Origin of the sequence: Sulfuricurvum sp. MLSB (assembly GCF_000747095.1) — a bacterium.
In the GTDB taxonomy this organism is placed as follows: Bacteria; Campylobacterota; Campylobacteria; order Campylobacterales; family Sulfurimonadaceae; genus Sulfuricurvum.
Window position 1 is genome coordinate 1 of sequence record NZ_JQGL01000142.1, and the last position, 57,671, is coordinate 57,671.

General features: G+C 50.6%; 57 protein-coding genes and 1 tRNA gene (1 of these 58 running past the window's edge). 47 read left to right on the plus strand and 11 right to left on the minus strand.

Annotation, left to right across the window (positions count from 1 at the left end):
• The coding region (locus JU82_RS10350; RefSeq protein ID WP_037950308.1) for a peroxiredoxin at positions 1 to 281 on the plus strand (281 nt) is incomplete at its 5' end.
• 101 nt (positions 282 to 382) lie between these two features.
• On the opposite strand, the gene JU82_RS10355 is transcribed toward JU82_RS10350, so the two are convergent.
• On the minus strand, positions 383 to 1,897 hold the full coding sequence (locus JU82_RS10355) for a DUF3373 family protein (protein WP_037950310.1): 1,515 nt from the start codon (positions 1,895 to 1,897) through the stop codon (positions 383 to 385).
• Between the two features lie 312 nt (positions 1,898 to 2,209).
• Between JU82_RS10355 and rpsB the strand changes: the two genes are divergently transcribed.
• The 4 genes from rpsB to fliR all read left to right on the plus strand — a co-directional run bounded on the left by rpsB (position 2,210) and on the right by fliR (position 5,616).
• Positions 2,210 to 2,977: a 30S ribosomal protein S2 gene (rpsB, locus tag JU82_RS10360; protein WP_037950312.1), complete on the plus strand. Its 768-nt coding sequence runs from the start codon at positions 2,210 to 2,212 to the stop codon at positions 2,975 to 2,977.
• A 2-nt stretch (positions 2,978 to 2,979) separates the two neighbouring features.
• Positions 2,980 to 4,047, plus strand: a complete 1,068-nt coding sequence (gene tsf / locus JU82_RS10365; protein WP_037950314.1) for a translation elongation factor Ts — start codon at positions 2,980 to 2,982, stop codon at positions 4,045 to 4,047.
• A gap of 160 nt (positions 4,048 to 4,207) precedes the next feature.
• On the plus strand, positions 4,208 to 4,849 hold the full coding sequence (locus JU82_RS10370; protein ID WP_037950316.1) for an ABC transporter ATP-binding protein: 642 nt from the start codon (positions 4,208 to 4,210) through the stop codon (positions 4,847 to 4,849).
• 2 nt (positions 4,850 to 4,851) lie between these two features.
• The gene (fliR, locus tag JU82_RS10375) at positions 4,852 to 5,616 is read left to right on the plus strand and encodes a flagellar biosynthetic protein FliR (protein WP_037950318.1); all 765 of its coding nucleotides are present in this window, start codon (positions 4,852 to 4,854) and stop codon (positions 5,614 to 5,616) included.
• On the opposite strand, the gene JU82_RS10380 is transcribed toward fliR, so the two are convergent.
• Positions 5,608 to 6,090 (minus strand): hypothetical protein, encoded by a 483-nt coding sequence (locus tag JU82_RS10380; RefSeq protein ID WP_037950320.1) that lies wholly within the window; start codon positions 6,088 to 6,090, stop codon positions 5,608 to 5,610. The genes fliR and JU82_RS10380 overlap by 9 nt on opposite strands.
• A 77-nt stretch (positions 6,091 to 6,167) precedes the next feature.
• On the opposite strand from JU82_RS10380, the gene JU82_RS10385 reads away from it, so the two are divergent.
• From JU82_RS10385 to JU82_RS10410, 6 genes are all read left to right on the plus strand, one after another.
• Positions 6,168 to 7,670, plus strand: a complete 1,503-nt coding sequence (locus JU82_RS10385; RefSeq protein WP_037950323.1) for a hypothetical protein — start codon at positions 6,168 to 6,170, stop codon at positions 7,668 to 7,670.
• Positions 7,667 to 8,290 carry a guanylate kinase gene (gene gmk / locus JU82_RS10390; RefSeq protein ID WP_037950326.1) on the plus strand — a complete coding sequence of 208 codons (624 nt, stop codon included), beginning with the start codon at positions 7,667 to 7,669 and terminating at the stop codon, positions 8,288 to 8,290. Before JU82_RS10385 ends, gmk begins: the two co-directional genes overlap by 4 nt.
• Before the next feature lie 92 nt (positions 8,291 to 8,382).
• Positions 8,383 to 8,625: a twin-arginine translocase TatA/TatE family subunit gene (locus tag JU82_RS10395; RefSeq protein ID WP_037950329.1), complete on the plus strand. Its 243-nt coding sequence runs from the start codon at positions 8,383 to 8,385 to the stop codon at positions 8,623 to 8,625.
• Positions 8,626 to 8,628: 3 nt separating this feature from the next.
• On the plus strand, positions 8,629 to 10,209 hold the full coding sequence (gene argS, locus JU82_RS10400; protein ID WP_037950331.1) for an arginine--tRNA ligase: 1,581 nt from the start codon (positions 8,629 to 8,631) through the stop codon (positions 10,207 to 10,209).
• 88 nt (positions 10,210 to 10,297) lie between these two features.
• Positions 10,298 to 11,146 carry an N-carbamoylputrescine amidase gene (gene aguB / locus JU82_RS10405; protein ID WP_037950333.1) on the plus strand — a complete coding sequence of 283 codons (849 nt, stop codon included), beginning with the start codon at positions 10,298 to 10,300 and terminating at the stop codon, positions 11,144 to 11,146.
• A gap of 54 nt (positions 11,147 to 11,200) precedes the next feature.
• A complete protein-coding gene (locus tag JU82_RS10410; RefSeq protein ID WP_037950336.1) occupies positions 11,201 to 11,989 on the plus strand; it encodes a J domain-containing protein in 789 nt (262 codons plus the stop codon).
• Here JU82_RS10410 and JU82_RS10415 read toward each other — a convergent pair.
• The 3 genes from JU82_RS10415 to JU82_RS10425 form a co-directional block, all read right to left on the minus strand.
• Entirely contained in the window at positions 11,972 to 12,877 is a 906-nt protein-coding gene (locus tag JU82_RS10415) for a DUF234 domain-containing protein (RefSeq protein WP_037950339.1), read from the minus strand. The two genes, JU82_RS10410 and JU82_RS10415, sit on opposite strands and share 18 nt — an antisense overlap.
• Before the next feature lie 9 nt (positions 12,878 to 12,886).
• Complete coding sequence (locus JU82_RS10420) at positions 12,887 to 14,173, minus strand: DNA polymerase IV (RefSeq protein ID WP_037950341.1); 1,287 nt, start codon at positions 14,171 to 14,173, stop codon at positions 12,887 to 12,889.
• Between the two features lie 69 nt (positions 14,174 to 14,242).
• Positions 14,243 to 14,575 carry a hypothetical protein gene (locus JU82_RS10425; protein WP_037950344.1) on the minus strand — a complete coding sequence of 111 codons (333 nt, stop codon included), beginning with the start codon at positions 14,573 to 14,575 and terminating at the stop codon, positions 14,243 to 14,245.
• Positions 14,576 to 14,712: 137 nt separating this feature from the next.
• Between JU82_RS10425 and JU82_RS10430 the strand changes: the two genes are divergently transcribed.
• The 26 genes from JU82_RS10430 to JU82_RS10560 all read left to right on the plus strand — a co-directional run bounded on the left by JU82_RS10430 (position 14,713) and on the right by JU82_RS10560 (position 45,047).
• On the plus strand, positions 14,713 to 15,729 hold the full coding sequence (locus JU82_RS10430; protein WP_037950346.1) for an aldo/keto reductase: 1,017 nt from the start codon (positions 14,713 to 14,715) through the stop codon (positions 15,727 to 15,729).
• Positions 15,701 to 16,198 (plus strand): hypothetical protein, encoded by a 498-nt coding sequence (locus JU82_RS10435; RefSeq protein WP_294892844.1) that lies wholly within the window; start codon positions 15,701 to 15,703, stop codon positions 16,196 to 16,198. The genes JU82_RS10430 and JU82_RS10435 overlap by 29 nt, the downstream gene beginning before the upstream one ends.
• Before the next feature lie 41 nt (positions 16,199 to 16,239).
• Positions 16,240 to 17,472, plus strand: coding sequence for a hypothetical protein (locus tag JU82_RS12125; RefSeq protein WP_294892846.1), 1,233 nt, complete (start codon positions 16,240 to 16,242; stop codon positions 17,470 to 17,472).
• Positions 17,473 to 17,503: 31 nt separating this feature from the next.
• Positions 17,504 to 18,649, plus strand: a complete 1,146-nt coding sequence (locus tag JU82_RS10450; RefSeq protein WP_037950356.1) for a pyridoxal phosphate-dependent aminotransferase — start codon at positions 17,504 to 17,506, stop codon at positions 18,647 to 18,649.
• A 40-nt stretch (positions 18,650 to 18,689) separates the two neighbouring features.
• The gene (locus JU82_RS10455) at positions 18,690 to 18,965 is read left to right on the plus strand and encodes a DUF4258 domain-containing protein (RefSeq protein WP_037950358.1); all 276 of its coding nucleotides are present in this window, start codon (positions 18,690 to 18,692) and stop codon (positions 18,963 to 18,965) included.
• Positions 18,962 to 19,192, plus strand: coding sequence for a type II toxin-antitoxin system MqsA family antitoxin (locus JU82_RS10460; protein ID WP_037950361.1), 231 nt, complete (start codon positions 18,962 to 18,964; stop codon positions 19,190 to 19,192). Before JU82_RS10455 ends, JU82_RS10460 begins: the two co-directional genes overlap by 4 nt.
• A gap of 60 nt (positions 19,193 to 19,252) precedes the next feature.
• Positions 19,253 to 21,079 carry a P-loop NTPase fold protein gene (locus tag JU82_RS10465; RefSeq protein ID WP_037950364.1) on the plus strand — a complete coding sequence of 609 codons (1,827 nt, stop codon included), beginning with the start codon at positions 19,253 to 19,255 and terminating at the stop codon, positions 21,077 to 21,079.
• The gene (gene nfo, locus JU82_RS10470) at positions 21,079 to 21,927 is read left to right on the plus strand and encodes a deoxyribonuclease IV (protein ID WP_037950367.1); all 849 of its coding nucleotides are present in this window, start codon (positions 21,079 to 21,081) and stop codon (positions 21,925 to 21,927) included. Before JU82_RS10465 ends, nfo begins: the two co-directional genes overlap by 1 nt.
• A gap of 54 nt (positions 21,928 to 21,981) precedes the next feature.
• A complete protein-coding gene (locus JU82_RS10475; protein ID WP_037950370.1) occupies positions 21,982 to 23,718 on the plus strand; it encodes an ATP-binding protein in 1,737 nt (578 codons plus the stop codon).
• A gap of 102 nt (positions 23,719 to 23,820) precedes the next feature.
• Complete coding sequence (locus tag JU82_RS10480) at positions 23,821 to 24,912, plus strand: methyl-accepting chemotaxis protein (RefSeq protein WP_037950373.1); 1,092 nt, start codon at positions 23,821 to 23,823, stop codon at positions 24,910 to 24,912.
• A gap of 320 nt (positions 24,913 to 25,232) precedes the next feature.
• A complete protein-coding gene (locus JU82_RS10485) occupies positions 25,233 to 25,622 on the plus strand; it encodes an NAD(P)H-quinone oxidoreductase subunit 3 (protein WP_037950377.1) in 390 nt (129 codons plus the stop codon).
• On the plus strand, positions 25,604 to 26,113 hold the full coding sequence (locus JU82_RS10490; protein ID WP_037950381.1) for an NADH-quinone oxidoreductase subunit B family protein: 510 nt from the start codon (positions 25,604 to 25,606) through the stop codon (positions 26,111 to 26,113). Before JU82_RS10485 ends, JU82_RS10490 begins: the two co-directional genes overlap by 19 nt.
• Positions 26,113 to 26,919 (plus strand): NADH-quinone oxidoreductase subunit C, encoded by an 807-nt coding sequence (locus JU82_RS10495; RefSeq protein ID WP_037950384.1) that lies wholly within the window; start codon positions 26,113 to 26,115, stop codon positions 26,917 to 26,919. Before JU82_RS10490 ends, JU82_RS10495 begins: the two co-directional genes overlap by 1 nt.
• Before the next feature lie 9 nt (positions 26,920 to 26,928).
• On the plus strand, positions 26,929 to 28,155 hold the full coding sequence (gene nuoD, locus JU82_RS10500; protein ID WP_037950387.1) for an NADH dehydrogenase (quinone) subunit D: 1,227 nt from the start codon (positions 26,929 to 26,931) through the stop codon (positions 28,153 to 28,155).
• Positions 28,156 to 28,169: 14 nt separating this feature from the next.
• Positions 28,170 to 28,394, plus strand: coding sequence for an NADH-ubiquinone oxidoreductase subunit E family protein (locus JU82_RS10505; protein WP_037950391.1), 225 nt, complete (start codon positions 28,170 to 28,172; stop codon positions 28,392 to 28,394).
• Positions 28,395 to 28,403: 9 nt separating this feature from the next.
• Positions 28,404 to 30,440 carry an FAD-dependent oxidoreductase gene (locus JU82_RS10510; protein WP_037950394.1) on the plus strand — a complete coding sequence of 679 codons (2,037 nt, stop codon included), beginning with the start codon at positions 28,404 to 28,406 and terminating at the stop codon, positions 30,438 to 30,440.
• Positions 30,441 to 30,450: 10 nt separating this feature from the next.
• A complete protein-coding gene (locus tag JU82_RS10515; RefSeq protein ID WP_037950397.1) occupies positions 30,451 to 32,706 on the plus strand; it encodes a 2Fe-2S iron-sulfur cluster-binding protein in 2,256 nt (751 codons plus the stop codon).
• Positions 32,703 to 35,189: an NADH-quinone oxidoreductase subunit G gene (locus tag JU82_RS10520; protein WP_037950400.1), complete on the plus strand. Its 2,487-nt coding sequence runs from the start codon at positions 32,703 to 32,705 to the stop codon at positions 35,187 to 35,189. Before JU82_RS10515 ends, JU82_RS10520 begins: the two co-directional genes overlap by 4 nt.
• Before the next feature lie 3 nt (positions 35,190 to 35,192).
• Entirely contained in the window at positions 35,193 to 36,182 is a 990-nt protein-coding gene (gene nuoH, locus JU82_RS10525; protein WP_037950403.1) for an NADH-quinone oxidoreductase subunit NuoH, read from the plus strand.
• Between the two features lie 13 nt (positions 36,183 to 36,195).
• Positions 36,196 to 36,819: an NADH-quinone oxidoreductase subunit NuoI gene (gene nuoI, locus JU82_RS10530; protein WP_037950406.1), complete on the plus strand. Its 624-nt coding sequence runs from the start codon at positions 36,196 to 36,198 to the stop codon at positions 36,817 to 36,819.
• 11 nt (positions 36,820 to 36,830) lie between these two features.
• Positions 36,831 to 37,415 (plus strand): NADH-quinone oxidoreductase subunit J, encoded by a 585-nt coding sequence (locus JU82_RS10535; RefSeq protein ID WP_037950408.1) that lies wholly within the window; start codon positions 36,831 to 36,833, stop codon positions 37,413 to 37,415.
• Positions 37,415 to 37,720 (plus strand): NADH-quinone oxidoreductase subunit NuoK, encoded by a 306-nt coding sequence (gene nuoK, locus JU82_RS10540; RefSeq protein ID WP_294892854.1) that lies wholly within the window; start codon positions 37,415 to 37,417, stop codon positions 37,718 to 37,720. The genes JU82_RS10535 and nuoK overlap by 1 nt, the downstream gene beginning before the upstream one ends.
• Positions 37,721 to 37,723: 3 nt before the next feature.
• Positions 37,724 to 39,610 carry an NADH-quinone oxidoreductase subunit L gene (nuoL, locus tag JU82_RS10545; RefSeq protein WP_037950414.1) on the plus strand — a complete coding sequence of 629 codons (1,887 nt, stop codon included), beginning with the start codon at positions 37,724 to 37,726 and terminating at the stop codon, positions 39,608 to 39,610.
• Positions 39,611 to 39,619: 9 nt separating this feature from the next.
• Positions 39,620 to 41,167 carry an NADH-quinone oxidoreductase subunit M gene (locus JU82_RS10550; protein ID WP_037950417.1) on the plus strand — a complete coding sequence of 516 codons (1,548 nt, stop codon included), beginning with the start codon at positions 39,620 to 39,622 and terminating at the stop codon, positions 41,165 to 41,167.
• Positions 41,167 to 42,672, plus strand: coding sequence for an NADH-quinone oxidoreductase subunit NuoN (nuoN, locus tag JU82_RS10555; RefSeq protein ID WP_037950419.1), 1,506 nt, complete (start codon positions 41,167 to 41,169; stop codon positions 42,670 to 42,672). Before JU82_RS10550 ends, nuoN begins: the two co-directional genes overlap by 1 nt.
• A gap of 17 nt (positions 42,673 to 42,689) precedes the next feature.
• Complete coding sequence (locus tag JU82_RS10560; RefSeq protein WP_037950422.1) at positions 42,690 to 45,047, plus strand: tetratricopeptide repeat protein; 2,358 nt, start codon at positions 42,690 to 42,692, stop codon at positions 45,045 to 45,047.
• On the opposite strand, the gene miaA is transcribed toward JU82_RS10560, so the two are convergent.
• Entirely contained in the window at positions 45,033 to 45,932 is a 900-nt protein-coding gene (gene miaA, locus JU82_RS10565) for a tRNA (adenosine(37)-N6)-dimethylallyltransferase MiaA (protein WP_037950469.1), read from the minus strand. The genes JU82_RS10560 and miaA overlap by 15 nt on opposite strands.
• Before the next feature lie 96 nt (positions 45,933 to 46,028).
• On the opposite strand from miaA, the gene mqnP reads away from it, so the two are divergent.
• The 4 genes from mqnP to JU82_RS10585 all read left to right on the plus strand — a co-directional run bounded on the left by mqnP (position 46,029) and on the right by JU82_RS10585 (position 48,036).
• Positions 46,029 to 46,889, plus strand: coding sequence for a menaquinone biosynthesis prenyltransferase MqnP (mqnP, locus tag JU82_RS10570; protein ID WP_037950425.1), 861 nt, complete (start codon positions 46,029 to 46,031; stop codon positions 46,887 to 46,889).
• Positions 46,886 to 47,407 (plus strand): hypothetical protein, encoded by a 522-nt coding sequence (locus JU82_RS10575; RefSeq protein WP_037950428.1) that lies wholly within the window; start codon positions 46,886 to 46,888, stop codon positions 47,405 to 47,407. Before mqnP ends, JU82_RS10575 begins: the two co-directional genes overlap by 4 nt.
• Positions 47,404 to 47,919 (plus strand): hypothetical protein, encoded by a 516-nt coding sequence (locus JU82_RS10580; protein WP_037950431.1) that lies wholly within the window; start codon positions 47,404 to 47,406, stop codon positions 47,917 to 47,919. Before JU82_RS10575 ends, JU82_RS10580 begins: the two co-directional genes overlap by 4 nt.
• Before the next feature lie 40 nt (positions 47,920 to 47,959).
• Positions 47,960 to 48,036 (plus strand) — tRNA-Arg (locus JU82_RS10585).
• Between the two features lie 62 nt (positions 48,037 to 48,098).
• On the opposite strand, the gene elyC is transcribed toward JU82_RS10585, so the two are convergent.
• From elyC to nadD, 3 genes are read right to left on the minus strand one after another with little or no spacing between them, the layout of a single operon-like run.
• Positions 48,099 to 48,848 carry an envelope biogenesis factor ElyC gene (elyC, locus tag JU82_RS10590; RefSeq protein ID WP_037950435.1) on the minus strand — a complete coding sequence of 250 codons (750 nt, stop codon included), beginning with the start codon at positions 48,846 to 48,848 and terminating at the stop codon, positions 48,099 to 48,101.
• Positions 48,849 to 49,178, minus strand: a complete 330-nt coding sequence (gene rsfS / locus JU82_RS10595; protein ID WP_037950440.1) for a ribosome silencing factor — start codon at positions 49,176 to 49,178, stop codon at positions 48,849 to 48,851.
• A complete protein-coding gene (nadD, locus tag JU82_RS10600) occupies positions 49,162 to 49,707 on the minus strand; it encodes a nicotinate (nicotinamide) nucleotide adenylyltransferase (protein ID WP_037950443.1) in 546 nt (181 codons plus the stop codon). The genes rsfS and nadD overlap by 17 nt, the downstream gene beginning before the upstream one ends.
• A gap of 77 nt (positions 49,708 to 49,784) precedes the next feature.
• Here nadD and gap point away from each other — a divergent pair, with 77 nt between their 5' ends.
• From gap to fabI, 4 genes are read left to right on the plus strand one after another with little or no spacing between them, the layout of a single operon-like run.
• Positions 49,785 to 50,789 carry a type I glyceraldehyde-3-phosphate dehydrogenase gene (gap, locus tag JU82_RS10605; RefSeq protein WP_037950448.1) on the plus strand — a complete coding sequence of 335 codons (1,005 nt, stop codon included), beginning with the start codon at positions 49,785 to 49,787 and terminating at the stop codon, positions 50,787 to 50,789.
• Positions 50,790 to 50,820: 31 nt separating this feature from the next.
• Positions 50,821 to 52,011 (plus strand): phosphoglycerate kinase, encoded by a 1,191-nt coding sequence (locus JU82_RS10610; RefSeq protein ID WP_037950450.1) that lies wholly within the window; start codon positions 50,821 to 50,823, stop codon positions 52,009 to 52,011.
• A gap of 14 nt (positions 52,012 to 52,025) precedes the next feature.
• On the plus strand, positions 52,026 to 52,745 hold the full coding sequence (locus tag JU82_RS10615; protein WP_037950452.1) for a triose-phosphate isomerase: 720 nt from the start codon (positions 52,026 to 52,028) through the stop codon (positions 52,743 to 52,745).
• A 6-nt stretch (positions 52,746 to 52,751) separates the two neighbouring features.
• On the plus strand, positions 52,752 to 53,573 hold the full coding sequence (fabI, locus tag JU82_RS10620; protein WP_037950455.1) for an enoyl-ACP reductase FabI: 822 nt from the start codon (positions 52,752 to 52,754) through the stop codon (positions 53,571 to 53,573).
• Positions 53,574 to 53,632: 59 nt separating this feature from the next.
• Here the strand turns inward: fabI and JU82_RS10625 are convergent, their stop codons facing one another.
• Complete coding sequence (locus tag JU82_RS10625) at positions 53,633 to 54,115, minus strand: hypothetical protein (RefSeq protein ID WP_037950458.1); 483 nt, start codon at positions 54,113 to 54,115, stop codon at positions 53,633 to 53,635.
• A 251-nt stretch (positions 54,116 to 54,366) separates the two neighbouring features.
• On the opposite strand from JU82_RS10625, the gene JU82_RS10630 reads away from it, so the two are divergent.
• Together JU82_RS10630 and JU82_RS10635 are read left to right on the plus strand one after the other, a co-directional pair.
• Positions 54,367 to 55,611, plus strand: a complete 1,245-nt coding sequence (locus tag JU82_RS10630; RefSeq protein ID WP_037950460.1) for a porin — start codon at positions 54,367 to 54,369, stop codon at positions 55,609 to 55,611.
• Positions 55,612 to 55,682: 71 nt separating this feature from the next.
• Entirely contained in the window at positions 55,683 to 56,636 is a 954-nt protein-coding gene (locus JU82_RS10635) for an ABC transporter permease (RefSeq protein WP_037950471.1), read from the plus strand.
• Positions 56,637 to 56,645: 9 nt separating this feature from the next.
• On the opposite strand, the gene nusA is transcribed toward JU82_RS10635, so the two are convergent.
• Positions 56,646 to 57,671 carry the 3' portion of a transcription termination factor NusA gene (gene nusA, locus JU82_RS10640; protein ID WP_037950462.1) on the minus strand. 105 nt of this gene lie beyond the right edge of the window, so 1,026 of the gene's 1,131 nt are visible here — the last part of the coding sequence; the start codon falls outside the window, past its right edge — the gene reads right to left on this strand; the stop codon is at positions 56,646 to 56,648.

Sequence of the window (57,671 nt, forward strand, 5' to 3'; positions counted from 1 at the left end):
TTATCCTTGGGGTAAGCGCCGACAGTACCAAGTCCCACCGAAATTTTATCGGAAAACAAAATCTTGATATTACCCTCCTCAGCGACCCGACGACCCAGATGATGCAGGACTACGGCGTATGGGCGATGAAAAAAAACTACGGCAAAGAGTATATGGGGATCGTCCGATCAACCTACATCATCGATCCAAAGGGAATTGTGCAAGCGGCATGGACGAACGTCAAAGTCAAAGATCATGTGGCTAAAGTGAAAGAGGAACTGGCCAAACTGCAAAATGCGTGATTGAAAAAGCGCGGTTTACTGCGCGCGAGCATGCTGCTGAGGAAAACTCAGCGTTAGTGTAGCCATCGGGATTTTATTCCGATGGCGTATAAAATCAATATTTAGAATTTGTATCGGAGGTAGGCGCGGATGTCCTGCGCTTTGCTGACGGCGTCGGTTCCGCTCGAAACATCGCCGATTGCCGTAGGCGTTCCGCTGGAGCTGCCGAAGAAACCGTTGCTGCCGGTATAATCGTAATCAATGTAGGTATAGCGCAGCTGGAAGGTTAAAATATCATCGACCAACGGCTCGGTGAAATACACTTCGTAGGCATCCCCGCGTGCGGCGATCTTCGAACCGATCATCGTGTCTTCGCCATAGGTAATCGGCCGCCAGTAGTTCGATCCGTGGTTGAATTCGATTCCCCAGCGTCCCTCGTCACTTATAAGGGAAGGAAATTGGGTTCCGATCCAGTAGCTGTATCCCGTTTTACCGTCATTCGAACCGAGCATCCCCTGTTTTCCCGCATCGGGATCGGTTTTGGACATCGCACCGCTGATAAAAACCGTCGTGTCGTCCAAAAAGTCGCTGATACCCTCGCCGATCCCGCTGACCATCGCGAACGCCGTTGCCGTATGAAGGGCTCCGACCGCTTCCATGTTCGTCGAAACAGGTGTCACGGTATCGATGAGATTGGTAGCATACGTGTACTGTAATCCGGTACTGTATTGTTTGTCGTCGTACGGAACGACGATGATCCCGATCATGTCGTTATTGTTGGTCAGGGCATCCTCGCCGCTGTAGGGGGCTTTGGCAAATCGGGGTTCGGCATTGCTCATGCCGCGTCCCGCACAGAGTTTGAAATACGATCCGTCCAATCCGCTGATCTCTTCCATCCCGAATTTCGCGCTTGCGCCGTCAAATTCGACATTGACGGCGTGTGCCAGCGGCGAAGAGGCGTCAACGTCATCGCGCAGATTGATCAAGTGCCCTTCGGTAGAGGGGCGGCGTCCGATACTGAACGTCCAGGGGACGTCGGCACCGAAGAATTCATCATCGTTGTAGAGGAAATAGGCGGAGCGGACACGGAGTTCGTCATTGTAGGCCGATTCGTTGCTGACCCAGTCAAACCCTTCAAACGGGGCAGAAGAAGAGGCCATCGAACGTTCGCCGAAAATTTTGTTGTACGCCAATTGCCCTGTGAAACTGATGTTTTCGTTGGCGGCATAACTCATGTTGAGCCATAGACGGTTGCTGAAAAGGGCATCGTTTTTACGGGTGGTTCCGTCCGCCATTTTGTAGCGGAGATTATCCACGCTGGTGCGGAAATCGACGCCCCATTTGAGATTATTGTTATTGGATTTTTTATTCAGATCATCGATCTGGTCTTGCATCTCTTCGAGCGTTTCGTCGAGTTTGGACGACGAAGCAACGGCTGTTTTGGAAGAGTCTGCCGAAGGGGCGGAGAGTTGGGAACTCAGTTTGGTATTTTCGTTTTTCAGAGCGTTGAGTTCGGCTTTCAAAGCCGCCATTTCGCGCTCCATTTTTTCAAACCGCTCCAGCAGCGCATCGTTGGCAATCGCACCGGTCGTCATGAACGCTGCGGCGATTGCCGAAACCATAATCCGTTGCTTCATCATTTCTCCTTGGTTGTGCATGTCCGCGTATTATCTTGATGCAACGATATTAACAAAAATTATATAAAAGTAATTTGAATAAGTTGGTTTTTGTGTGATAAAAACGTGACACGATTTCAGTATTAAATACAGATAAATTTAAGCAGCTTTTCAGTATAATCCGCACGATTTTCTCTCTTCTAAACGTTATTGACGTGAGAAAAAAATCGCAAGCGTCTGTCGCAGTTCTCGTGCACCCGATGTCTCATCGGCTCTGTTAGCGCTCGCCCAAGTAAACGAAGAACACAAATATTTCTCTATCAGGAGTCCCTTATGGTCACAATGAAAGACCTTCTCGAATGCGGTGTACACTTCGGTCACCAAACACGTCGCTGGAACCCAAAAATGAAAAAATACATTTTCGGCGTCCGCAAAAACATCTACATCATCGACCTTCAAAAAACATTGCGTTATTTCCGCAATGCGTATCAGCAAGTCGTTGACGCTGCGGCTGAGGGCAAAACCGTCCTTTTCGTAGGAACTAAAAAACAAGCGCGCGTTGCGATTCGCGAAGCGGCTGAAAAATGCGGTATGCCATACGTTGACAACCGCTGGTTGGGTGGAATGTTGACCAACTTCCCTACCATCCAAAAATCAATCCGCAAACTCGACATCATCGAAGAGATGCAAAACAGCGGCCAAGTTGACCTTCTGACTAAAAAAGAAGCGTTGATGATGAATCGCCAAAAAGAAAAACTGATCGCCTACCTCGGCGGTATCCGCCACATGAAAACGTTGCCGGACATGATGTTCGTCATCGATGCGGTTAAAGAACACATCGCGGTTCAAGAAGCTCGTAACCTCGGTATCAAAGTTGTTGCTCCTTTGGACACTAACTGTGACCCTGACGTTATCGATATCCCCATCCCGGGTAACGATGATGCGATCCGCTCTATCCAACTTTTCTGTAAAGAAATGGCGGAAGCGATCAACGAAGGTAAAGCACTTGCCAACGGCGGTAACGACGAAGCGGTAGCGGAAGAAGTTGCCGAAGAAGTTGCGGTTGAAGCGGCAGCTGAAGCAGTAGCAGAGGAAGCGTAATCATGGCAGAAATCACAGCAGCAATGGTAAAAGACCTTCGTACGGCGACTGATGCGCCTATGATGGATTGTAAAAAAGCACTTACCGAGTGTGATGGTGATATGGAAAAAGCCAAAGAGTGGTTGCGTGACCGCGGTATGGCACAAACTGCCAAAAAAGCCGATCGCGTTGCAGCGGAAGGTCTTTTGGGCCTTAAAGTTTCTGAAACGTTTTCTTCGGCTTCACTGGTAGAGATCAACTCTGAAACCGATTTCGTTGCAAAAAACGACGGTTTCATCGGCCTCGTAGGCAACACGGCGGCACACGTCTTTACGACAGGTGTCAGCACGGTTGACGAGTTGAACGAAACATCGTACGAAACAGGAACGTTTTCTGAGTACTTTACGGCTCAGGTAGCCCGTATCGGCGAAAAAATCGTTGTACGCCGTTTCGCCACCCTCAATGCGGGTGAAAACGGATGCGTTAACGGGTACGTTCACTCAAACGGACGTGTCGGCGTACTCGTTGCGGCAACATGCGACAGCAAAAAAACCGCAGAAGCAATTGCTCCTGTTCTTAAAAACGTAGCGATGCATGCTGCGGCCATGAAACCTTCCGTACTTACGTACAAAGATTTCGACGCGGCATTCGTAGAAGCCGAAACAATCGGCCGCATCGAAGCGATCAAAACAGAGAACGAAGAACTTGCGCGTTTGAAAAAACCGCTTAAAAATGTTCCTCAGTTCATCTCAATGTCACAACTCACTCCGGAAGTTATGGCTGCAGCCGAAGAAGCGATCAAAGCTGAACTCGCCGCTGAAGGCAAACCGGAAAAAATCTGGGCAAACATCATTCCCGGTAAACTGGCTCGTTTTGTCGATGACAACACGACGTTGGACAAAGAGCAGGCATTGCTGGATCAAAAATACGTTATGGATGATTCACTCACCGTTGCCGAAGCGGTTGCGAAAGCAGCGGCTGCGCACGGCGGTACTGCCGAAATCGTCGAATTCATCAAGTATGAAGTCGGTGAAGGTATCGAAAAACAAGTCAACGACTTCGCTGCCGAAGTCGCTGCTCAAATGGCGTAATTCTTACGCCATTTTCGCTCTATTCGATTTTAACGCCACGGGAGCCAAGCCCCCGTCGGCTACGCTAACGTTAAGTTCTTCTCGGCGGAGAGCCCACGCACGCCGGCGTGCTCCTTGTACTATTTCTTTTTCTTAATCTAATTTCCTTTATAATTCTCGCATGACACTACTAAATGCAACTTCTTTATCGCACGCTTTTGATTATCCGTTATTTGACGACATCTCGCTGAAGCTGGAGGCGGGCGAATCTATGGCAATCGTCGGCGTCAGCGGCAGCGGCAAATCGACCCTCATGCATATTCTCTCTTCCATGCTTCGTCCCAATTGCGGAAAAGTGGAGCTTTTCGGGAAAGATATATACGCCCTCGGCGATTCGGAGCTGGTCAAACTTCGTCGCAACGATCTTGGGCTGATTTATCAGAGCCATTATTTATTCAAAGGTTTCAGTGCCTACGAGAATCTGGAAGTGGCCGCCATTTTGGCGAACCAAGCGATTGATACGGCTTTGCTGGAGCGGCTTGGCATCGAGCGGGTGATTTCGCAGAAAGTGACCGAACTTTCCGGCGGGCAGCAGCAGCGCGTATCCATCGCGCGCGTTTTGTCCAAAAATCCGCGCCTTATTTTTGCGGATGAGCCGACGGGAAACCTGGATCACGCAACGGCGGACGAGGTGATGGGAATATTCGAAGAGTATCTTGAGCGGAACAAGGCAGGAATGGTACTGGTAACCCATGATGAAAAGCTGGCCGGGCGTTGCAGCCATCTTTATCGGATGCAAAACGGTACGTTGAGCGCGGTTTAACAATGGAATGGGCGGAACTTTTCAGCGAGACGCGGACGGTTGCGTTCATCCTGTTGTTCACCCGTTTTACCGCTTTGTTTATGGCGGTTCCGATTTTTTCGCACATGAACATTCCCATAAGCGTCAAAGCGGCAATGGCTTTTTTCTTTACGATCTTTTTCTTCGGTGCCGTTCCCCCTTTGAACATTCCGACCGATGCGATGAGTTTGACCGTCGCGATTCTGGGAGAGATGCTGTTCGGTCTCGTGGTCGGGACCGTGCTGCAGCTGGCGTACCATGTCGTTACCTTCGCGGGGGGGCAAATATCGTTTATGATGGGATTTTCCCTCGCCTCGGCGATCGACCCGCAATCGGGCGTATCCATGCCGATTGTAAGCCAATTCCTGGCATTGCTCGCATTGATGATATTGCTTGTATTTGATATGCACCATTGGATATTGCTTTACGCATCCGAATCGATTGCACAGGTCCCTCTCGGAGGATTTATGATTACTCCGGCACTGTTTCAATACATTATGCACGCGACCGTCAACATGTTCGTCGTCGGATTCATGATCGCGTTTCCGATTACGGCGCTGTCCATTCTGGCCGACGTTATATTCGGAATGCTGATGAAAACGATGCCGCAATTCAACCTCCTTGTTATCGGGATGCCGATCAAGATTGCCGTGTCGTTTGTCGTTTTGATGGCGACACTCGGGGCGACGCTTATGATCGTGACATCGCAGACGCAAAGCGCCTATAACTTTTTGGAAAAATTATTTTAAATAGGGTATCGAGCGTTTGATAAGCGGCTGAAGGGCTGAATGCAGGGAGATAATCGCATCGTGCTCATCGCTGCATCGAACCAGTGATGCATGATTGCTAAAACGTTCCTGTTCGATGGCGAGAGGGAGCGTGCACGCCAAGTGCTCGTCGATAATGACGGTGCTTCCTTCAAGTTTGCGGGCATTATAAAAAAGCAGGTCAATCCGCTCATACTGTACAAGCGAGAGTGGATCGCCTTTAAGGTCCTGCACGATCAATGTGACGGCAGAGCCTTTTCTGGCCCCGTGCAGCAGCGCTTTTTTCAGATCGGCATGGTTGAAACGCGGCGTTAGAACAACAATGCGGTGAGAAGCAGATTTGAGTTCCTGTGCCAAAAAATGGACAAAGAGATTCTGCTGGTCGGGAAGGAGAAAGTTCTTTTCCTGAGCGAAAAGAAGGGCAAACGGTAAAAGTATTCCCAGAAGTTTTATCATTTAATTTTTTTTTAGTTACAATGATACCATTTAGCTTTTGATAGAACAAGAGCAAGTGAAAAGGGGTCGTATCGATCATGACTATTCTGCTTTTTAACGACAATCCTGTAGTACAAAAACTGGTGGCTTTGAGCGCGCAAAAAACAAAAGACGATTTGACGGTCGCTTCATCGGTTGAGGACGTACAAGGAAGCGGATACGATTTGCTCATTATCGACGATGCGTTGTACAGCGATGAGATCTTTACGGCGCTTAAAGAGTGCGTAGTTTACAAAAGCGCCCTGTTCATGGCAACACGCGGAAATATTATTCCTGCCGGCTTTGACAATATCATCAACAAGCCTTTTCTTCCTACCGATCTGGTCGAAACGCTGATTCTGATTGAAAGAAATATTTCGGCGGCTTCAGTGCACGCAAAAGCCGTTGCAGCGGAAACGGCGGCTGCCGACAGTGAAGATGCATATGCCATCGACTTGCAAGAAACGCTTTCGGAAATAGATCATGACGCCGAAGGGTTCTTGGATCATGATCTGGAGTCGATGGACAGCGAGATGGGATTGGATGATTTGGACGATTTCATGCATGAGGCTCCTAAAACGGCTGTTTTGGACCGTGAAGAGGTGCAGGAAGTGCAGGGTCTTTTGGAAGATGCGGAGAGTGATGCACTGATCGAAGACGATGAAATTACGGTCAAAGGGATCGACGATTTCGGGCTTCCCGAAAAGCTGCAAACCGAATCGGAAGAAGAGTTTGATTTCGGCGGACTGATCGAGAGCGAGCATGAGGCGATCATGTCGGAGGACTCTTTGGATATGAATGCATTGAATCTGGACGAAGAGAGTGACGGGGACAATGTTGAAACGGCATCGGAAGAAAAATCTGCCGACGAAGAGATGGCGTTCGAGTTGCCGGACGAAGAAGAGATTCCCGATGATATGAGCGGATTTGAATCCCTGCAAACAACGCTGGAAGCGGATCAGGACGACGACGAGCTGGATTTTGGCGATGCATTGGCGGATGTCGGTATGTTAGCTTCCGAAGAAGAGCTGAATATTCCGGAGCCGGAGGAAGACGCGAATGTGCTGATGGACGATGAGGCGTTCGGGGATCTTGAATTCCAGATACAAGAAGCCGTCGATGAACTGGAGCCGGAAGATTTGGATATGGAACTGGATGCGGAGACATTGGAAGATTTCGAACTCGGCGCCGCCGAAGAGGATTTTGAAGTTCTCGGAACGGATGAGAAGGTACTCGGCGAAGGATTTGACGAATTCGACATGCTGGATGAGCGCGAATTGAAGCTGGCCATCGGCGAAGAGGTCAGCGAAGATGATGAGCTTGAGATTCGCGTCGGCAGCAGCGACTATGCTTCGTTGAGCGCCGAAGCGCTGGCCGAAGCGGCAGGAGAATCTGTAGCCGTGCACACCGCATTGTCAGCCGATGAACCGCTTGAAGCGGGGCATGCTGAAGGGGTAGGAGCGCTTCAAGCTCTGCTCAAAGCGTTGTCCAATGAAGACGTCGCCAAATCGCTCAAAGGGCTGAACATCAGCATCAATATCAATTTTGGAAACGACAAGTGAATCTAGAAAGCGGAGCCATACTCGTCCTTTCCGGCCCAAGCGGAGCCGGGAAAAGTTCGTTGATTGCCAAAATCATCGACCATATCGGACCGACCTATTTTTCGATCTCTACGACAACCCGGCCGATGCGGGAAGGGGAGATCAACGGAGTCCATTACCATTTCGTCACCGAAAATGAGTTCAAAGAAGACGTTGAGCAGGAAATGTTCCTGGAATACGCGGTTGTCCACGGCAATTATTACGGTACATCGCTTGGGCCGGTCAAAAAGGCGCTTAAAGAAGGAAAACTGGTTATTTTCGACATCGACGTGCAAGGTCATGATGCGGTTCAAAACCGTCTGGCGGACATAACGACGTCGGTTTTTATCACGACGCCGACGCTTCAGGAACTAAAACAACGTCTTCACGGCCGTTCAACCGACAGTGAAGAGATCATTGCCAAACGGGTAGAAATGGCCAAACGCGAAGTGCAGCGTATCAGCGAATACGATTTTCTGGTGGTTAACGACGATCTGGACACGGCTGCGGAAGTGCTTGTCTCGATCGCCAAAGCGGCCCGTATGAAAATCCCCACGCTCCGCATCAACGAATTCGTGCAGACGTGGGAAGCACAAGGGTAAGGGCGTATAAGTTCGGATAATCTTATAAGGACGGTTACAGCAATGAGCCGTTATACTACAATGCTAAATTTTTTACAGAAGGAATTCTGCGTATGAGTATGCCAAGCGGAACCGAATTATTACTGATTTTCGGAATTGTCATTTTGTTGTTCGGTGCGAAAAAAATCCCCGATCTTGCCAAAGGTATCGGACAGGGAATCCGTAATTTCAAAAAAGAGATGAAGGAAGAAGATGCTCCGGCAACGACAGCTTCTGCACCGGAAGCGCCAAAGCAAGTTGAACCTTCTACCACAGCTAGCGTAGAAGCTCCAAAAGACCAAGTCAAACAAGCGTAAGCCTTGAAGCAACGGGTCAATGCGCTGTTGCGCGATAAATTTAACTGCGACGTTATCCTCGAAAAGCCGAAAGACCGTTCTTTCGGCCATTTTGCCACCCCGATAGCTTTTTCACTTGCCAAAGAACTTCGTAAATCGCCGATGGCTATCGCCGAAGAGATTGCGGCGTCATTCGGTGATGAATCGATGTTCACGGCGGTCGAATCGGTCAAAGGGTACATCAATTTTCGTTTGTCCGAACACTTTTTGGACGAGTATGCCTCATGGGCGCTCAGCCACGGGAGCGAATTTGGAAATGCCGATAAAAAAGGGACGATTCTTTTGGAATACGTCAGCGCGAATCCGACGGGGCCGCTTCATATCGGGCATGCCCGGGGCGCCGTCTACGGTGACACGCTGCTTCGCCTAGGCCGTCATCTCGGATACGACATTACGGCAGAGTATTACGTCAACGATGCGGGAAATCAGATCGATTTGCTCGGCGTTTCGCTTCAGCTTGAAGGACGCAGCAGCTTACTCGGCGAAGCCGTCGAGTGGCCTGAGAAGTACTACCGCGGCGAGTATCTGAGCGATTTGGCCAAAGAGGCTGTCGAGCAATTCGGAGCCGATGCGCTGCGCGATGAAAGCCGCCAGAAAGAGCTGGCGCTTTGGGCCAAAGACAAAATCCTTGCGCTCATCGTTGAGGATCTTAAAGCGGTGAACGTCCATTTCGATACGTTCGTCAGCGAAGCCTCTCTGTACAGCGAGTGGGATCGTGTCATGACCAAAATGGGCAGCGGCGTCTACGAAAACGAGGGGAAAACCTTCATCAAATCCTCGGCACTGGGGGATGACCATGACCGCGTCGTCGTTCGTGAAGACGGCCGTCCGACGTATCTGGCCGGAGACATTATCTACCATAACCAGAAGTTTGAGCGGGGTTATGATCACAACATCAACATCTGGGGAGCCGACCACCACGGCTATATCGCCCGTGTCAAAGCGGCGGTTACCTTCCTCGGATACGACCACGAGAAGCTCGAAGTGCTCCTATCGCAGATGGTGAGTCTTCTCAAAGACGGAGAGCCGTTCAAGATGTCCAAGCGGGCCGGAACGGTGATCCTGATGAGCGATGTTGTCGAGGAGATCGGAGCGGAAGCGCTGCGCTTCATGTTCGCGAGCAAAAAATGCGATACGGCGCTCGAGTTCGACATCGAAGAACTCAAACGCCAGGACAGCTCGAATCCGATCTATTACATCCAGTACGCTCATGCGCGGATACAGACGCTGATTGGCAAAAGCGACAAAACGATGGACGAGATCATGGGCGCGCATCTGCACGGCTTGAGCGCAGATGCGGACGGATTGCTGTTCGAAGCGCTGCTGCTTCCGGAGATTATCGAAGATGCTTTCGAATCGCGACAGGCTCAAAAACTGCCCGATTATCTCAAAGCGCTTGCCGCACGGCTGCACAAATTTTATTACGACAACCGGATCATCGGAAGCGAAGACGAAGTCAAGCTTCTCAAACTCCTTCTTGTCGTTGCCCTCTCGATCAAAACAGGCCTCTCCCTGCTGGGGATCGAAGCCAAAGACCGGATGTAATTCATCCGGTGCCGCTTCGAGGCAGAATATTTTCTTTCCGATTCAGATCTGTACTATAATTTCCAAAAATATTTTTTAAGGTGTTGCAATGGTTAAAGTCGCCGCAATCCAGATGCAGATGAGCGAAAACAAATCGGCCAATATCGCAAAAGCCGAAGCGATGGTGCGCGAAGCGGCCGCTAACGGAGCTCGTATCATCCTGATTCCCGAGCTGTTCGAAGGGTATTACTTCTGCAAGGACATGGATGACAAGTATTTCAGCTGGGCCGCCCCGCGCGAAAACAACCCTCTTATCGCCCGTTTCAGCGCAGTGGCGAAAGAGCTTGGCGTCGTGCTGCCGATCAGCTATTTCGAGCGCGACGGGGAGCGTTATTTCAATTCTCTTGTCATGATCGATGCCGACGGTACGGTGATGGAAAACTATCGCAAAACCCATATCCCGGACGGTCCCGGATACGAGGAGAAGTTTTATTTCGAGCCGGGCGACACCGGATTCAAAGTGTGGAATACCCGCTATGGCAACGTCGGGGTGGGGATTTGCTGGGATCAGTGGTTTCCTGAAACGGCGCGAAGCCTGACCCTGATGGGGGCCGACATGATCTTCTATCCCACGGCGATCGGCAGCGAACCCGAGATCGGGGTCGATTCGGCATCGCATTGGCAGCGGGTACAGATGGGGCACAGTGCGGCCAACATCATCCCCGTCATCGCCGCCAACCGTATCGGAGAGGAAGTCGGCGAGAGCTGCAGCCTGACGTTTTACGGCAGCTCTTTCATCACCGACCATACGGGCGAAAAGATCGCTGAAGCCTCACGCGACCAAGAGGAGATTCTCTACAGCGAGTTTGATCCGGCGGCGATCCGTGAACACCGCCATTACTGGGGGTTGATCCGTGACCGCCGTCCTGAATGCTACGGAGAAATCGTCAAACGATAAAGTGGAACTCCTTTTGCTTTAGTAAAACAAATACTACTGCAACGGGGGGTATCCGTGAGAGTCGTTTTGCGCAATAACGCTATCTTTGTCCAGGGAAGTTCTCAAACACTTGAAGAACCGTGGATGGAGGAATTCTTCGAACATCATGTCCACAATACGCTGTTTCTCGATAACGGGGTGCTAGTACTCAACAACGAAAATTCTTCGGAGAAAAAAGAAGAATTCCTCGAAACCCTCAGCGACGAATATACCCGAGTCAATGATTTGTCCAGCCCGTTTTACCGTCGTTCGCTCAAACGGTGCAAAACGGCGGCAGTGCGGATCGAATTGCCCTATCGTCCGGAAGAAAAAGTGGAGATCGAGTTGTACGCATTCGGGCCGCATCGTGTACAGTTTACGCTATTGACCCCCAATACCTGGATTATGCGCTATCTCAAGCAGCAGCTTGCAAGCCTGATAGTGGAGGCCGCACCGACGCGGCTTGACATCGACGTGAGCACTCCGCAGGCCAAAGCCAGACTTGAAAAAACGCTCAACCGCCGCGAAGTACTCCATTACGTGATCAATTACCAATACGACGATGAGTTTATGAGCCGTTTGTACAGCCAGTACAAAGGGTGGGGATTCAGCAATGAGAGTATCGACAAAATGCTGCGCTATCATGCTATTTTCGAACTTCCGGTCGGTACGAAAGCCGCGGACCTCAAAAAACGGTACCGCGAACTGGCCAAACGGTACCATCCAGACCGCGTACAGACGAAAAGCCCGGAGATTATCAACAAATACACCCAGAAATTCCAGCTTCTGCAGGAAGCGTATGACGCACTACTCGCCGCGAGTTAATACGCTCAAGTCTTCGGCGCTGAAAAGATAGAGTTTCGGCTCTTTGAGGTGGTGCAGTTCGTTCGAAAACCCCCGCTTGGCAAAAAGGAAAATCTTGTCCGGCAATAGGGAGAGTTTAAGACATTTGTCTTCGAGATGGCGCAACTCTTTTTTATTGACTTTGTGGTTAGTCCACTTGCACTCTCCGATCCACGTTTCCCCTGCATCGGTATCGTAAAACAGATCGATTTCGACCTCCCGGTCCCAGTAGCTTCCCGAATCGATAATGTTCGTATCGAACCGATCGGCCAAAATTTCCCGGATATACAACCCGCACAGCTCTTCGAACGTAAAACCGACAAAGGCATTGTAATGAATGTGGAAGTGTTCCATAAAAGGCTCGAAGTTTCCGAAGCGTATCGAGTCCGAGAACGGCTCCACAAAGGCAAACCAAAAGCGGATGAACGGCGTTGTAAAACGGAGCTTATGGCTGATTTTGTGACGCTCGATCTCTTTTTTGAACTTTTGTTTGGGGTGCTGGCGCATTAACGGCGTTTCCCGGGAACGCTCCAGTGTAAGATAGCCGCTGTAGCGAAGGTATTCGAATGCTTCGGCTCCGCGCTCTTTTCCGATTCGTGCCCGCCGGTACGCGGAATGGTGGCGGCGGTCTCCGACTGCAACCGCCTGAAGCAGCCGTGTGTAGAGCCCTTCTTCGTGCAAAGGCCCCATCATCCGTTCCCGATGATTCTCATACGGTTCGAGAATGTGGCGCAGCAGCAGTGTTTCGATCGTTTCGCCGGTATCGATCGCTTCGTCGATCCCTCCGAATACGGCAAAGAGGGAGATACACTCTTCCATGTCGCTCGGAAGGTTGCGGTGAAAAAAATCGCTGAAGAGTTTTTTATCCATTGCGAAGGATTATACCGAATTCTCTTTGGAGCGAAATTCATTTCCCCACCGCAGCATATCAAGGCCGTGTTTATTGCGGATGCGGACCGCGGCATTATCGAGCGTCTGTTCGTGCAGATCGGCTTCGTAATCAAGCAGGGAAAAGACCCGATGGGTTTGAGAACTGAAATGCGATGCACTGAGTCCGAGATGTGTGAGCGCACCTTGCGGATGCAGATCGGCCTTGGCAAAGAGAGACAATGCCAGCGCTCGGAAGCGCCGTTCACTGAAGAAGCGTGATTCGCTGAGGCTTTGATGGGCTTTGGGATAATGCAGATAGTGCAGGGTGAGGGTAAAGGTCGTCGGATAGACTTCGAGCCGTTGAATCGCGTAGGCCAGATGCCGTGCGAGGATGGCGATGCGCCGGCGCAGTTCGTCCCGCTCAAAGACCGGATCAAACGTGCGTGAAATACCGATCGATTTGCGCGGCGCACGCAGGCTCAATGCTCCGATATCGTGCCCGCTGACACGTTCGTACAAAGCTGCGGCATAAGGCCCCCAGGAGCGGACCAGAGATTCGGCTCGCAGCAGGTCTCCGAGAGTTTCGAGACGGTATTCGCGGCAGCGGCGCTGAATGCTCCGTCCGATTCCGGGGAACTTTTCGACCGGAATATTTCGGACAAAGGGGATGATCTCATCCGGAAGAAGCGTGCGGCATCCGAACGGTTTGGCTTCGTCGGTGGCGAGTTTGGCGATGTATTTGGAATGGGCCGCTCCGATCGAGACGGGCAGGCAGAGATGCCGTTTGATCGCATGGCGGAGCGAATCGTTGAACTCAGGAACGTCCGCATCTTCTACCCACCCCTCCAGATCGCCGTAAAACTCGTCGATGCTTGCCTGCTCTACCATCGGGATTCGTTCAAGCAAAAAATCGTGTAGAGCGTGGGAAAGGCGGTGGTAGAGGCGCATATTCGGAGCCTTGATAATAAGCGACGGGCATCGTCCGAGTGCTTCGCGGATGCTCATTCCCGTCGTGACGCCGAAAGAGCGCGCCTCATAGCTGGCGGTCGTGACGATGCCGCGGATGCGTCCGTCAGGATCGATGTACTGCGCAAGATCATCCCCCTGATAGCGGTGGAAAAAGGTGCCGACGAACGAGCCCGTATTATCGATGAGCAGATCCTGGCGGGAGTTTTCGTCCGAGAAGATATAAGGGTCTCCCCGTCCTCCGATGGCGACGGGTTTGCCGTTCAAAGACGGATCAACCGTTCGTTCGGCCGAGACAAAAAAGCAGTCTAAATCGATATGTATTTTCATGCGGGCAAGTGTAGTCGAACAAAAAGCGAAGAGGGGAAAATATGGCAGAATGCACGTCGGTGCACCCGCTTACGTCGAAGCGATGACTTTTTCGATTTTTTTGAGGATCTCACTTACTTTGGCGCCATAGAGGTCGAGCTGAACCTTATAGGTGTTGGAGAGAGGTGCGCCCGATGCGAGGTCTTCGACGATGCCGATCATGGTGTGCAAAAAATCCCGATGGGAAGCGCAATCATGACAGACGGTCGTGTTTTCGCACATCCCTTCGTTCATGGCGACATACGCGTTTTGGGTCGCTTCGCTGAGCTGCTTAAAGTAGCCGTCGTCTTTTGCGCCCGCCGTTTTTAAAAGGCCGTCGACTTCATGGAACCGGGTGTATGCCTCACGGATAATATCGGACATCGTTATCTCCTATTCGAAAATCGTTCGTATCAATTATAACTAAAAATTAATTTGTTGAGTATCGGAAACGGCAAGTAGGGTACAATTGCACATAAGTGTATAGAAACGCCCGGCGGCGCAGAAAAAGGAGTCAAACTATGGAATACCGCTATATTGGGCGCAGCGGGTTGCGAGTATCCCCGATTTGTCTGGGAACGATGACGTTTGCCAGCCAGTGCGACGAGAAAACGGCATTTGCCATCATGGATAAAGCCTACGACGCGGGGATCAACTTTTTTGATACCGCCGAGCTTTACCCCGTTCCTCCGACCGAAGAGCTTGCAGGCATCACCGAAGAGATCGTAGGGCGGTGGCTCAAAACCAAGGCTCGAGAGAGCCTGATTTTGGCGACAAAAGTCGCCGGAGCCGCGTCGGGATGGTTTGTCCCACCGATCCGTCACGGTCTGACGGCGATTGACCGTTTCCACATCGAGCGGGCAGTGGAGGGATCGCTAAAGCGGCTGGGAACCGATTACATCGATCTGTATCAGATGCACTGGCCCGATACGGTCGTTCCGATCGAAGAGTCGATGCGGGCGTTCGACGCCCTCGTGCAAAGCGGCAAGGTACGCTACATCGGCACCTCCAACGACACGGCGCGCGGAACGATGAAATCGCTGATGGTTTCAAAGTACGAAAAGCTGGCCCGGTTCGAATCGATCCAAAATAATTTTTCCCTCCTGAATCGCCGCGATTTGACCGAGATTGCCCAGCTTTGTCGCGAGGAAAAAATTTCCCTTTTGCCGTATTCGCCGCTTGGAGGCGGAGTGCTCAGCGGGAAGTACAACCAAAGCGCCAATGCCGCGGGACGTTTCAGCGATTACATCCAGTCCCCGAACAAACGGCAGCGTTTGATGGCGGCGCGCTTCTTGAACGACAAGACCCTGGCCTCGACGCAGGAGTATCTGCGGATCGCCGCCGATGCAGGGATGCACCCCGTCACGATGGCGATCGCGTGGAGCAAGCAGTTCGATTTCGTCGCCTCTACGATCATCGGGGCGACGTCGGCGGAACAGCTGAATGCAAGCCTTGCGGCGATGGACGTCACACTGCGTGGCGACATACTTCAAAAACTGGATGAGGTACATGCGAAAATTCTCTATCCTATGGGCTAGTGCCGTTGCGGTGATAATCGCAGGGTGCAGTACAAAACACTATACCCACAGCGAACCCAAGATGATCACCCTGAAAACCCCCAAATTCAAATTTGCCGATACGGGATACCTCCGCAGTGACGGGATGAGCGTCGAGCTCGAACTCTTCGCCGCTGGGATGGCGGTTGAAAAAATCACCATGAACGGCGAAGTGTGCGTCAGTGCCGGGTGTATGAGCGAAGAGAAATTTGTGAAAGAGTACCTTTATCGGGATTACCCGAGCGACACGATGCGAAGCGTCCTGCTGGGCAGGGATATTTTCGGCGGAAAAGGGAAAGAGGAGATGTGCGACGGGCGGCTTTTCCAGTTTATCCGGGATGATGAGATGGACATCATGTACCGCAGGGGCAAAGGGGAGATTTATTTCAAAGACCGTCTCAACGGCATCATCGTCAAGATCGCCGATCTTGACGCGAATCAATCCCGCTAGGAATCCCGTCCGCTACAATCTAAAGAAAAAAAGGGTTCATGATGAATGTTTCCCCCGATTTCTCTTTGCCGATCCGAATTATCGCCCCCTATTTTCTGATCGGTACGGCCTTTTATATCCTCTCTATGGGGTATTTATGGTTTTTGGATCCTTCGGTGGTTGCGGGGGAGATGCGACTTATCGGTTGGGTTCACGCGTACATGATCGGTTTTGTTATGAGCGTAATCGTCGGAGCGATGGGACAGCTTTCGGTTGTTGTCGGGGAAGTGCATCACCGCTATCCCTCCCTATTTGTGTGGATCGCTCCGTTGTTGGCGGGGGGAACCGCTGTGCTGTTCATCGGCTTTGTGGCCGTTCCTTCTCTCCTTGTAATCGGCGGAGGGGCTATTATCACGGCATTGGGTCTGTTTGCGTTTAATCTGTTCGTCACGCTTCGTCGCAGCCGCCGCCGTACCGCGGTGACCCGCTCGATGCAGTGGAGCACCTTTTTTCTTTGGATCGGTTTGGGATTTGGGCTGTGGATGGCGCTGGGGTATGCCGGTGTTGTGGCAATGGATCCCTCCCGATGGTTGTCGGCGCATATGATGGCGGTGTTCGGCGGATACGTGATGCTGAACATTATGGGGGTGAGTACGGTGCTGCTGCCGATGTTCGGAGCGTGCGCGCGTCCCTCGGACAACGACCACGCGATCAGTTTTTACGCGATGATTGCCGCGGTAGGGATGATGATCGCCGCCGCATTGACCCGTATCCACGCGCTGGAGGTGGCCGCGCTTGTCGCGGCGGCGGGGTCGGTTCTGTATTACTTGCTGCAGGTTTACCGCATTTTTACCTCGAAAAAGCGGCGCTACAGCGATATATGGGAACGTTCGGTCGCGGCGGCGTTCGTCGCGCTCGTTGCGTCGATGGGGGTGGGGGTTTACGGGTACGTTATGGAAAATGAGAAAAGCGTTTTGGTCGCATTTTGGCTTTTGACGGGCGGTTTTCTCGGTTTTTTGATTGCCGCGCATTTGTACAAAATCGTTCCGTTTCTGGTATGGTTTGAGCGTTTTGCCCCGTTGATCGAAGAACGCGACGTTCCGACGATGCAGCAGCTGCTTCCCTCACGCTGGGCCGATGTGCAGTGGGGTACGGCTCTGGCGGGCGTGGCGAGCATTGCGCTGGCGGTCGGTTTTGAGCATACGGTGTTATGGCAGGCCGGAGCGTTTTTGATGAGCGTATCGGGGGGTGTGCTGGCAGCAATCGTGATCAGGATTTTGTGGGTTAAGTTATAATGGCACTCTTTATGAGAGCAGGAGAAAAGGGATGAAACTCAGTCAACGCAGCGGCACCATCGAACAGTCCCATATCCGGTCTATGACCCGCGCATGCAGCGCTTTGAACGGGATCAACATGGCGCAGGGGGTGTGCGATCTGCCCGTCCCTAGCGAAGTGATCGAGGGGGCCAAATCGGCGATGGACGAGGGGATCAACATCTATACCCCGACCGAAGGGCTACCCCGTCTTCGCGAAGCGATTGCGCTAAAAATGAAGCGGTTTTACAACGTGGAGGTAAGCCCGGCACAGGTCCTCGTCAGCGACGGGGCGACGGGGGCCTTTTACACGGCGTGTCTTTCGCTGCTCGAACCGGGAGACGAGGTGATGCTATTCGAACCCTACTACGGTTATCACCGCTCTACCTTAACGGCACTCGGAGCAGTGCCGACGTTTGTTCGCCTCGAAGCCCCCGATTGGACGCTCGATATGAAGGCGCTCGAAGCGGCTCTCACTCCCAAAACCCGCGCTATGGTGATCTGCAATCCTGCCAACCCGAGCGGAAAAGTCTATACACGTGATGAATTGGAGCAAATCGGTGCTTTTGCCGAAAAATACGATCTGATCGTGTTTTCCGACGAGATGTACGAGCACTTCCTCTACGACGGCGCCGTCCACGTCCCAGCCCTCTCGGTCCCAAGCCTCGCACAGCGGTGCGTGACGATGTCGGGATTTTCGAAAGTGTTCAGCGTTACCGGATGGCGGCTGGGATACGCCATCGCGCCGCAACACGTCATCGAGGCGATGGCACAGTTCAACGATCTGATCTACGTTTGCGCCCCCGCGCCGCTTCAGATCGGGGCGGCGGTCGGGCTGGAGACACTCGGGGATGAGTATTACGCGGAACTCTCCCGCGTGCATCAGCACAAACGCGATCTCTTCTGCGCTGCGCTGCGCGATGCCGGTCTTTCCCCAAGCGTCCCGAGGGGGGCGTACTACATCATGACCGACGTCAGCGGCGTGGCGGGGAATGACGACTTTGAAAAAGCTATGGCCATTCTGGAAGCCACGGGAGTCGCCTCGGTTCCCGGACGGGCGTTTTATCACGACGACACGGGGCGCAACATGGTACGCTTTTGCTATTCTAAACCTCTGGACGTACTTGCCGAAGCCGCGGAACGGATTCGACGGCTGTGATATAATAACGATACTTGGCAAAAAGAGAAGGTAAGATACATTGCACTTCATTTACAGAACCCATGCGATTGAGAGAATGTTCCAGCGGGATGTGAATGAAGAAGATGTTGAACATGTTGTCAAAAACGGTGAAATTATTGAAAGTTATCCCGATGATTACCCTTATCCCTCATTTTTGGTTTTAGGGTATTTCAATAAACGACCGTTGCACGTCGTCTATGCAAGAGACGAAGCTGAAAATGTTATTGTCATCACGGTATATGAGCCGACAGCGGAAAAATGGATGGAAGATCTAAAAACAAGGAGAGAACGATGAAATGTGTGATTTGCAAACACGGCGAGACTCAGCATGGTTCTACGACGGTTACACTGGAAAAAAACGGTTCCACGATCGTTTTTAAACACGTTCCCGCCCATGTGTGCGATAACTGCGGAGAAAAATACGTTGATGATACGGTGACTGCCGAACTATTGAAAAAAGCGCAGGAGATCATCAAAAACGGCGTTGAAGTCGATATTCGGGAATTTCAAAGCGCGGCGTAAACTTTCCCCGTCATTTCCAATTCGAGTGAGCATCTAGCTTCAATTAAAGCAAGGTATATTTTGGCAATTGTAAATCAGCATATCAATGAATTTTTAGATTACTACCTAAATTTGAGTGAGCCTCAATATGCCGTTTTACTTTCTGGAAAATGGGGGAGTGGGAAAACTTTTTTCATTAATGAATTCAAAGAAAAAAATAAAAGTAGTTATAAATTTATCCATATTAGCTTATTTGGTTTGAAATCGAAAGAAGATATTCACAAGCAAGTCATTTTTAAATTATTTGGATTACAGAGTAATACAGTTTCTAAGACTATGGAGATCGCTGGAAAAGTAATCAAAGGTATATTAAAAAAATATGCAGGTGTAAATATTGCTCTATCAGATATACCAATTGACATAGCCCTGAAGCGAGAATCAGATCAAAAAGTGATTTTTATTTTTGATGATTTAGAAAGAATAGATAGCGGTTTATCCGAAGTTCTTGGCTACTTAAATGTACTAGTTGAAGAGTTAGACCAAAAAGTTATCCTTCTTGCTAATGAAGAAGAAATCAAAGATCGCCAAATTTATGATGCGTTCAAAGAAAAAACAATTGGAAAAACATTTCATATTCAGCAAAATTTTCATAAAGCATTTGAAATTTTTGTTGATTCATTGAGTGATGGTAAAAAAATTATTATAGAAAACAGGGAAAATATTGAAGCTGTTTTTGATGCTTCTGGATATAAAAACTTAAGAAGTTTACGTCAAGGAATGTTGGATTTTAATCGATTAATAGGCTCTTTTACTCCTAAATTTCAAGAAAATACTAAATTGATGACGGAATTTATTCAAGTTTTTTTTGCATTTTCTCTTGAAGTAAAAAGTGGAAAACATAAGCTTCCTAGATTAGATATTTCTCATAAAGACCAGCTAAATAGAATTTATGAAGGAGAATCCGAGAAAGAAAAACCTTTTATTTTACACATAGTTGAAGAATATAACCTTGATAATTTTGTATTACCAAATTATCTATGGTTAAAATTTTATTGGAATCAGTATTTAGATGCTGAAGAGATTTCAAATAGTTTGAGTAAAAGTCGATATTTTTTCAAAGAAGAGAAAGAAGAATGGATTAATCTTTGGCACTATTTGGATTTAGAAGAGGAAGAGTTTAAAATTGCACTTAATTCGGTCTTGGAAAAACTTAATCAAAATGAGTATTTAGAACCTGCAATTTTCATGCATGTCGTAGGGATATTGTTACGTTTAAATGAAAGAAATCTTTATTCTAAATCTGCTTCAAGTATTGTAGCCGATATGAAAAAATACATTAACGATAACCGAAAAAATTGGATAGATTTGCAGGCAGTAGATGAGTATAGAATAGATAATTCTCATATTGGATTAGGGTATATGAATGAAGAGTCCAATGAGTTTCAAGAAATTAAAAAATATCTTTTAGAGAAAAGTGAAGAAACAATATATGAAGGATTGCCACAGGAAGGAAGTGAAGTTTTAGCGAGCCTAGGACGTAGTGATATTGAAAAGTTTATAGAGCTTCTATCGGTAAATAGAGAAACTATTCTTTATCGGCTTCCCGTATTTCAATCAATTTCTCCTGACGAGTTTTTTGAAACATTGAAGAAAATGGAAAATAAGTATTATAGGGATGTTATGAGCGTACTAAAAAAACGCTACGAGAGGGTGGACTTTGAAGAAAATACTCCTTTATTGGATGAATTGGATTTTTGGAAAAAACTTTTTGGAATAATAACAACCTACATACAAAACAATCAAACCACTATAAAAACTGTTTGGTTCGGACACTTTTGTGCAAGTATTGAAAAACAGATAATTCAAAAAATAGAAAAACAATTAGAACAAATTAAAGGAAAAAAATAATGTCGAATAAATTCGTAGGCGCGCACGTCTCCGCTTCGGGCGGAGTCTTTAACGCCCCCCTCAACGCGATGGCGATTCATGCCAAGGCGTTTGCCCTTTTTACGAAAAACCAGAAACAGTGGGCGGCAAAGCCTCTGGACGATGAAACGATCGCTCTTTTCAAAGACAACCTCGCCAAAAGCGGCATTTTGCCCAAACACGTATTGCCGCACGATTCGTATCTGATCAACCTCGGTCACCCCGAAGAGGAGAAACGGCAAAAATCGCTCGAAGCGTTTATCGATGAAACGCGCCGATGCGCTCAGCTCGGACTTGATCGGCTCAATTTCCATCCGGGGAGCCACCTCAAACAGATCAGCGAGGAGGAGTGCATCGACCGGATCGCATCGTCGATGAACGAAACGCTGAAGGTGACGGACGGGGTCAGCCTCGTCATCGAAAATACGGCCGGGCAGGGGAGCAATCTGGGATGGCGGTTTGAACACCTCGCCGCGATCATCGATCGGATCGAGGACCGCTCGCGCGTCGGCGTCTGCATCGACACCTGTCACATGTTTACCGCCGGATACGATATCCGAACCCCCGAAGCGTATGAGGCGACGTGGAATGAGTTTGAGCGGATCGTCGGTTTCAAATATCTGATGGGGATGCACATCAACGACTCCAAGCCCGATCTGGGTAGTCATGTCGACCGCCACGATTCGATCGGCAAAGGCAAGCTCGGCATCGAGCCGTTCCGCTACATCATGAACGATCCGAGAATGGACGATATCCCGCTGGTACTCGAGACGATTGACGAGACGATCTGGGCGCAGGAAATCGAACTGCTCTATTCACTTCAGGCATAGTACGTCTGTAAGCGTAAATGGCTATAATTTACACAGATTAAGAGAAGGACACCTTTGAAATATTTGATCGACTTTCTGGAAAATCCTGCGATTGAACAGACCCATATTTTTCAGCACCTCAAATGCACCTCCGAAGAAGCGAAAGTATTGCGGCTTCTGACCCGCAAATTTTTACAGGCGCAGGAAGACGTTGTCGTTGCGGAGCTGCTTCAGGAACTCTACGGGGCCGAAGACTACTCGTTTCTGAGCCATTTTGGAGAAGTGAAGACGCTGATGGAACTCGGATGGCTGACGCACCACTCGTTTACCCCCATCAAGATCAGCGAACTCTCCCAGCTGGAACTTTACAATACTCCCGTCGCACTGACGTCGGTGTTTATGAAGCTGATCGAAGAAGGATCGCTTGAGATGACCCTTCCCGACATCAAACCCTATGCCGACCATTTGGAATATCTGCAGGATCAATTCTTTCGGATCGAACTCTATCAAAAGATGTCCATCATCCGTCACAACGGCAACGAACACTCCTTGGGGATCAACCGGATTCAGAAAAAACTCGACCTTCTCGAAAAGCGGATCGAAGAGCGGATCGTCCAGACGTCGCACGACGTCGTGCTGGACCGTTTTTTCAAAAACAAAAAACTCGAGCCGAAAGAACAGGTGATCTTTCTCGCCCTGCTCAAAGAAGAGTACAGCGCGACGGAGGGGAACCTTCGGGAGATGAACACCCTGATCGATCTGATCAGCTTTGATGATTACGAACGGATCAAAAACCGCGCCCTTCTCGAAGACGGTTCGCGCCTTATCAACGAGGACGTCATCGATTACGAAGAGATGCTCAACCCTTTCGGCGGAATATCCAGAGCGTTCTACATTGTCGATGAGGTGCTGCAGTCGATCATGCACCCGCAGAAAAAGAAAAAAGTACGCAAACTCAAGCTCGACATGCTGATCAAAGAGCAGGACATTTTCGAACTGATCGAACCTTCGACGTCGCTTGAGAATGTCGTTTTGAACCCTTCCACCGAACAGACCCTCCAGAACCTGATGCGTCAGCTTGATCGCGAAGTGGTATCACGCCTGCACGAGTGGGGGATCAAGGACAAAAAAGCGGGCATCGATGCCCGGATTATCTTCTACGGCCCTCCGGGAACGGGGAAAACCCTGACGGCCCATTCGCTCTCCCGCTCGCTGAAACGGCAGGTGCTGAGCTTTGACTGTTCGAAAATTCTCTCGATGTACGTCGGCGAAAGCGAAAAGAACGTCCGTAAAATCTTCGATACGTACGCCGATTTGACGCGTCAGACGAAAACGGAGCCGATCCTGCTGCTCAACGAAGCCGATCAGTTTCTTTCCTCCCGCTCTTCGGGGGTTGGATCCTCCGCCGATCAGATGCACAACCAGATGCAGAATATTTTTCTGGAACAGATCGAGAAATTTCAGGGGATACTGATCGCGACGACCAATCTGCTCGAAAACATCGATCAGGCTTTCTCGCGCCGGTTCAATTACAAAATCGAGTTCAAAAAACCCGATCAGAAACAGCGTTTGGCGCTATGGCAGATGATGCTTCCCAAAAACGCTCCGTACGAAGCGGGATTTGATATCGAAAAACTTGTCTCGTATCCGCTGACAGGAGGACAGATCAACCTGATCGTCAAAAACACCGCCTACCACGTCGCCGCACGCAAAGAAGGGGTATTCCGCCTCGACGACTTTATCGCCGAGATCAAAAAAGAACGCTCGGGCAGTTTCGAAGGGGAAAAGTCGATGGGATTCATCAACCACTGACGCACTCTATTTTCGGCAGTAAATACGATACCTTGATTTGCGATGCAAAAGTAGTATAATGGTCGTTTTGCGAATGTAGAATATGGGATCGAAGGAGAATCGATGGGCTGGTTTAGTGATGATTTGGCACTAAAAAATGAGCTTTCAGAGCTGAAAAAAGAGAACGAAGTGCTGAAAGAAGAGAATGAGAGACTTTCGGAACGTCTTCGCGAGCAGGAGACGCTGCTTGCCGAACAGGCGAGCCCTGAATACGGCAACGCAACAGCGCTCATGACCTACCAAAATGAGCAGCTAAAGCGTAATCTGGCAGATATTCAAGGAAACATGGCCGCTTCCGTTTCCTCTTCACGGGAAAATATCACCCAGTCGACGTCATTGCTTGAAAACATCATTGATCTCGGAGACAAAGCAGCGGGAATTTCCACGACGCTCGAAGGGCTGAATGCACTGGCCCTTGATTCGATGGAAACCGTACAAGCGCTCTCGGAGCGGGCGCAGGATGTGGCGAGTATTTTAGGGCTCATCAAGGATATTTCGGATCAGACCAATCTGCTGGCGCTCAACGCCGCCATCGAAGCGGCGCGTGCGGGGGAACACGGACGTGGATTCGCCGTCGTTGCCGACGAAGTGCGCAAGCTTGCCGACCGCACCGACAAAGCGATCAGCGAGATTCATATTTCGCTGCAATCGATGAAGCAGGACGTCACGACGATCGGCGAGAAGTTCGAAGATATTCAGTCAACCATCTCCGAATCGAACGCCTCTATCGCCAGTTTTAATTCCCATATGCACACGAACGCACAGATGATGCGCGAGACGTTCGGCAGTACCGAACATACTGCGGAACGGGTCTTTATGAGTCTGGCAAAACTCGACCATGTGTTGTGGAAAGTCAATACGTATCTTTCCGCCGTGACCCGAAAAGAGCAGTTTACGTTTGTCGACCATCACAACTGCCGTCTCGGAAAATGGTACGAGCAGGGCGAAGGGGCTCAATTTTTCAAGCAAACGCCGAGCTATACTACGCTGGAATCGCCCCACTCGGTGGTTCATAATACGACCCACAAAATTTTCGATCTGATGCATACGGAAACGGTCGGATCGGATGCACTCGTGCGGGCATTTGAAGAGATGGAACATGCCAGCGACGGCGTATTTGCCATCCTTGACCAAATGCTTCAGGAAAAACAATAAGATAGCATTTTGCTTCGAAAAGTAGCACAAGTGCTCTCATCTCCCCCTTGCACGGGCAAAAGTGCCTTCACAAGATTGTAGCAATTTGATACGTTGAAGGTCATTTCTTGCCATAGTGTTACAAAATATAACATAATTCCCCATCCTGCCGCTTGGCGATGTTCCCTATCGTTACAGCTTCCCGAAAATATCGATTCGATAAGGGTTTGTTTAATCCTCTTTTTGTTATAGTGCAACAACTGTTTTTAGAGAAACCGTACTTTCAACGGCAGTTTCGGGCTGTTGACAAGTATGCCATCAACCACAAAAGGTCGGAATTAATGGAGCATTACAACGTCGCAAACCCTTATTTCGGGGTATTTGTACTGTTCGTGCTGACGTTCGGGGCATTTTACGCCACGACGGTTATCGCACGCCTTGCCAGCCGCGCTTTGGCGGCCAAAGACACGGAAAAGCTGAAACTTACGGTGTACGAATGCGGACCGGAGGTGACCAAACAGCCTAACCGTATTTCGACGCAGTTTTACCTGTTTGCGTTGTTATTTTTGCTGTTTGACGTGGAGATCGTGTTTATGTTCCCATGGGCAATTGATTTCAAACTCCTCGGCTGGTTCGGTTTTGCCGAGATGATGATGTTCATCCTGCTGCTGGCAATCGGATTTGTTTACGCTTGGAAGAAAGGGGCGCTCGAATGGCACAACATCAAGTAAATTATCTCAAAGACGGCGGTCTTCCCGTCGCATTGACCACCATTGACAAAGTCGTCAACTGGGGGCGTTCGAACTCACTGTGGGCATTGACCTACGGATTGGCATGCTGCGGTATCGAGATGATGGCTTCGGGTGCATCGCGCTACGATTTCGACCGTTTCGGGACGATTTTCCGTGCATCTCCGCGTCAGGCGGAGTTGATGATCGTGGCAGGGACGCTGACCAAAAAGCACGCCGAATTCATCCGCCGTCTGTACGACCAGATGACGGAACCCAAATGGGTTATTTCAATGGGTTCATGCGCCAACACCGGCGGTATGTTCAACACCTATGCGACAGTGCAGGGTGTGGACCGCGTTATCCCGGTCGACCTCTACCTGCCCGGCTGCGCTCCGCGCCCGGAAACGCTTCAATACGCGGTAATGCTGCTACAGCAAAAAATCCGCCGCGAAAGTGCGAATAAATCACAAAAACCAAAAAGGTTGATGTAATGAGAGCTTACACCCCTAAAGACGATGTACAGAAAAAACCCTATTACACCGACCGTTACTGGGTTGCTCCTCAAGTAGCCAAAAGCGATGTGAGCGAAGACGAAGTATTTGCCGCCGACCTTGAAGCGATCAAAGCTTCATTCGAAGTTCTGGATGCGTATATCCAAGTCGGTCAAATGGTTGTCGTGATCAATGCTACGGACAATTTCGGCGTAATCAAAATGTTGAAAAATGAACGTGAGTACAATCAGCTTTCCGAACTGAGCGCGATCGACTGGCTTGCCCAGGAAGGAAAATTCGAAGTATTCTATCAGATGCTTAGTATGTCCAAGCGCAAACGCCTCCGTATCAAATGCAAAATCGGCGAAAAAGAGTCGATCGAGAGCGTTGAGAAACTGTTCCGTTCCGCCGACTGGAGCGAGCGTGAGATGTACGACATGTTCGGGATCGTCATCAACAACCATCCGTACATGAAACGTATTTTGATGCCGGATGACTGGGAAGGCTATCCGCTTCGCAAAACCTACCCGCTTCAAGGGGACGAATTCGCTCAATGGTACGAAGTGGACAAAATCTTCGGAAAAGAAGCGCGTGAGATCATCGGGCCGGAAAACCGCGATCCTGCACGGGTCGACCGCTACGACACCGAGCGTTTTTCGCGCCTCGGACACGAAGTACCGCGCGGCACCGACATCACTCAGGGTGAGCCGGATACGCTCATTCAGTATCAAGAAGAAGGCGGCGCCTTTATGATCGAGAAATTCGACGCACAAAAAACCGTTACGATCTCCGATCGCGACCGTTAAGGATCAAGCATGCAACAATCTAATAGACTTAGACCTTTTTTCGAAAATATTACGTTTGACCGCGACGACAATGAGCTGATCCTCAACTTCGGTCCGCAGCATCCCTCTGCGCACGGACAGTTGCGTTTGATGCTGCATTTGCAGCAAGAACAGATCACCAAAGCCCATCCGGACATCGGGTATCTTCACCGCGGTATGGAAAAGATGGCGGAAAACATGATCTACAACGAGTTCATGCCGACGACCGACCGTATGGACTACATCGCGTCAAGCTCGAACAACTACGGATTTGCCCTTGCGGTAGAACGCCTCATCGGTCTTGAAGTACCGCGCCGTGCGAAAGTAATCCGTATGATGCTCCTTGAGACGAACCGTCTGATGTCGCACCTTTTCTGGCTCGCGACGACGGCTCTGGATATCGGGGCGATGACCGTGTTCCTGTTTGCGTTCCGCGAGCGCGAATATCTGATGGATTTGATCGAGGATTACTGCGGCGCGCGCTTGACGCACGCGGCGGTCCGCATCGGCGGTGTCCCGCTTGACTTGCCGGATAACTTTATCGCAGACCTGCGCAAGTTCCTTGACAAACTGCCGGAGAACATCAAAGACTACGAAGATCTTCTCGATACCAACCGTATCTGGAAAATGCGTATGGAAAACGTGGGTGTGATTTCCAAAGAGATGGCGCTCAGCTGGGGATGTTCGGGCGTTATGTTGCGTGCATCGGGCGTCGAGTGGGATATCCGCAAAGAAGAGCCGTACGAGCTTTACGACGAAGTGGAATTCAATGTTCCGGTTTCAGACAAAGGCGATAACTACGCGCGTTACAAACTTTACATGGCAGAGATGCGCGAGTCCGCGAAAATCCTGTATCAGGTGATCGACATGTATGAAGGGACCGGCCCTGAGTTGATGGCCCATGCGCCGCAGTACATTTCGGCTCCTAAAATCGACATCATGACCCAAAACTACTCGTTGATGCAGCACTTTGTCCTCGTGACGCAGGGGATGCGTCCGCCGGTCGGTGAAGTGTATGTCGCGACCGAGTCTCCGAAAGGGGAACTGGGGTATTTCATCAATTCCCAAGGCGGAGCCTATCCGTACCGTCTTAAACTCCGCGCGCCGTCTTTCTGGCATACGGGTATTTTGACCGATCTGCTGCCGGGACACTATATCCCTGACGTTGTATCAATCATCGGGACGACCAATATCGTCTTCGGTGAAGTAGACCGCTAATAGAGGAGCATGCAGTGAAACGCTACGATTTGCGTCACCTCAAAGGTGACTTTTACGACCGCATGGGTTCTATCCTTAAAACGGAAGCACAAAGCGGCGAAGTGATCATTTTTTTGTTTGAGATCGGCGATTTTTCTCCGATTCAAAAGTCGGCCGATTTGGTTAAAGAACTCGGATGCGAGCTGATGAACTCTCTGAAGTTCAACGAAGCCGACTGGACCATTGTGGTCAAAAAATAAGGAACCGTTGTGAGTAAAGTCTATTTCTCCACGTGGCGCGGTGAGCAGATCAACAACATCGGCAAAGCCGATGAAGAGTGGGAAAAATCTGCGTATAACCTCCCGTTGGAATACAACGAGCATGCCTCTTCGAAAGCCTTTATCGGCTGGGACGGCGTAGCGCTTTTCAGCCCGGATGTGGATGTGGTACGTTTGGCGACGGAGTACGCCGCGCAGTATCAGGTCTATTCCGAGGCATGCGGCCGCTGTGCTCCGGGGCGTTGGGGCGGACGGATCCTGTATGATCTGCTCGACAAAATCGCTCGCGGCGAAGGTGCTCTTTCGGACATGGAGCATCTCAAAGAGGTCTCTAAAACGATGCAGGAAACCTCCAAATGCGAGATCGGCAAAACCGTTCCGAACCCTCTGCTGGATCTGATGAATCACTTCGAGTCGGAATTTATGGCGTGCATCGAAGGACAAAAACCTTCCAAGCATTACCATATGCACGATACGAATTACATCGCTAAAATCACCGCTCCGTGCATGGACGCCTGTCCGGCGCATGTTGACATCCCCGCCTACATCGAGGGTGTGCGCGATTTGCGTTTTGACGATTCGCTGATGGCGACGCGCCAGACGATGCCTCTGGCCCACACGTGCGGCCGTGTATGTCCGCATCCGTGCGAGACCGAATGCCGCCGTACGAATCTGGACGAGGCGATCTCTATCATGGAGCTCAAACGTCTGGGTGCCGATTACGAGACCGATCACGGATTCGGATTTTTCCACCCTGCGCAGAAGAAGCCCTCTATCGGCAAAAAAGTGGCGGTGATCGGCGCGGGCCCTGCGGGTCTTACGGGAGCGTATTATCTGGCGCTTGAAGGTGTCGACGTCGACGTGTACGAAGAGCTTCCGGTCCTCGGTGGAGAGGTGGCGGTCGGGGTTCCCGAATACCGCATGCCGATCGACAAGTACAATCAGGACATCGAAGCGGTCCGTGATCTTGGGGTAAACTTCATCACCAATACGAAAGTCACCGCCGACATGATGCGTCAGTTTGAAAACGATTATGACGCGGTCCTCGTCGCTACCGGAACGCGTATTTCGAAAAAAGTCTATTGTGACAACGAACGTCCCGAGATTCAGGGATACTGGGGAGCCATCGACTTTTTGGACAAAGTGAACCTGCAGGTCAAATACGACATCATGGTTCCCGAAGCGGACCAGAAGCGGCACATGCTTCCGGCCAATTTCGTCGACCTGAGCGGCAAAACGCTTGCGTGCGTCGGGGGCGGGTTTACCTCGATGGACGTTGTCCGCTGCGCAATCCGTGCCGGTGCGAAAAAAGTGATCATGCTGTACCGCCGCGACGAAGCGACGATCATCAAAAACACGACGTACGAAGAGTATCACGAAGCGGTCGAAGAAGGGGTCGAGTTTATTTTCCACTCCGCAGTCGCCAAAATGAACGACGAAAACGACGTTCTCAAATCGTTGACGGTGGACCGTTTCGAACTCGTTCCAGACCCGAACGGCGGACGCCCGACGCTTGAGAAGATCGATGGGGCATCTTTTGATATCGACGTCGATTACCTGATTCCGGCCGTATCTCAGAGCGCCGATCTCAAACTCCTCCCCGAAGAGTGGGAGATCGAGCGCACCTCATGGGCGACGATCAAAACCAACGGCAAGGACTACATGACCTCTCGCAAAGGGATCTTTGCGGCGGGCGACTGCGAATACGGCCCGATGACGATCGTCAACGCCGTCGGTCAGGCCAAACGGGCCGCATCGGTGATGGCCCGCTATGTCCAGAGCGGCGAGATCACGCTGAGCGACGATGAGATTATGGAAGACCACCTGCGCAAGCTCAAAGTCTATGATAAGAAAGAGAAAATCAAAGGGTGGCTTCCGGGCCTTCCTAGAGCGCACAGCGAAGTGCTCACCGTGGATGAGCGCAAAGACAACAACCGTGAAGTCAAATACGGCTTTACGCAGGAAGAGGCGTTAGCCGAAGCGGAGCGCTGCATGCGCTGTTATTACATCGCGATGGTCGCGCACTAAGGAGGGATGGATGATCAATTTTACGATTAACGGCCAGCCCGTCACCGCGCAAAAAGGGGAGACGATTCTCCAAGCGGCCCGCAAAGCGGGTTTTTACATCCCGACGATGTGTTATCTCGAAAAAACGACCCCGTGTGCATCCTGCCGTCTGTGTGTTGTCGAGACCGACAAAACCGACGGATTCATCCTCAGTTGTCAGACCCCACCTACCGAAGGGCTCTCTGTCACGATCGATTCGGAAAACCTCAAGGCAGAGCGGACGAACATCATGCGTCTCTATGACGTCAATCATCCGTTGGAATGCGGCGTGTGCGACAAGTCGGGGGCGTGCGACCTTCAGAACAAGACACTCGAATTCGGGGTTTCGGCGCAGCATTTCAGTGCCAAGGAACAGCACCGCACAATCGAGCATTGGGGATTGATCAATTACGATCCTTCCTTGTGCATCCTGTGCGAAAAATGCGTCCACGTCTGTAACGAGATCATCGGAGACGATGCCATCGAATTGCAGTTCGGAGGATACAAATCCTCCGTCGTGCCGAAAAACAGCGAGAAACTCGATTGTACGTTCTGCGGCGAATGTATCGCTGTCTGTCCGGTCGGAGCGCTCGTGAGTTCGGATTTCCAGTACAGTGCCAACGCGTGGGAACTGACCCAGATTCCTGCGACGTGTGCGCACTGTTCGGCGGGATGTTCGCTGGTATACGAAGTGCGCCATACGTCAAACGCACTCGGCGCCAAACCGAAGATTTACCGTGTGACCAACGACTTTGAACACGCAACCTTGTGCGGTGCGGGACGGTTCGGTTTTGACTTCGGCAGCGAGGGGGCCAAAGACGAAGCGGAGCTTGCCCGCGCCGTCGATGCGATCCAAGAGCACAAGGCGATCCGCTTCAGCTCGCTGATCACCAACGAAGAAGCCTATATCCTCCAAAAGCTCAAAGAGAGTGCGGGAATCAAGCTGTACAACGAAGAAGCCAGAGCCTATCAGGATTTCATGAAAGCCTACGGCTCGATCAGCGGCAAAAAAAGCACGGGCGGAAGTATCGACGCGGTAGCGAAAAGCGACGGTGTCATCGTATTCGGCGGAAGAATCGCGACGGACAATCCGGCGCTCCGCTACGCGATGACGACGGCTGCGCGCCACAACGGGGCGAAAGTCGTCTACATGCATCCGCTTGAAGACGCACTGCTGCAAAACGTCGTGACACAGTACGTCAAATACGAAGTCGGAACCGAAGAGGGCGTTGCGGCGATGCTCGCCAAAACGTTGCTGAAAGAGGCCGATGTCAGCGAAGAGACACGCCGTTATTTTGACGACCTTGACGAAGGGTACTTGTGCGCCGAAAGCAATGTCGGAGACGAAGAGTTTGAGCGGATCTCGAAAACTTTTGCACGCACCAAACGCAAAACATTGATCATCGGAAGCGATCTGCTAAGTCACGGGCGTGCGCAAAATATCGCGAGATTGTGCGCCATGATCGAAGCGTATACCGATTTTTCGGTTGTTGTTGCGGCACCGAGCGTCAATACCGTCGGTGTGTCGCTCATCTGCGATCTTGATGCGGACGGCGCGAATGTGAAAGCGGTCGGATACAACGCGCACGGCGTCTACACGATGGGCTCATTCGGCAACGTACAGCTTCGGCTGCCGGCGCTGAATTCTCAGGAAGGGACGTTCGTCAGCATCAACCATCAGGTACTTCCGACCAACGTCGCGGTCGCGTTTGAAGGGTATACCTTGAACGATGTTGCTTCGCGTCTTGGCGTAAGCAGCGCCAACACGATCGATTACACCGCGCAGCTGCCGGTATCGAGCGGATTCAGCGGAAGCGAGTTCGACGCGCTGGGGAACTTTTACGGACCGCTGGGCGAAGACAGACGGGGGTATGTCCTTGAAAACGTCGATGTCGAAGCCGACGGAGAGCTTGAAGAGGTGGAAGATCTGCCGGAGTTCAACGGTACGGTCGTGTACCGCTGCAATCCGGTGAATCAGTTCAATGCGTATACGGCGCAAAGCCGACAGCTCGAAAAAGATACAGCTTTGCGCGGTTCGGCTCAATTTGCGGCTGCCGCAAAAATTGCGAACGGTGATAAAATTCGCGTTGAGTTCGGCTCGGGAAGCGAAGAGCGTATGTTCGTACTCGACGGCGAGATGAAAGGGACCGTGGCGCTGGTGCCCTCGTATGACGGGGCGTACGGTGCGGCGAACGATCGTTATCGGTTCGAAAAGGTAAAAATTTCGAGGGTGGGGAGTGAAGTATGAGTGACATAACGATTACCATAGACGGCCGCACGGTTCAGACGCAAGAGGGCGAATACATCCTCAATGCGGCGCGTGCGAATGGTATTTTTATTCCGGCAATCTGTTATTTGACGCGATGTTCGCCGACGCTGGCGTGCCGTATCTGTCTGGTCGAAGCCGACGGCAAACAGGTCTATGCGTGTAATGCCAAAGCCAAAGAGGGGATGAACATTACGACGACGACCCCCAATATCGAAGCGGAACGCCGCGCGATCATGGAAGTGTACGACGTTAACCACCCGCTTGAGTGCGGCGTGTGCGACCAGTCGGGCGAATGCGAGCTTCAGAACTACACACTCGAAATCGGTGTCGATTCTCAGACCTATTCCATTGCCGATACGCACAAACCGGCGCAGGACTGGGGCTTTATCCATTACGATCCGGCATTGTGTATCATGTGTGAGCGTTGTATCACCGTCTGTAAAGACATGATCGGGGACGCTGCCCTCTCGACCGTGGCACGTGGCAGCGAGGGGATCGATGCCGCGTTCAAAGAGTCGATGCCCAAAGACGCCTATGCGATGTGGAACAAGCTGAACAAATCGCTTATTGCCCCGAACGGCGGCGATACCCTCGACTGTACCGACTGCGGTGAATGTTCGGCGGTATGTCCGGTCGGAGCATTGGTCAGTTCGGATTATCAGTACACTTCAAACGCATGGGAACACAAACAGATCCCGGCGACGTGCGCTCATTGTTCGGCGGGATGCCAGCTCAGTTATGACATCAAACATACGAGCATAGCCGATACCGACGAGAAAATCTATCGCGTCAAAAACGAATGGAACTACGTCTCCTTGTGCGGTGCGGGACGCTACGGATACGATTTCGAAAACCGCGTTGCCGCCAAAGACGTACACGCATTTGATGCGGCGGTAGCGGCATTCAAAAAAGCCGATACGATTGCGTTTACCTCGACGATCACCAACGAAGAGGCACTGATCCTTCAAAAGCTGAAAGAAAAATACGGCTACCGCCTGATCAACGAAGAGGCGCGAGTGTTCAAAAATTTCCTTGCGTCGTACGCTTCGATCAGCGGAAAATCGCTTTACGGCGGGGATTTGAAACAGGTGCACGAAGCCGATTTTGTCGTCTCAATCGGAAGTGCGCTCAAAACCGACAACCCGAATGCCCGTTTCGCGATGAACAACGCGCTCTCCATGAACAAAGGTGCCGGGCTCTATTTCCATCCGATCCTCGATCCGGTTATTCAGGAAATGTCGAAGAACGTCACGCAGATCGCGCACGCTCCGATGATGGAAGAGGCGGCACTGTACCTGATGCTCGATCTTTTCGGGGACAAAGCCTCCATGCCTTCGGATATCGTTTCGTATCTGGCGGGCTTTCATTCGACCAAAACCGTCACCGTCGATGAGATGGTGGATGAAAAAGTGACCGAGACGGTCGTGAAAAAAGTCCTCAACGAAGAGACCGGGATCGAAGAAGAAGTCAGCGAAGAAGTGACGAAGACGGTCAAGAAAAAAGTCTCCAAAGAGGTCGAAATCGACGACAACGCTTTGTTTGCGCTACTGAACGCAGGTGACAAATTCGCCGAAACGCTGGAAAAATATCTGGCGAAAAAAGAGACGTTCGCGCTGATGGTAGGGCCGGATCTGTATACCCACACTAACAGTGCGAACTGCGCCCGTCTGGTTGCGCTGATCGAAAAATACACTCCGTTCAGCGTGACGATGATTCCGAACCTCTCAAACACTCTTGGGGTTGCGATGATCTGTGATCTGGACAGTGAACGCGGAAGCTATTGTGTCGGTTACAACGTAGCAGGCGATTTCACCCTCAGCGCTTTGGGCAACGGCGATCTGGATATGCCGGCCCTGAACCAGCAAGAGGGGACCCTTACGGGCATCGACAAGCGGGTCAATCCGACCAATGCGGCGCTTTCGTACGGCGGATATGTCCTGAACGATATCGCCAACGCACTGGGGCTGAATACCAAATATACGGTCGAATACACGAAGCAGCTTCCGGCATCGGCGGGATTCAAAGCGCTTGAATTCGACGCGCTCCCCAACTACTACACCAACAGCGGTGAAGAGGTACGCGGGTATGTGATGGAGAACGTCGCGGTGCCGACAAGCGGCGATGAGAAAGTTGCCGCGTTCGATGCACGCTCGGCAATGGCGGGAAGCCTCGTCTATCTGGCCAATCCGGTGTTGCAGTTCTCGGCGTTCACCGCACGTGCGCATCAGCTGCAAAGGTCGGGCGGAGTGTACGTTTCCAAAGGGTATATGGAAGCGAACGGCTTGGGCGAAGGTGAGCGCGTTCGTGTCAAAACGGCACGCGGCGAGCTTGTCGTCAACGTTATTTGTGACGGTAAAATCGACGGAGATATCGCATATCTTCCGACATTCGATACGCAGATCAATTCCGAAGCACTGTTTGACGGTTACCGTTTTACGAGTGTATCAATTCAAAAGGTGTAAACAATGGATGCAGCATTCATTATCGAAACGATCGTAAAAATCGTTGTCATCATGTTGATTTTTTCCGCGCTCGCAGGGTTTGGAACCTATTTCGAGCGTAAGGTTCTGGCGTTTATGCAACGCCGCCTCGGGCCGATGCACGTCGGACCGTACGGATTGCTTCAGATTATGGCGGACGGGATCAAGCTTTTTACCAAGGAAGACATCGTTCCCCAGAACGTCGTCAAGCCGATTTTTAAAATCGCTCCGGTCATCACCGCGGCGACCGCTTTCATGGCGGCGGCGGCGATTCCGTTTTGGCCTCAGTTTACCGTTATGGGTTATACGGTCCATCCGATCGTTGCGGATATCAATGTCGGTATCCTCTACGTCCTTGGGGTCATGGCCATCGGTCTTTACGGACCGCTTCTTGGGGGTATGGCATCGGCGAACAAATGGTCGTTGATCTCGGCGGCTCGGAGTGCGGCGATTTTCATTTCCTATGAAGTCATTACGGGTCTATCCCTCCTTGCGCCGTTGATGATGGTCGGATCGTTGTCGCTGATCGATATCAACAACTACCAAGCCGGCGGCATTACGAACTGGATCGTCTGGTCGCAGCCGGTCGCGTTTATCCTTTTCTGGATCGCCGCGTTTGCCGAGACGGGACGTACGCCGTTTCACCTCGTGGCCAACGACCACGAGATCATCGACGGTTTCGGTACCGAGTATTCGGGTATGCGCTGGGGTCTGTTCTTTATCGGTGAATACGCCAATATGTTCTTCATCTCGTTTGTGATGGCGATCATCTTCCTGGGCGGTTTTGGTGACGGTACGATTGCGGGGGCGGTACAGCTGATCCTCAAAGTAGCGTTTTTCTTTTTCTTTTTCCTCTGGACACGTGCCGCATGGCCGGATGTCCGACCTGACCAGTTGATGTGGTTGTGTTGGAAAGTATTAATGCCGATCGCCGTGCTCAACGTTATCGTTACCGGCATCGTGATGATGTTCTAAGGGGGTACGTGTTATGCATCATGAAGAACCGTTTAAAGACCGTAATGTGAGCGAACAAAGCGCCTATTATTTCGTCGATATCGAAGCCTATCCCGAAAACGGATGGGATAAATTCAAACAGGTTGCCCGTCGTACGTTCAGCGGCGAACTGTTTGTCGGATTGTGGGTCGTACTGCGTGAGATGATCAAATTTGATATCCACACCGTGCAGTATCCGAAAGAGAAACTCCCGATCGGGCCGCGTTACCGTGCGGTTCATAAACTGTTGCGTTTGTGGGAATCGGGATACGAGCGCTGCATCGGGTGCGGGCTGTGCGAAAAAATCTGTATCTCCGATTGTATCCGCATGGACACGCGTATCGACGAGAACAGCCGCAAAGAGGTCACCGAGTACAGCATCAATCTCGGACGCTGCATCTTCTGCGGTTACTGTGCCGAAGTATGTCCTGAGTTGGCGATCGTTCACGGCCCGCGTTTCGAGAACGCTTCGGAACAGCGTGCCCATTTTGTCATCAAAGATGATATGTTGACCCCGCTGGATTTGCTCAAAGCAGGTGAACAGGCCGAATATCCGGGCTTCGGTGCGGTTATCCCGGGAAGCGATGCGTCGGTCAAAAAGACCCCGCTTGCGTATTAAGGAGTTTAGGTATGTTTGAAGCAATTGCTTTTTATCTGTTTGCGGCGTTGACGATTGTGATGTTTACGATCACCGTAATGACGTCTCAAGCGTTATACGCGTTGACGGCAATGGCGGCAGGGATGATTTTTATCTCGGCGTTTTTCTTTATTCTGGGAGCCGATTTTTTGGGTGCTATCCAGATCATCGTGTATACCGGTGCGGTAATGGCGCTGTATGCGTTCGGGATGATGTTCTTTGATACGACCCGCAATGTCGTGGAAAAACGGACCAATCCGCAAATCGTATTTATTCTTGGAACGTTGGCAGCCATTATGGTTGTTGCGATTGTCGTCGCTCCGATCGTTTCCAACAACATTCAAGCTCTTTATCCGATTCAGGAGGGGGTAGGTAACTCTCAAGCGGTGGGAATGGTATTGTTTACCAAATACCTCGTACCGTTTGAAGTAGCGGCGGTTATGCTGCTGGTTGCTATGATCGCGGGGATCGTCCTCGCCGGCAAGAAAATGGACAAATCGCTCACATTGATGGCCGAAGAAGAGATCGAGATGATGCATGCGTCTACTGAAACACACCAAGAGAGAGGGGAACACTGATGGAAATTACCCTTACCCATTATCTGGTTTTATCGGCGGTATTGTTTGCGATCGGTTTGATCGGGGTCATGCGTCGTAAAAACCTTTTATTGCTTTTTTTCGCTACCGAGATTTTGCTGAATGCGACCAACATCGCATTTGCGGCGATTTCCCACTATATCGGCGATTTGAGCGGACAAATGTTTGCGTTTTTCATTATCGCGATTGCGGCATCGGAAGTAGCGGTCGGTTTGGGACTGCTCATCGTGTGGTACAAACGTACCGGCAAGATCGATCTTGATCAAATGACTTCAATGCGAGGATAGTCTATGGAACTTTATTTATATATTGCACTCTTCGCTCCGCTGGCCGGGTCGCTTTTTGCGGCGCTGTTCGGCATGTCCCCGAAAACGAAATTGACGGGATATGTGGCGTCGGCTCTGTTGTTCGCTTCGTTTGTGAGCAGCGCTGTTTTATTGAACTACGTCATGAGCGGTCACACGGTTCATGTTGAACTGATGACATGGATGGCGACGGGAGATCTGTACATTCCGTTCGGATTTGTCGTCGATCAGGTAAGCGTCGTCATGATGATGGTTGTTACGATCGTTTCGACCGTTGTACACGTCTATTCGATCGGGTATATGGACCACGACAAAGGGTTCAACCGTTTCTTCTCATGGCTTTCGGCATTCGTGTTCTCGATGATGGTTCTCGTCATGAGCGACAACTTTGCGGGGCTTTTCATCGGATGGGAAGGGGTCGGTCTGTGTTCATGGGGACTCATCGGATTCTGGTACCAGAAAGAATCGGCAACCTGGGCGGCGAACGAAGCGTTCATTATGAACCGCATCGCCGACCTTGGGATGTTGATCGGTATTTTCCTGCTGTATTGGAATGTTGGATCGCTTCAGTACGATGTCGTATTTGCAGAGGTCGGCAACCTTCCGATCGCCGTGGTCACCTGGATCGGTATTTTCCTTTTCATCGGAGCGATGGGTAAATCGGCTCAGTTCCCGCTGCACACATGGCTTGCAGACGCGATGGAAGGTCCGACTCCTGTTTCGGCTCTGATCCACGCGGCAACGATGGTTACGGCCGGGGTTTATCTGGTCGTCCGTGCGAATCCGATTTATGATTTGATTCCGAATGTCGGCATCTTTATCGCCAGCCTCGGTGCGTTTGTCGCCCTTTTCGCGGCGTCTATGGCGCTGGTGAACCGCGATATGAAACGAATCATCGCGTATTCGACATTGTCGCAGCTGGGGTATATGTTTGTAGCCGCAGGCTTGGGAGCGTACTGGGTTGCGTTGTTCCACCTGATGGCGCACGCGTTTTTCAAAGCGCTGCTGTTCCTCGGTGCGGGTAACGTCATGCACGCGATGCACGACGAACTTGATCCGTTTAAAATGGGCGGATTGCGCAAAGTGATGAAAGGGACGTTCGTGATGATGACTCTTGCATCAGTTGCTTTGGCGGGTATCTATCCGTTTGCCGGATTCTTCTCAAAAGATTTGATTCTGGAAGTCGGATTCGTTGAACACCACTACGTCATTTACACCGTATTGTTACTGACGGCCGGTTTGACGGCATTCTATTCTTTCCGTCTGGTTGCTTTGATCTTCCACGGCGAAGAGCGCTACAAACTGTTCGGCATCCATCCGCATGAAGCGTATAAATTCATGCTGGTGGCTATGTCACCGCTGCTGGTTCTGGCAATCATCGCCGGGGCATTCAAAATGACCTATTATCAGCTGGTGATCAATCTGCTTCCCTCGACGCAGTACCACGTTCACAGTGAGATGACGTATTGGATCATGACGATCGGAACGCAGCTGTTTGTTATCGCGGCGATTGTGTTTGCGTACAAAAAATACGCCAACTGGAGCAGCGTTCCGGACGGAACGTCGAAAATGGAAAACCGTTTTTGCTACAAACTTTTGTGGAATCAGTATTACATTCCGAAGTTTTACGAAGAGGTTTTTTCGAAACCGTATTTGGAACTTTCCCGCATCGCATGGAAACAGATCGATCTTAAAATCGTTGATGCAACCGTCGATGCGATCGCGAACGCGATTTACAAAACGGGTGAGAATACACGCGATATTCAGGACGGGAACCTCTCCAGCATGCTACGCTGGATGGTTGTCGGTCTGGTCGTTTTACTGGCGCTTGCCGTTGCCTTCACCGTTGGTTACAACGCGGTCGGCGCTTAAGGAGTAATGATGATGGATCATATTTTATCGCTTTTGATTTTTTTCCCGGCATTGGCGGCAATGCTCGGGTTTGTTGTCCGACAAGACAGCATCCGCGCGTACGGTATCGCCGTAGCGGGGATCGAATTTTTCCTCTCGTTGTGGCTATGGTATGCGTACGATCCGATGGTTTCAGGGATGCAGTTCATGGAAGCGGCTCCTTTGATTCCGGCGTTCGGAATCAATTATTTGCTGGGTATTGACGGGATTTCCCTCTTTATTATTATTCTTTCGACGTTTTTCACGCTGATCGGTATTGCGTCTCTGACCGAAACGCGCCGCGTTAAAGACATGATTATCACTTTGTTGTTCCTTGAGATGACGATGGTGGGTGTGTTTGCGGCGCTGGATGCGATCGTGTTCTATGTGTTCTGGGAACTTTCTCTCGTTCCGATGCTCTATATTATCGGTGCATGGGGCGGACCGCTGCGTATTTATGCGTCGGTCAAGTTCTTCCTTTATACGTTTGCCGGATCGCTCGTCATGCTCGTCGGTATGCTCTTTATGGCGTACTTTTACTATCAAGCGACCGGGACATGGAGCTTTTCGATTCTGGAGTGGTATCGCCTGATTTTGCCGGAAAACTTCCAGATCTGGTTGTTTGTCGCGTTCTTCCTCGGATTCGCGATCAAGGTTCCTATGTTTCCGTTCCATACATGGCTTCCGTATGCGCACGGACAGGCTCCGACCATCGGTTCGGTGATCCTTGCGGCTATTTTGCTGAAAATGGGAACCTACGCGTTCGTCCGTTTTTCGCTTCCGCTTTTCCCGGATGCGTCGGTATTTTTCATGTTTCCGATCGCCATCATCGCGATTATCATGATCATCTATACGGCGATGGTGGCGTACGCGCAAGAAGACATCAAACAAGTCGTCGCCTACAGCTCGATTTCGCACATGGGGGTCATCATCCTCGGTACGTTCGCCCTGAACGTTGAAGGGGTGAGCGGTTCGGTCTTTTTGATGATCGCCCACGGGGTCGTTTCCGGCGCGCTGTTCCTTTTGGTCGGCGTGATTTATGATCGCCGTCATACGAAACTGATGAGCGAATTCGGCGGATTGGCATCGGTCATGCCGCGCTACGCAACAATTTTCGGGATCATGATGATGGCATCGGTAGGGCTTCCGTTGACGATCAACTTCGTCGGGGAATTTTTGAGTCTTCTCGGGTTCTATAAGCAATCGCATATGTTGACCCTCACCGCAGGGGTGGCGATTATCGTCGGCGCGATCTACATGCTTTCGGCGTACAAAAAAGCGTTTTTCGGTCAGGTGAGCAAAGAAGAGAACACAAAACTCAAAGACCTTAACAAAACCGAGCTGGTCGGACTCGTACCGCTGGTCATCGTCGCGATCTGGTTGGGAGTTTATCCCAAGCCGGTGCTGGAACCGATCAACAACAGCGTTGAATCGGTCATTCAGCTGATGCACGATAAAGCGCAAAGCGCTGAAGCCAAAGAGCGCATCCCGAACCTTTCTGAGTCCAACGGGATTATTTCAATGCAGGAGGCACACTAATGTTGGAGCCTGTCAATGTTTCACTGGCGTCGCTGAATCTGGCAACGCTGGCACCTATGCTCATCGCCATCGTCGGTGCGCTTTCGATGTTGGTGATCGATCTTGTCAAGGGGGGATTACACAAATCTCTCTATGTCATGGTCAGTTTGCTCTTTTTGCTCCTTGATTTGGGGGCTTTGGTCGATTTTGGCGGTGTCTTTCTGAAAAACGGGACGGTTCTTGGATTCTTTGACGTGATGCTGATGGACGGAATTGCCATTCTGTCGCAGATCATCATTGTTGCGGGTTCGATGCTTTTTATCCCGTTGGCGCTGACATCCAAGCGGTTCCATGAGTACAACTATCCTGAGTATTTTTCTCTGTTCCTGTTCATGATCGCGGGTTTTCAGTTCATGGTAGCAACGGACAACCTGATCCTCGTTTTTGTCGGTCTTGAAACGGCATCATTGGCGTTGTACACTCTTATCGCATTGCACAATCGCCGCAAATCGTTCGAAGCGGCGGTCAAATATTTTACAATGGGAGCATTGGCAGCCGGATTCTATGCTTTCGGTGCGATGATTTTGTATGCGATCAGCGGTTCGGTCGAGATCAACCAGATCGCGACGATACTCGCAGAAGATCATTACAGCAATATCGGCTACGTCCTGATCGCCGTCAGTTTCATGATTGCGGCGTTCGGTTTCAAACTCTCTATGGTTCCGTTTCATACGTGGACGCCGGACGTTTATGAAGGCTCGTCGGCGGCACTTGCCGGATACATGTCTATTGTCCCGAAAATTGCCGGATTCGTCGTGGCAATGCGCTTGTTTGAATTCCTCGTTCACAGCGGCGTCGTATGGCTGCAGGTGATCCTCTACATCGGAGTTGTCGTGACGATGACGGCGGCGAACATCTGGGCGCTGGTGCAGACCGACGTCAAACGGATGTTGGCGTATAGCTCGATTTCGCATGCGGGATTCGTCATGGCGGCGATTTTGATCGGTACGACACAGGCCAATACGGGGTTGTTCCTTTATTGGGCGCTGTTTAGTTTCACAAACCTCGGTGCCTTTACAATGCTGTGGGTGAATCGCCAGAAAAACCTGCTACCGGGGCAAAGCTCAGACCATCCGTATGAGAAATTTTCCGGTATGGTCAAAACAATGCCGATGGCGGCGATCATGATGGGTCTGTTTATGCTCTCGCTTGCGGGTATTCCGCCGTTCGGTCTGTTCTGGGGCAAAATATACATGATCGGCTCAGCCGTCAGCGCCGGCTATACGCTGTTGGCGCTCATCATGGCTCTAAACTCGGCGATTGCGGGATACTATTATCTTAAACTGATTGTCTTCATGTTTATGAAAGAGCCGATGGTCGGGTATGAGGGGTATTATCTGATGAACGCCTCTTTGTCGCTCAAAACAATCATCGGTGTTGCGGCGGTCGGAACGATATTCGCCGTTTTTGCCGTGAACCCGCTTTTGGAAGTCATTACATTATTCGTGTATAATAGCGGCTATTAATTCACAAAGGGGGCATGGTGCGATATTGGATAGTTCTATCCCTCTGTCTCCCCCTTTTTGCCATGGAGCTAACGCTCCAAAGCGGCAAAGAAGATTCTCAAACCTACAGTATTCTTCACCTGCAGCACACTGCACCGTTTGAATGCCGGGCAACGGACAATGAATTCGGTGAGACGAAGCGCATAGATTGCCGTTTCACACCGCTGGCTCCGCAAAAATTCTCTCCCATCGACAACGCGTATCTCAAAATAACGGGTACCGCAACGGCGGGCGGATATACCATTACGATCCTTCCCAAAAAGAAAATGAAGCTTTACCCTGTTTCGTTTGACCTGACCAAAGCATCGCAGACGTATGAAAGCGACGTCAAAACAGCGAAACAGTGGACCGTTTTGGGATATGCGCATACGCCACCGTTGGTTGCTGCTCCCGCACCGAAACCGACCGCTTTTAACTTCCCGGTCAAAATAGAAAAAAATATCGAACCCTACGTCGGCGGGCTTGACCTCAAAGGCAATCCGATCAAGATCGCGCGGGCGCAGGACGTGACCGACTACATGCAGATGAAAAAAGCGTACGAATCCAAAAACTATGACAAGGTTTTGGACCTGGCCGATTACACGCTGAAACACTATCCCAATACCGTGTTTAAAAACGAGCTGCTGCTGCATCAGATCCGAGCGTATCATGAAAAAGAAAACTATGAGCGGGTGATAGAAATCTCCAAACAGTTTTTGCGCGATTACTCCTCGGATCAGCAGGTTGCCGAAGTACTGGCCTATACGGCGAATGCCTACGGCAAAAACGGCCTTACTGCCGATGCCGATTACTTTTATGAGCGGTTGTTCAACGAACACGGCGACAGCCCGTATGCAGCGGTCGGGATGATTTACAAAGCCAAACAGCTGGAATTTTCCGGCTCGCCCAAAAGAGCCATGTATTATTACCAAAAAGCTTTGGAAACGAGCCCTGATGTAGAAGTGGCGTCCCAAGCGGCGTTCAAGCTGGCGCAGCTGGAGCTGGGAAGCGGAAATACGGAAAAAGCGGCGGAGTATGTCGATAAAGTCATCAAGGCCAATCCGAAATATTTGAGCAAAGTGCGCAGCGACGCAACGAATATGTCCGATACATTCGTTTATCGCAAAGATTTCAAAACGGGGATCAAAATCGCCGAAGCGTTGCTAAACAATACCGATAAAAAGAGTTCTTCACATGAAGTTTTGCTCAGAAACCTCGGATTGCGGCTGGCGCAGGCAGACCGAAAAACGGAAGCTATGAAGCGGCTGAACGAATACCTCAAAACCTATAAATACGGAGAGTATATCGAAGAGGTCCGCCGTGCGAAAGACGGCTTGTTTTTTGAAGAAGGCGAATCCAATACGACCGGCGAGATAAAAAAATACGATGATTTGATTTCACGTTACGGAAATGAAAGTGTCGGACGCAAAGCGCTTTATAAAAAAGCGCAGCTCCTGCTGAAAGAGAAAAAATACAAAGAAGTATTGGATATGGAGAACGAGCTCCATCGCCTTGACTCGGAAGAGTACCCCAAAACCAACGCCATCATTTCCCAAAGTGCGATAGGGCTCCAAAAGCAGTATCTAAAAGAGGGTAAATGCGTTGAAGCACAGACACTTCAGCGAATGTATAAGATCAAACTTCTCCCCCAATGGGACGGGCTGATGTTCGACTGTGCGATCAAGACGACCCAGTACGCTTCCGCCAAAAAGATCGCCCAGACCCACCTAAAAGCCAAATCGATTGCGGAAAGACAGGTGTGGCTGTCACGAATGGCCAAAACACAGTTCGGGCTAGGCGAGTACAAGCAGGCAATCAAAGCGGGAAATGAGCTGGTGAAACTTCTTGCAACGGAACCGAACCCACCGCTGAACGAGATTTATCGAGTCATGTACGACGCGTCGCAAAGACTCGGTAACAGCGAGGGGATGATCCGCTACATCAAAGCGGTTGAAACGGCATTTCCGGGCGATTTCAAGGATATCGAACGCTATACGCAGATGGTAAGCCTTGGACTAAAACAGAAGAATGAGGCAATGCTGCAGACGTATGCGCGCAAAGTCATGGTACTGCAGGGGCGTACCAAAACGTATACGCAAAGCCCGTATATCGAGTTTACATTGGCCCAGTCGCTTCAGAACATCGACAAAGACGCTGACGCGCTGGAGGTGCTCAAAACGCTCAACAATCGAAAGCTGAATGCGGAAAAACGCTCGCGCCAGCAGTATCTTATCGGTGCCGTCGCCCAAAAATTGGGACGCAAAGCTGAAGCGCGCGGTGCATTCAATGCCAGTATCAAAGCCGACAAAAATTCGGCATGGGGAAAACTGGCGAAAGATGCACTAGGGTTGTTGTAGAATCTTCGACGCGATCGTGAAGAGTTCGTCGGAACTTCCGCTTGATGCTAAAGCAAACTGGTTCGCATTGAATGTCTGCTGCCGTTTGGCCAGCTGTGCCGTATGGATGGTGATTAGCTCGCGCAGTTCTTCTTTGGAAATTTTGCCATCAAGATAGCCCAGCGTTTCGATGATCCCGATCGCCTTCATGCTGTTGGGAAACCTTCCGTACCGCCGCTCCAGCTCGGCGACTTCGTCGATCAATCCCGAAGCGATCATTTTTTCCGTTCTTAAGGCGATCCGTTGACGCAATACGTCACGCTCTATTTTAAGATCCAGCACGGGGCATTCGGCAATGACAGGTCGCGGAGGGTTCAGGGCAAACCACGTTGAAGGCGGGAGCATAGTTTGGAGATAGATCAGGAGCATCTTTTCGATTCTGTATGCATCGCCGGGGGTTATTTTTGCCATCGAAACCGGATCGATGCGGCTTAGAAATTCGTGCGTTTGGGAAAGGTCGAGTAACATCTCTTTGGCTTTTTGGAGTGTGTCGGAGGAAAAATCGGGGATGGGTGAGAGACCTTCGACCATGCTTTTGAGATAAAAGCTGCTGCCGCCGACGATGATGAGGTTTTTTCCCTGCTCGGTTGCCTGATGGCTCGCACGCCCGTATTCATCGATAAATGTTACCACGCTTGCGTTGGTCGCGGGAGAGAGGCGGTTAATGCCGAAGTGTTCGACAAGGCAAAGTTCCTCTTTGGACGGTTTGGCGGATGCGATATCGATCTCTTGATAGATACTGAGCGAATCGATCGATAAAATGAGGGCATTGCAATTTTGAGCGAGGGTGAGGGCCAGATCGCTTTTTCCCGATGCGGTGGAACCGATAATTGCCAACTGTTTCATAAATGCAATTATACCCATACTCGGGGAACCTGAAACGATGTAGCGTCAAAGATATTTTACGATAAAATAAAACCAACTGTTATACAAAGGTGATACGTGAAGCGACTGGCGAAAAAACTGCAGGATTTTAACGAACTGGTGATGTTTCAGCATACCGTTTTTTCTCTTCCGTTTATTTTTATCGCAATGATCGTCGCCGCAGACGGATGGTTCGGATTCACATTGCTGATTCTAGGGGTACTTGCGGCGATCAGCGCGCGTAACGCCGCAATGGGATTCAACCGTTACGTTGACCGTGTTTTTGACGTTGACAACCCTCGAACGGCAGGACGACCCAGTGTCGATGGAAGGCTTAATCCGGCATCGATCGCGATTTTCACTGCGGTGAACGCTTTGGTGTTTATGGCGGTCGCCTATTTCATCAACGATCTTGCCTTTTATTTGAGCGGGCCGATTATTATCGTATTGCTCAGCTATTCGTATTTCAAACGGTTCAGTTCGATGGCGCATATTGTTTTGGGGATATCGCTCGGGCTTGCTCCGATAGCCGGAGCGGTAGCGGTTACCGGAGCGATTCCGTTGTGGTCGGTATGGTTGAGCATCGGCGTTATGTTTTGGGTAGCCGGGTTTGACCTGCTGTATTCGCTGCAGGATATGGAGTTTGACCGCGAACGCGGGCTGCATTCGATCCCTTCGCGTTTTGGCAGTGCCGCCACGCTGAAAATTTCGGCATTGTTTCATCTTTTAGCCGTTCTTTTCTGGGCGTTGTTCGTCGGCGAAGCAGATTTGGGCTATTTTGCAGTGGCTGCCGTTGTCTTTTCGGCTCTGATGCTGACGTATGAACACTATCTGGTGCGACGTGATTTTACTCAGATAGACCGCGCTTTTTTTACGGTGAACGGGTATCTCGGATTCGTGTTTATCGGGCTGATTATCTTGGATGAGGTGATAGTATGAGTGATGTACGGCTGATTGACGCTCCTTTGGAGGTGGCATTCGATAATGTGGCGGTTGATACGCAGGGATTTGAAAGAGAATATTCCCGGATGAGCGAGAGCGAAGACGATGCGATAGGCCAATGGCTGAGAAATGCCAAAGCCAAAGGGGAGACGAGCGAGAGCGATCCGGTTGCCATCCATCTGTTGGTCGAGCTGTACCGTAAAATGGACCGTCTCGAAAATTTGATCCTCAATACGGCTCCCCAGCGGATCGATTTGACGCAAAGCGGGGCAATAGGCCGGATCGGATTCGAGCATTTTGAACTCCTTGAACCGCTGTTGGTCACGGGTGAGAACTATTACGGGCGGCTTGAATTGCCGGTTCATCCCAAGAGGGATACGGCGCTGTACTTTGAAGCTCTTTCTCCCGTACTGGCGAAAATCATCCGAATTCATCCGCGCGACGAGAGCGAGTGGGGATCGTACATGATGGCGCGCGAGCGGGCAATGATCCGTCACTTGAAAGGGCACGAATGACTTACGGAATCGAGATTGCGCTGATCGCTCTGGCCGTTATGGTGGTGGGGCTTATCTATTACGTCGTGAGCAAAGAGAGCGAAACGCATTCGCAGATTCGAGCCGTCGCCAAAGCGGCGGAAGATCTTCACAGAGAATTGTTCATGATGGACAAACGGCTCAAGCAGGAGCTTGAGATCATCGCATCGCTGCAAGAGAGTGTTCCGGTGAGTCAGCATTCGCTCCACGCGGAACTGGGACGCGAGGTGAACGAGATATCGGTTCCCATTATGGAATCGTTGGGGGTTATCGAGGAGAGTTTCACATCCCACAAAGAAAAAACCGAAAGCCGTTTGCGTTATCTTGAAGAGCGTATCCGAAACCTTTCTCTGCCAACGTCGATCAGCGGATTGGATGATGAAAAAGTGATCACCCGATACAATCAGGGCCTTGAAGTAGACGCGATTGCCAAAGAGTTGCGATTGTCGAAAGCCGAAGTCGAATTCGTCTTGAAAATCAACCAACTCAGATAGTTATAAGGTTTATCAGCTATAATTTCGTTCTCTTTTAAATGCGTCCGTAGCTCAGCTGGATAGAGCACCGGTTTGCGGTACCGGCGGTCAGGGATTCGAATTCCTTCGGGCGCACCACTTACTCGCACTTCACTAACAATCAACCAACTTTAAACTTTATCTCGGTTTTCACAATCTCGCTAGATCAGTCTGCGCAGTTTTCCCCATGCAAGCCCAAGATACTCGTGAAACGCCGCTTCGGAACGTTGCAGCCCTTCGGCCGAAGGCAAGTCCCAGATTTCGGCCGCTTTTTTGACCTGGAAATCGGTCGGTGCGGGGAGTACGTTGACTCCCGCTTTGGCAAAAAGCGCCGCGGCTCTGGGCATGTGCGATGCTGAGGTGACTAAGATCAGCGGTTCGCCGCCAACGATCGCTTTCACTGCCAATGCCTCTTCGGCCGTATCTTTGGGCATTTCGAGGAGAATGATGTCGTTTGAAGGCACCCCCAGCATCATCGCCATTTCGGCGTTTTTCCGGGCGTTGGAAACGACATCGGTATAGCCGAACCCGCTGAAGATCAGTTTCATCCCCGGACGGCTTTTGTAGAGGGCCACCCCTTCGTTCACACGGACCAGCGATGCCGTACCCAGCTGCGAGGAAAGGGGAATGTCGGGATTGCTTGCATGGCCGCTTCCCAATACGTGAATATAGCGCGCATCGGCATGCGTCGAGGGTTTGAAGCTTGGATAGCGTTCTTCGAGAGGGAAAATCAGCAGGGAAGAGAAGGGAGCGTATGAAAGAAGGGTGATCCAGGCGACTGCCGCAAAAATCACTCTCCCGGACCATTTGAGCGATCCACGGTACCAAAGGTAAAGCCCGATCCCGAACAGGATCAAAAAAAGGGGGAAGGGCATCAGCACCGACCCAAGGGCTTTTTTCAGAAAAAACATTTAGGCTTTGGCTTTGCGCGCCGCAATCTCGCTCAAAAAAGTTTCCAAATCGTATTTGCTCCGGTATTGCGGGGTTAGGATGTGGATCAGGATATCTCCCAGATCGACCGCGATCCAGTCCCCGCTCTCATCGATGCCTAAAAACTGTTCTTCGGGTTTAAGCCCTTTTTTGAGGTAGTCGAGCAACGCGAAAGTGTGGCGTTCGTTCAATGACGAGGCGATGATAACGTAATCGGCGAAATAGTCTCCGCCGCGAAGATCGAACACTTCGATCGCTTCGGCTTTGTTTTGGTCCAAAATCTGGCTGATTTTTTCAATTCGTGAGTTCATTGAGTTCCTTGTAATAGGTGATGATTTCGTTTTCAATCTCCGGTTCGAGCCCCAAAGGGGTAAACCGGTTCCGAAAATCGGTTGAGCTGATCGGTACGTCGACACGCAGTTCGATCATGTTGGCCGGTATGGGAATCTCTCCCCGTGAGGCGACGGCCCAGCGGACCATGGCGTTCAGTTCGTCAAAACAGTGCCATTGTTCCAGGGTATCCAGATTGTCCGCACCGATGATGAGGTAAATCTCATCGCAGAAGGGTGCGAAGTGTCTGACTGTTTCGATGGTGTAGACGCTTCTGCGCTGAGCGAGTTCAAAATCGCTGATCTCGACCTTTTCGTACGAGGCAAAAATTTTTCTCAGCCATTGGTACCGAACGGTTCCTTCTGCCCGCACGACCGGTTTAAACGGGTTGCGTTCCGCGGGCACGATGACCAGCCGATCGATCGGCAAAGCTCTCAGCGCTGCGGTGACAACACCGACATGACCGGCATGAGGCGGATCGAAACTGCCGCCGTAAAGTGCAAGCTTCATAGCCCTGTCTTTTTTAATCCAAATTATAACCGAATTTTGGTAAAATCACCCCCTAATTAAGAGCTTAGGACTAGGTGATGGCACTGAAGATTGCTATTAACGGCTTTGGCCGGATCGGCCGATCGGTAACCCGCGTCATCGCCTCGCGCGAAGATGTGGAGCTGGTTGCGATCAATGACATGACATCGATCGACATGATGCTGTACCTGCTGCAAAACGATTCGGTTCACGGTCCTTTTGACGGAGATGCGGCCATTGCAGACGCAAACCATCTTCTGATCAACGGGAAACGGATCGAGGTTTTCAGCGAAAAAAACCCTGAGAACCTTGATTTCGCCTCTTGCGGAGCGGATGTCGTTTTGGAATGCAGCGGACTCTTTTTGACGGGCGCATTGACAAAGCACCATCTGGACAAAGGGGTCAAAAAAGTGATCCTTTCGGCGCCGACGAAGGACAGTGACATTCCGACGTACGTACTGGGGGTCAATGAACACCTGTACCAAGGGGAACGGATCATTTCGAACGCTTCGTGCACGACGAATTGTTTGGGACCGATCGCGAAAATCCTGGATGAGACGTTCGGAATCGAAAAAGGGCTGATGACGACGATCCATGCCTATACCAACGGTCAGGCGGTTATCGACAGCGCGCACGGCACCGATATGCGCCGCTCGCGCGCCGCAGGGGTCAATATGGTTCCCACAACGACCGGAGCCGCGAAAGCGATCAGTCTGGTATTGCCGAATCTGGAAGGAAAACTGCACGGTCAAAGCGTACGGGTGCCGACGCCGGATGTCTCTATGGTCGATTTGAACGTACTGGTGTCACGCCGAACCAGCAAAGAGGAGATCAGCGCCCTGTTCAAATCGTACGCGCTTAATCAGCTCAAAGGGATATTGGAAGTCGATGAACGTTATCGGGTATCTCAGGATTTTGTCGGATCAGCGTTCAGCGCCACAGTGGCCGATGACCTTATTCAGGTTATCGACGGGAATCTGATCAAAATCATGGCATGGTACGATAATGAATGGGGATATTCGAACCGTCTGATCGAGATGGCTTTGTTTATCAGTAAAAAATAAATTTATCAATCTTACAGTAAGAAGGAAATGTATGCAGTTGCTCAGCATCAAAGAGTGTGATATCAAAGGCAAAAAAGTATTTATCCGATGCGATTTTAACGTCCCGATGGACGATTACGGCAATATTACCGACGATCGCCGTATCCGTTCGGCATTGTCCACGGTCAATTACTGCCTGGATCAGGGATGTGCGATTATTCTGGGTTCTCATTTTGGCCGTCCGAAAGGAGAACCGGATGAAAAGTATTCCCTCTCCCCGATTGCACGACGTCTGCATCAACTTCTGAAAATCGACATTAAAATGGCCGCTGACGTTGTCGGAGAAAGCGCGATGAAACTGGCTTCCGAACTTAAAGGCGGAGAGATCCTTTTGCTCGAAAATCTCCGTTTTGAAAAAGGGGAGACGAAAAACGATCCCGAACTCAGCCGTGCGATGGCATCGATGGCGGAAGTCTACATCAACGACGCGTTCGGCGTCAGCCACCGCGCCCATGCGTCGGTTGAGGGCATTACGGCGTATTTTGATGACGAGCACAAAGCGGCAGGCTTTTTGCTCCAAAAAGAGATTCAGTTTTTCGGTACGCTGCTTGACCGTCCCGTACGCCCTTTTGCGGCGATCGTTGGGGGAAGCAAGGTTTCGGGCAAACTTGAAGCGCTGATCAACCTGTTGCCCAAAGTCGACAAAATACTTATCGGAGGGGGGATGGCGTTTACATTCCTCAAAGCATTGGGTCACGATGTCGGCAATTCGTTGGTAGAAGACGATCTGATCCCCGAAGCACTTAACATCATGGAAGAGGCCAAAAAACTCGGCGTCAAATTCTATCTTCCGGTCGATGTCGTTGCGGCAGAGAAGTTTGCTCCCGACGCCATGAGCCGCTTGGTAAGCATCCAAGAAATTCCAAGCGGTTGGATGGGATTGGATATCGGACCCGCAACGGTGCGGTTGTACCGTCAGGTGCTGGCCGATGTTCAAACGATTTTGTGGAACGGACCGATGGGCGTGTATGAAATGGATCGATTTGCGCGCGGCTCGAACAAAATCGCCCATTTTGTCGCCGATTCGTACGCAACGACGGTTGTAGGCGGCGGAGATACCGCTGATTTGGTCCAGCGCGTGGGTTTGGACGAGGAGATTACCTTCATCTCCACCGGCGGCGGAGCGTCGCTGGAGCTGCTGGAAGGTAAAGTGCTTCCCGGCGTCAAACCGCTGTTGAAATAAAAAAGGAGACCGTCATGATAGTGTGTGCGAATTTTAAAGCCAATAAAACGCGACAGGAAACGCAGGCCTATATGGCGGTTGTGGAATCGTTTGTCAGTGCCAACGGCATCTCCGATACGGTTATCGTGTTTCCGCCGTTTACGGCTCTGGAGCATTACGGACGAAATGTACTGGTCGGGGTACAAAATGCCTATCCGGTACAAAACGGCGCATTCACGGGGGAAATCGCTCTTGAGCAGCTTGAAGAGTTCGGGATCGAAACGATTCTGATCGGTCACAGCGAGCGCCGTCATATCCTCGGTGAAACGCAAGAGTCAATTGCCGAAAAATTTCGTTTTTTCGCGGAGCGGGGCTTCGCCATCGTTTACTGCGTCGGTGAACCGCTGGAAGTCCGCGAAGAGGGGAACGACGCCTTGATGGAGTATATTGACAAGCAGTTCGAAGGGATCGACCTGAAGTATCCCGATCTGATCATCGCGTACGAGCCGGTATGGGCGATCGGGACAGGGCTGACGCCGTCGTTACGCGACATCGAGCTTATCCATGGCGCCCTTCGCGCCAAAACATCCGCTCCGCTGTTGTACGGCGGGAGCGTAAAGGTTGATAACGCCCGGGAGATTATGGCGCTTGACAATGTGGAGGGCGTATTGGTCGGATCAGGCGCCCTCAGTGCAAGTGATTTTTGTAGCATGATCGAACAGGCTTCAGAATTAAATACGAAAAAAGGAGAATAACTATTCATGTTAATGCAAGGTAAAAAAGGGCTCATCGTCGGACTTGCCAACGACAAATCGATTGCGTACGGCATCGCCGAAGCGCTTCATGCTCAAGGTGCCAAAATGGCGTTCACTTATTTGAACGAGGCGCTTCAAAAGCGGGTTGAACCGATTGCGGCATCGTTTGACAACTCTCCCGTTTATAAACTGGATGTTTCGGATGAAGCGGATATGGCCTCTATCGCAGACAAAGTAGCCGCCGATTTCGGACAAATCGACTTTTTGGTCCATTCGGTTGCATTCGCTCCGAAAGAAGCTCTTACCGAAGGGTTTATGAAAACATCCAAAGAGGCGTTTCAAATCGCGATGGACATCTCTGTGTATTCGCTGATCGACCTTACAAACCGTTTGGAAAATGTTTTGGCTCCGGGTGCTTCGGTCATTACCCTCAGCTACCTCGGCGGACCAAAATATATCCCGAATTACAACGTGATGGGAGTGGCGAAAGCAGCGCTTGAATCAACGGTGCGCTATATGGCGGTGGAACTGGGCGCGAAAGGCCAGCGCGTCAACGCGATCAGCGCCGGCCCGATCCGTACATTGGCCGCCAGCGGCATCGGCGATTTCAAACAAATCCTTAATTGGAACGAAGCGAATGCTCCGCTTCGCAAAAACGTTACGATCGAGGAGGTCGGAAATTCGGCGATGTATCTTCTCAGCGATCTGGCATCGGGTGTGAGTGGAGAAGTTCATTATGTGGACGCGGGATACAATATCATGGGAATGGCTGCGGTCGAAAAGAATGCCGAAGGAAAAACCGTCTTTATCTGGGACGAAAGAGAATAAGTCAAACCGGGCGTTCGGAGAATTATCTCCTGTTTCGCCCGATCATATGTTACCGATAGTTACTTACCAACCACCGGAAGAGTGTTCATCATGTCTACGTGAGAAGGCTCTTTGGGCTTCCCTTCATTCATTTTTGCTTTATTATCATGATAGACTTTCCACTTATCCGCATATTTTTGCAACGTAAACGGCGTGTTGTCCTCGGGTTCGGGTTCTGCCGGCACGGTTGTCGTCACGACCTCTCCGCTTGGCGCGGTCGTCGTCGTGACGACCTGTTTTGAATCTTTAGTGACCGTTACGACCGTTCCGTCCGCTGCTTTTGTCGTTGTCGTGACGGGTGCGGACTGGGTCATTGGGGTCCATTCCTCTTTTAGCCATGCATCCAGCGAGCGCTGCATTGCACCCCCTTCGGAAGCTGCGGTACTGCTTGGAGAGACCGTTTGGAGCGATGCGTTTTGAGACGGAGAGACTCCTTCGCGGTTGGCACAGCCGATTAAAGTCAAGGCACAGGCAGTTGCGGTGATGACGAACGATGCTTTCATTATCGAATCCTTTGAATTATTTGATAAATTGATACTAAATACATACTATACCATAAACCCACTCATAAACTCTCCGCCGCTCCAAAAATTAATTGTGACATTTTTGTCACATTCCCTAAAATAGGGATTTGCTAGTGGTAAACAGAAAGTAAATGAAATTTTTTTTTCACAGCTATGTTTAAGATTAGCGGCGTTACAATTAATCCCGACGAAACAAAAACATAAGGTCAAACTTAACTTAAGGAGAATCAATGAAGTTAGTAAAAATGTCTCTTGCCGCAGCAGTAATGCTGGGCGCAAGCGCGTTCGCAATCGATAATGTAAAGGTAAGCGGTGACGCGAAACTTTACTACGGTACCGATAACAAAGATCAGGCAGCAGGTATCAGCGACGATCTTTTCGATCAAGCTAACAGCTATGCTGACACGGCGCTTCGTTTGGGTGTAACCGCTGATTTGGTTAAAGGTGTTTCTATGGGTGCGACGGCATACGCCATCAGTACTCTCGGACTTGAAAACAACCTTGTTGCGAACACTTGGACGGGTGGACACGATACAGCTGTTGAAGACAACTCATGGATGGGCGAACTCTGGTTGGCCGGAACAATGGGTAAAACAACTCTTAAAGTAGGTCGTATGGAGCTTGATACTCCGTTGGCGTTCTCTGAAAAATGGTCAATCGTTCCGAATACGTTCGACGCAGCAGTTGTTATCAACCAAGACATCCCTGACACAACTGTTGTTGCGGCATGGGTCGGTAAAAGCAACGGTGTTGACGCCATCACTGCAAGTGCTTCTGCTGCGGACAGAGACGGTATCATGAGAGACGCCGCTAAATTCGGTACGTTCATGGAAAACGGCGCGTACGCTGCCGGGATCGTAAACAACTCGTTCAAACCGTTGACACTTCAAGGGTGGTACTACAACATCGGTATGGTTGCGGATGCTTTCTGGCTTCAAGCGGACATCGACTGCCAACTGGTTAAAGGTGTTAAAATCGGTGCTCAATACGCAGATATCGATCCTAAAAAAGACGGTAAACTTGGTAACACGGCACAAGACTCTTCTGCATACGCGTTCAAACTTGCGTATCAAGGGATCGAAGGGCTGAACGTTTCGGCTGCGTATTCACAAGCGGATGACAAAGGTACTGTTCAAATCCAAAACGTTGCGGCATCAGGTCAGTCTAAACTGTATACTGAAGCATGGTGGAACTACACCTATGTTGGGTCTAAAGACGCGGAAGCCGTTAATTTGACAGCTGAATACACGATGAAAGACGTTGCAAAATTCGGTGTATACTACACAACTGTCAGCAATGACATTGCTGCAGGTGTTGCAGGAAGCACAAAAGAGATGGACGAAGTTGCGGTAACAGCTACTAAATCTTTCGGACCGTTGGATGCAACATTGGCATACGTTTCAACGGATGCTGACGACCAAAACAACGGAAGCCAGTACGATACCGTACAAGCATATTTGACTCTTAACTTCTAAGAGGTTCTTGTCCCCTTTTGGGGATGAACCTTCTTTTTACTTTTCTTTCCCTCTTCCGCTATAATCATCGTATGAAATATCTGTTCCGTTCTCTTGCGTATACTGTTTTAATGTTAGTATTGATTTCACTGCTCTCATTCGGGGCGATTCATATGGCGCCTAACAGCTTTAGCGGCGGCGAACTCAACCCTAACATGACACCCGAAGCAATTGCGCAGCTTAAAGCGGTTTATGGTCTTGACAAGCCGTTATTCCGACAATATGCGGATTGGGTCGTCAATCTGGTGCATCTGAACTTTGGGATTTCGTTTACGAACGGTGCACAGGTCAGCGAGGTGGTTGCGGAGAGGTTACCGGTAACGCTGTGGATGAATATCGTTGCTTTGCTGTTGACGTTCGTCCTCTCGTTATGGCTTGGGATAACGGCTGCGATGCATTATGGAAGCCGCAAGGATAGCGCCTTGATACAATTTTCGCTGGTGAGTTTTGCGATGCCTTCGTATTATCTGGCATTGGTGCTGATGCTGCTTTTGGGTTTTGTGCTGGGCTGGTTTCCCCTGAACGGTCTGCATTCTCTCGAACCTCCTGCAGGGATAGGGTATTATCTTGATATGGCGTGGCATTTGACGCTTCCGATCGCAGTGATGGTTTTTGTAGGGGTTGGAAGTTTAACACTCTACGTCCGTTCGCTGGTGATCGAAATCCTCAAAAGCGACTATATCTATTTTGCCCGCGCGCGTGGCATCGACGAGAAGAAAATTATCCGTTATTATATACTTCCCAATCTGCTTCCTCCGATTGTGACGATGCTGGGGCTTTCTTTGCCCGGTTTGATCGGAGGATCGGTAATTCTTGAATCAATATTCGGTATCGAAGGAATGGGGCAGCTTTTTTATCTCTCGGCAATGAGCCGGGATTATCCGGTGATAATGGGGATTTTGATGATGAGTGCGTTTTTGACGCTGATCGGCAATCAGATTGCCGATGCGATACTTTTGAAGTTAAATCCGTTTGTGAAGAGATGATAAAGTTTTTTAATTCCCGAAAAGCGCTTCGAGCGAGCTGAGTCCCTCTTTTTTCTCTTCGGCCGCTTTTTCGCCGGCGGCGGTACCGCCTTGTTCGTTCAGCTCGATGGTGTAACCGGTGAGCATTGAGGCGAGGCGGATGTTGATACCGCTTTTACCGATCGCTTTGGATTTTTGATCGCTCGGAAGGGTAACGATCGCTTTTTTCTCCCCTTCTTCGGTCTCTTCTACCGTAACGGCGGAGATAATCGCCGGACTCATGGCACGGGAAATGAACAATTCAGGTTGCGGAGTATACTCGACACAGTCGATATTTTCGCCGCAGAGTTCTTCGCTCACCGCGTTGATCCGTACCCCGCGTACCCCGACGGTCGCACCGATCGGATCGATCTGGGGACGGTTGGTGTAGAGGGCGATTTTGGCACGTTCACCCGGAATACGGGCACATTTCTCGATCACAACGATGCCGTCTTTGATTTCGGGAACTTCGAGAGCAAGAAGCTCTTCGAGGAATTTTGGAGACGTGCGTGAAAGTTCCATCGAGATACCGTTGATTTTATCAACATGGACGCGGCGCACGATCGCGCTCACCATATCGCCGACTTTGAATTTTTCGCCTTTGATGCGGTTTTTCATCGGCAGGACCGCACGGATTTCATCGATTTCGATCGTCGTGTTCTGCTGTTCGTCGACGCGGGTAACGCGTCCCGAGACGATCTGATTGATCTTGCTTTTGTATTTGTCGTACAGTTCGTTTTCGACGAGGCGCTGAATATGAAATTCTATTTCGCGGTGCAGTGTTGCAAATGCGCTTCGGCCGTAGCTTTCGATATCGTGCTCCATCTGGAGCTGATCTCCGATTTCGGCATCTTCGTCGATTTCCAGGGCATTGGTCAGGCTCATGTAGGCGCCTGTTTCTTCCCCTTCCAGTTCCGGAGCGTCGTCGGCGACTACGGTGATGATCTGGCGGAGTTTGACCTGTTTGGTACGCTCATCAATGTCGGCTTCAAAGGCAAACGTCGGATTGATAATCCG

Coding starts and splice junctions, on each gene's coding strand:
- JU82_RS10355 (WP_037950310.1), bottom strand. CDS start 1,897: ATGAAGCAACGGATTATGGTTTCGGCAATCGCCGCAGCGTTCATGACG.
- rpsB (WP_037950312.1), top strand. CDS start 2,210: ATGGTCACAATGAAAGACCTTCTCGAATGCGGTGTACACTTCGGTCAC.
- tsf (WP_037950314.1), top strand. CDS start 2,980: ATGGCAGAAATCACAGCAGCAATGGTAAAAGACCTTCGTACGGCGACT.
- JU82_RS10370 (WP_037950316.1), top strand. CDS start 4,208: ATGACACTACTAAATGCAACTTCTTTATCGCACGCTTTTGATTATCCG.
- fliR (WP_037950318.1), top strand. CDS start 4,852: ATGGAATGGGCGGAACTTTTCAGCGAGACGCGGACGGTTGCGTTCATC.
- JU82_RS10380 (WP_037950320.1), bottom strand. CDS start 6,090: ATGATAAAACTTCTGGGAATACTTTTACCGTTTGCCCTTCTTTTCGCT.
- JU82_RS10385 (WP_037950323.1), top strand. CDS start 6,168: ATGACTATTCTGCTTTTTAACGACAATCCTGTAGTACAAAAACTGGTG.
- JU82_RS10395 (WP_037950329.1), top strand. CDS start 8,383: ATGAGTATGCCAAGCGGAACCGAATTATTACTGATTTTCGGAATTGTC.
- aguB (WP_037950333.1), top strand. CDS start 10,298: ATGGTTAAAGTCGCCGCAATCCAGATGCAGATGAGCGAAAACAAATCG.
- JU82_RS10415 (WP_037950339.1), bottom strand. CDS start 12,877: ATGGATAAAAAACTCTTCAGCGATTTTTTTCACCGCAACCTTCCGAGC.
- JU82_RS10420 (WP_037950341.1), bottom strand. CDS start 14,173: ATGAAAATACATATCGATTTAGACTGCTTTTTTGTCTCGGCCGAACGA.
- JU82_RS10425 (WP_037950344.1), bottom strand. CDS start 14,575: ATGTCCGATATTATCCGTGAGGCATACACCCGGTTCCATGAAGTCGAC.
- JU82_RS10430 (WP_037950346.1), top strand. CDS start 14,713: ATGGAATACCGCTATATTGGGCGCAGCGGGTTGCGAGTATCCCCGATT.
- JU82_RS10435 (WP_294892844.1), top strand. CDS start 15,701: ATGCGAAAATTCTCTATCCTATGGGCTAGTGCCGTTGCGGTGATAATC.
- JU82_RS12125 (WP_294892846.1), top strand. CDS start 16,240: ATGAATGTTTCCCCCGATTTCTCTTTGCCGATCCGAATTATCGCCCCC.
- JU82_RS10450 (WP_037950356.1), top strand. CDS start 17,504: ATGAAACTCAGTCAACGCAGCGGCACCATCGAACAGTCCCATATCCGG.
- JU82_RS10460 (WP_037950361.1), top strand. CDS start 18,962: ATGAAATGTGTGATTTGCAAACACGGCGAGACTCAGCATGGTTCTACG.
- nfo (WP_037950367.1), top strand. CDS start 21,079: ATGTCGAATAAATTCGTAGGCGCGCACGTCTCCGCTTCGGGCGGAGTC.
- JU82_RS10480 (WP_037950373.1), top strand. CDS start 23,821: ATGGGCTGGTTTAGTGATGATTTGGCACTAAAAAATGAGCTTTCAGAG.
- JU82_RS10485 (WP_037950377.1), top strand. CDS start 25,233: ATGGAGCATTACAACGTCGCAAACCCTTATTTCGGGGTATTTGTACTG.
- JU82_RS10490 (WP_037950381.1), top strand. CDS start 25,604: ATGGCACAACATCAAGTAAATTATCTCAAAGACGGCGGTCTTCCCGTC.
- JU82_RS10495 (WP_037950384.1), top strand. CDS start 26,113: ATGAGAGCTTACACCCCTAAAGACGATGTACAGAAAAAACCCTATTAC.
- nuoD (WP_037950387.1), top strand. CDS start 26,929: ATGCAACAATCTAATAGACTTAGACCTTTTTTCGAAAATATTACGTTT.
- JU82_RS10515 (WP_037950397.1), top strand. CDS start 30,451: ATGATCAATTTTACGATTAACGGCCAGCCCGTCACCGCGCAAAAAGGG.
- JU82_RS10520 (WP_037950400.1), top strand. CDS start 32,703: ATGAGTGACATAACGATTACCATAGACGGCCGCACGGTTCAGACGCAA.
- nuoH (WP_037950403.1), top strand. CDS start 35,193: ATGGATGCAGCATTCATTATCGAAACGATCGTAAAAATCGTTGTCATC.
- nuoI (WP_037950406.1), top strand. CDS start 36,196: ATGCATCATGAAGAACCGTTTAAAGACCGTAATGTGAGCGAACAAAGC.
- JU82_RS10535 (WP_037950408.1), top strand. CDS start 36,831: ATGTTTGAAGCAATTGCTTTTTATCTGTTTGCGGCGTTGACGATTGTG.
- nuoK (WP_294892854.1), top strand. CDS start 37,415: ATGGAAATTACCCTTACCCATTATCTGGTTTTATCGGCGGTATTGTTT.
- nuoL (WP_037950414.1), top strand. CDS start 37,724: ATGGAACTTTATTTATATATTGCACTCTTCGCTCCGCTGGCCGGGTCG.
- JU82_RS10550 (WP_037950417.1), top strand. CDS start 39,620: ATGATGGATCATATTTTATCGCTTTTGATTTTTTTCCCGGCATTGGCG.
- nuoN (WP_037950419.1), top strand. CDS start 41,167: ATGTTGGAGCCTGTCAATGTTTCACTGGCGTCGCTGAATCTGGCAACG.
- miaA (WP_037950469.1), bottom strand. CDS start 45,932: ATGAAACAGTTGGCAATTATCGGTTCCACCGCATCGGGAAAAAGCGAT.
- JU82_RS10575 (WP_037950428.1), top strand. CDS start 46,886: ATGAGTGATGTACGGCTGATTGACGCTCCTTTGGAGGTGGCATTCGAT.
- JU82_RS10580 (WP_037950431.1), top strand. CDS start 47,404: ATGACTTACGGAATCGAGATTGCGCTGATCGCTCTGGCCGTTATGGTG.
- elyC (WP_037950435.1), bottom strand. CDS start 48,848: ATGTTTTTTCTGAAAAAAGCCCTTGGGTCGGTGCTGATGCCCTTCCCC.
- rsfS (WP_037950440.1), bottom strand. CDS start 49,178: ATGAACTCACGAATTGAAAAAATCAGCCAGATTTTGGACCAAAACAAA.
- nadD (WP_037950443.1), bottom strand. CDS start 49,707: ATGAAGCTTGCACTTTACGGCGGCAGTTTCGATCCGCCTCATGCCGGT.
- gap (WP_037950448.1), top strand. CDS start 49,785: ATGGCACTGAAGATTGCTATTAACGGCTTTGGCCGGATCGGCCGATCG.
- JU82_RS10610 (WP_037950450.1), top strand. CDS start 50,821: ATGCAGTTGCTCAGCATCAAAGAGTGTGATATCAAAGGCAAAAAAGTA.
- JU82_RS10615 (WP_037950452.1), top strand. CDS start 52,026: ATGATAGTGTGTGCGAATTTTAAAGCCAATAAAACGCGACAGGAAACG.
- fabI (WP_037950455.1), top strand. CDS start 52,752: ATGTTAATGCAAGGTAAAAAAGGGCTCATCGTCGGACTTGCCAACGAC.
- JU82_RS10625 (WP_037950458.1), bottom strand. CDS start 54,115: ATGAAAGCATCGTTCGTCATCACCGCAACTGCCTGTGCCTTGACTTTA.
- JU82_RS10630 (WP_037950460.1), top strand. CDS start 54,367: ATGAAGTTAGTAAAAATGTCTCTTGCCGCAGCAGTAATGCTGGGCGCA.
- JU82_RS10635 (WP_037950471.1), top strand. CDS start 55,683: ATGAAATATCTGTTCCGTTCTCTTGCGTATACTGTTTTAATGTTAGTA.